Raw genomic sequence first — 56562 nt, forward strand, 5'->3', positions numbered from 1 at the left:
CCAACCCTGATCTGTCAACCATTCATCCGGTCAGATCTGTCAACCTTTTATCAGCTGGACAGGCGGCGAAGCCGACGAGACGGAGGGGGTGCGCCGACAGGCGCTTCGGCGACAGCCGAAATTCCACGCGCCCCCCGCGGGACCCCGCCCCTGGCTCGCTGCGCTCGCCGTCCCCGCCCCGATGGGGCGGGAGCGTCACGCCGCCGCGGGGGCGTGGCCGGGGAAGAGCTTCTTCGCGGCGCGGCGGATCGCCTGCGCCAGCGTCGGCGGGGCGCCCTTCACCGCCGCCACCCGCGCGGCGGGGAGCATGGGGAAGGTGACGATCGAGATCTCCCACAGGTCGACCTCGTGCAGGAGCCGCCGGCGGGTCCCCCGGTCGGCGGCGGCCTTGGTCACCCGGTAGCCGATCGAGAGCCCGTCGATCGCGCCCTCGCGCATCAGCGCGTGGATCTCCCGCGCGCGGCCGACCGCGAGGTTGAGGCGCCCGCGCACGCGCAGCCCGCGGGCATCCTCCTCGAGCTTCAGCCAGCCGCCGATCGGCTCGCCGGGGTCGTGCTGCCAGAGCATGCGCACGCCCCGCGCACCGCGGGTCGCGAGGCTCTTGCGGAACGCGCCCGGCTGGACCACGTCGCGGGCGAGGTCGGTCACGCCGAAGAGGCTGGCGTAGCCCTCGAAGATCCCGCTCTCGTCGACGATGTCGGGCTTGGCGGGCAGCAGCTTCGTCTCCGGCGCGCCGCGCCCGGCCCCCTTCGCGGCCGCGTCGTTCACGAAGGCGAGCGCCGTCATCGCCCGGCCTCCCCCGTGGCCCGCCCCGCCGCCGCGAGGCGGGCCAGCGTGAGCACGAAGGCGCGCATCGTCGCCTGCGCCGGATCGGGCGGCGGCGCGGTGCGGCGCACCAGGGTCTTCAGGATCCTCGTCATCGGTCGTCTCCCGAGAAACGGCGGTTGAAACGGGCGAGTTCGCGCACGAAGGCGTCGAAGCGCCGGCTCGCCGAGGCGGATTCACGCAGCAGCATCAGCGCGAAGAGGGAGGCGGCGAGCGCCCAGGCGAGGAGCGCGAGATGCGCGAGGTCGCCGCGCTCGGCGACCGCCGCGAGCAGTCGCTGGAGCAGGTCCGCGACGCCGGTCGCGGGCGGGGGCGTGCCGGCCGCGCCGCTCACGACCCGCCCCGCCCGTAGCCGACGGCCTCGCGCTTCTCCTCGTCGGTGAGGAACGTCGCCGCCGACACCCGCCGCCACAGCGATTCCCGCTCCTCGGAGAGCGCCTCGATGGCGTCGAGATCGGGCTCGAGCACGAGGTCGGCGCCGAAGCCGGGCGACAGCCACGAGGCCAGCGCCTGCGCCGTGCGCTTGGCGAGCGGGATGACGGTCTGGCGGTAGAAGGCGCGGTTGGCCTCCGCGTAGTTCGAGTGCGTCGCGTCGCCCGGCAGGCCGAGCAGCAGCGGCGGCACGCCGAAGGCGAGCGCGATCTCGCGCGCCGCCGCGGCCTTGGCCTCGACGAAGTCCATCTCCTTGGGCGAGAGCGCGAGCGGCTTCCAGTCGAGCCCGCCCTCGAGCAGCATCGGCCGCCCGGCGTTGCGCGCGCCCTGGTATGTCTCCTCGAGCTCCGCCTTGAGCTTGGTGAAGATCGCGTCCGACACGTTGGCGTCCCCGCTGAAGACGAGGGCGCCCGAGGGCCGCGCCGCGTTGTCGAGGAGCGCCTTGTTCCAGGCCGAGGCCGCGTTGTGGATGTCGAGCGCCCCCGCCGCCGCCTCCATCGGCGAGAGGCCGTAATGGTCGTCGGTCGGGTGGAAGAAGCTGAGGTGCAGGATCGGCGCGATCCCCTCCGCGTCTCGCGCGAACCGCACCGTGCGCCCCCCGACCTGGTATTCCCAGGCGATCGGCCAGCCGTCCGCCCCGGGCACGACCCGCATCCGGTCCGGCCTCAGCGCGTAGAGTTCACGCGGGGTGCCGTCGATCGCGGCGACCTCGACATAGGCGTTGCCGGACACGAGCAGGTGGCCGTAGACGCTCTCGAGCAGGCGCCCGCCCTCCTCGCGCGGGTTGGGCCGGCGCAGGAGGTCGACGAGCGGATGCGCCCGCCGCTCCCGCCCGCCCTCGACGAGGGTCAGCGGCAGCGACGCCGCCGCCTCGGCGAGGAGCCGCACGCAGCGATGCACGACGGCGTTCCTCTGGTAGCCCTCGCGGGCGAAGGCGGCGTAGTCCCGCGGCGTCCAGACCGGCCGCCCGCCGTGATAGAACGCCACCGCCGCCCCGGCGCGCGACGCCTTCCGCCCCGGCGCGGCGAGCCGCGCCAGGGCCTGGATGAGCGCTTTCATGAGGACATCTCCTTCTCCCCTCTCCCGGATGGGAGAGGGGCCGGGGGTGAGGGAATTCGGCCCGAGCAGTCGCTCTCCTTCCCTGTAGGGGAAGGACAGGGCTCGCAGGCGCTGTCCGTGCACTTCCTCGACACGGCCTCGTCGAGAACCGCGAGGGCGCGACAGACGTGCGCATCGTCCACCCCCTCGGGGAGAGGGGATCACACGATCCGCACCCGCGGGCTCGCGGGCTTCGGGCCGAGCGCCAAGTGCGTGATCGCCCAGACCAGCGCGTCGAGCCGGTCGGGCGAGCGCCCGCCGCTCAGGCCCTCCGGCCCGAAGTCCGCCATCTCGTCCTCGAGCGCGGGAAACGCGCCGGCATGTCGAACGCGGCCCTGCGCGTAGAGCACGGCCACGGGCTCGGCGCGCATGTGCTTGCCGCGGGTCGCGCGCACCGAGACGACGGCGCAGCCCGGGTCGACCTCGCGGATCACGGCGGCGGCCATCTCGCCGCCCTGGTTCACCTCGACGACGAGGGCGTCCGCCTCGAGCCGCCGGTAGAGCATCGTGGCGCGCGAAGCCCAGGCCTCGGGCCGCATGCCCTCCCCGCTCTCGTCGGCGAGGACGTGGCACACGCCCTGCGCGTCGATTCCGGCCGCGACGATGCCGCAGGCGTCCGCGCCCTTTCGGGACGTCGCCGGCGGATCGACCGCCACCGCGATGCGCCGCAGCGCCGGAGCGCGCTCCTCCCGCGCGGTCTCGATCCCGTCGCGGGTCCACAGGGCGTCGGCGCGATCCTCGATCAGCTCGCCGTCGAGCTCCTGGCGCCCGAGCCGTGTGCCCGCGTAGCGGTCGACCACCGCCTGCAGGAAGGACGGCGCCAGGTTCGCCCGGTTCGCTTCCGTCGCGGCCCGGCTGAGTGCCACGCGCGGATCGCCGACGAGGCGGCGCACGAGGGGGATCGTGCGCGGCGTCGTCGTCACCACCTCACGCGGCCGCTCGCCGAGCCGCAGCCCGAACTGCAATTGGTCCCAGGTCGCGTCAGCGTGGCGCCACTTGCCGAGCTCGTCCGCCCAGGCCGCCTCGAACTGCGGCCCGCGCAGCGCCTCCGGATCCTCCGCGGAGAAGGCGAGCGCCACCGCGCCCGTCGAGGGCCACTCGAGCCGCCGGCGCGTCGCCGTCCAGATCGGGCGCTCGCGCTTGGGGTGGATGGCGAGCAGGCCGGACGGCCCGTCGATCATCACGTCGCGGACGTCGGCGAACGTCTCCCCCACGAGCGCGATCTTGCCGATGCGGCGGCGCGTCAGCCACGGTGCGCCGAGCACCATGCCGCGGACCCATTCCGCGCCGGTGCGCGTCTTGCCCGCGCCACGCCCGCCGAGCACGAGCCAGATCGTCCAGTCCGACCCGTCCCGCGCCGCCGCCGGCGGCAGCTGGTCCTCCCGCGCGGCGAGCGCCCAGGCCGGCGCGCCCCGACTCCCCTCCACGTAGCGCCGCAGCCGCGCGCTATACCGCGTCCAGATCGCCTCGCGCTCCGCCGGGCTCGTGCAGGCGCTCAACCTCCCCCGCAACGAGATCAGCCAAGCGAGATGGCGCTCCGGCGGCCAGCGCCGCCGCGTCGTCTCCCGCGTGGCCGCCGTCGCACCCGTCGTCATCCTCGTCCTCCCCGCCGGGGGCGCCGAGCGCCCGCTCGAGCGCCACGAGCTCCTTCAGGCAACGGGTGAGGTCTCCCACCGTGCGGGCCGTGGTCTTCGGGTCGTGGCGCTCCTCGGAGCACGCGAAGGCGTCGAGCCGCTCCTCGACGAACCGGCGCAGGCCCGCCGCGAGGCGGGCCGCATCCGGCCCGCCGGCACACGCCGCCGTGCCGCTCTCCGCAGCCATCGGTTGATCCTCGGTTGCGGACGGCGAAACGAATCACCCGCTCGTCCAGGCGCGCGCTCGCCGGCCGGGTGCCCGCATGAAAAAAGCGCCCCGGTTGTATCCGAGGCGCCTGCGGCACCGGTCGAAAGATGGCGAACGCATTGATCGACCGTGCTCAATTCATAGCTGTTCAACGTCACGCTGTCAAGCACGATTCGTCGAACCTGGGGACGTTTCCGCCACCGACGGATGTCGACCCTGGCGGGACGCAGCTCCCTCCGGCAGAATGGAGACAGCTTCGGAAATTTTGCATAGAAAGAGGCGGTATACATCCGGTAATAGTCGTCTAGATGACAGACGCGCTTGCAAATCTGGTTGTGACTGACGGAGGGTCCACCCGCCGCGCGGTCATGGGGTGACGCAAGGCGATGGCTGAGACGACCGCCAGAACGAGGGGGGCGGGCGCTGCGCCGGTATCGGCGCATCGTCCGGACAATTCCGAGGACACGAACCGATGCGCTCCGTATTGCGGCTCCGCGACGACGAGAACAGGCTCCTGAAGGCCCTTCCACCCGAGGATTTCGAGCTCCTCAGGCCGCATTTGACGCCCGCGGCGCTGTTGCGCGGCGACGTGCTGTTCGATGCCTTGGACACGATCGAGCACGTCTACTTCCCGCAGAGCGGGGTGGTCTCGCTCGTCACCCTGATGCGCGACGGCTCCAGCGTCGAGGCCGGCACGATCGGCCGCGAGGGCGCGGTGGGCCTGATCACGGGCTCGGGCACCCGCCAGGCGGCGACGCGCGGCGTCGTCCAGATCCCCGGCCGCGCCCGCCGCATCGAGGTGGCGCGCTACCGCGCCGCGCTCGAGCGCAGCGCGGCCCTGCGCGACCTCGTCGACCGCTACACCGAGGCGCTCCTCTCGCAGGTCCTCCAGACGGTCGCGTGCAACGCACTCCACTCGGTCGAGCAGCGCTTCTGCCGCTGGCTCCTCACCTGCCGCGACCGCACCGGCTCGGACGTCATCCCCCTCACGCAGGAGGCGGTGGCAGAGATGCTCGGCGTCCAGCGCACCACCGTCACCGCGGCCGCGCGGGCGCTGCAGAACCAGGGCCTGATCCGCTACCGCCGTGGCCTCATCGAATGCGTCGACCTGCCCGGCCTGCACGAGACCTCGTGCGAGTGCTACGACGTGGTCCGTGCGCGCTTCCAGCAGCTCCTGCCGCTCACCTACCAGGATCCGCCGGGCGAGCCGCGCGAGTGACGCCGGCGCGTCAGTAGACCCCGCCGACGGGAGCCGGGGGGACGAGCGGCGCGCCGAGCGCGCCCGTCACCCGCGCGCCGAGCGGCGGCAGGCTCGGCAGCCCGGGCGTCGGCGCGGGGGACATGGCGGGCGTCGATGCGCGGGACGCATCCGGCCCGAACGCGGGCGACTGCCCGCCGAAGCTCGCCCCGATCAGCGGCTGCGGATCGCCCAGGCGCGACTCGAACTCGATCTGCGGCCGGCAGTAGCGCCGCTCCCCGCGTGCGTCGTGGCGCGCGAGATCGAGATGGAAATGGTCCTCGTGCATGCCGTCCGAGCCGGGGCCGAGCACGGTCGTGAAGCGCTCGCACGCGCCGACGAAGGCCTCGCGCAAGAAGCCGCGCTCCTCCGGCGCGCCGCGCCAGCCGTCGCGCACGGTGATCCGGCGCCCGTCCGCGAGCGTGAAGGACATCACGTCGACGGCGTTGCCGAAGGCGTGCTCCGAGAGCCGCGCGCCGGGCCGGTGGTTGCGGGTGCGGCAGGCATAAGAGCCGGAATCGATCTCCACCACGGGCGCGCCGAGATAGACGAGCGCCGCCGGCTGGACGATCTCGGAGAGCCAGCGCTCGGTGGCCGCCGTCACCGGGCAGCCGAGCGTCGCCTCCTGCTTCAGGCGCACCTGCCCGTCCAGCAGCGCGGTGATCTCGAAGGGCTTGTCGATGCCGCAGGTGCCGGGGCCGTCGAGGCGCGGGCGCTGGGACATGTAGGCCGTCGGGCGAACGTCCTGGCGGGCGAGGCAGGCGACCTCGGCCTGCGAACGCCAAGGCTCTCGCTCTTCGACCTCGAACCACCCGCAGCCCGAGAGCGCCACGGAGAGCGCGAGAGCGAGGGAGGCGGCGAGGAGACCTGTCGATACGCGACGCGACATTCCCCGAGAATGCCGCCGATCGCGTTAAGGGCGTGTTGAGCACGCCCGGCCTCCGCCGCCCCGATTCGAGACGCGCGGAGGAGACGCGCGGAGGAGGCGCGCGGAGGAGGCGCGCGGAGGAGGCGCGCGGAGGAGGCGCGCGGAGGAGGCGCGCGGAGGAGGCGCGCGCCGGGGTCGCCCTTCGCGCGCGGCGCGGCTCAGGCGCCGTTCGCCTCGCGGCGCTCGGCCATGAAGCGGTCGAAGCTCTCGCGGTCGCGGGTGCGCTTGAGCTCGTCGAGGAAGCGCGCGAATTCCCGCTGCTCCTCGTCGAGCCGGCGCCGCTCCTCCTCCAGGCGGGCGAGCTGCTCGCGCTTGTAGGCGTCGAACGCCTCGTTGCCCGTGCCGCCGACGGTGAAGTCGAAGCGCGCGTCGAAGGACGGCCAGTCGAAGGCGCCCGCGTCCCGGAGCTTCCACAGCTTCCAGGCGAGGAAGGCGACGCCGATCGGCCAGTACACCGCGAGGCCGGCGACGATCGCCACGATCTCCCACGTCTTGAAGCGACGCAGCAGATCCGAGGCGTTGAAGGTGCTGGCGTTCATGTCGATCTCCAGGAGTGAACGACCCTTCACATAGGCACGCCGCGCGCGGCGTTGAAGAGCCGTGCCGACGGATTCGGCACGCCCCGCGGGCGGATGCGGGCGACGCGCCCCATCCGATCGTGCGCTCCCGCGCGAGCGCGGGCGGGCGCCCGCGTGCTAGGCTTCCCGGACACGAGACCGGGAACCGTCGCCACATGCTCTCCGCCCTCGCCCTCCTGCGCCGGATCGACGCCGGCGACCTCTCCCCGCAGGGCGTCCTCGACCTCTGCCGGGCGGCGATCGCCGCGCACGAGCCCGAGATCGGCGCCCTCGTCCATCTCGACGACGCGGCGCGCGCCGGAACGCGCGCCGGCCCCCTCGCCGGCATCCCGCTCGGGGTGAAGGACATCATCGACGTCGCGGGCCTGCCCACCGGCATGGGCTCGCCGCTCTACGACGGCAACGTCGCGCGCGCCGACGCGGCCGTCGTCGCCATGGCCCGGCGCGCCGGCGCCATCCCGCTGGCCAAGACCACGACGACGCCCTTCGCCTATCTCGACCCGACGGCCACGCGAAACCCGGCGGCGCCCGGCTGCACGCCCGGCGGCTCGTCCTCCGGCTCCGCCGCCGCGGTCGCGGCCGGCATGCTGCCGCTCGCGCTCGGCACGCAGACCGGCGGCTCGGTGATCCGCCCCGCCGCCTTCTGCGGCACCGCCGCGATCAAGCCCTCGGCCCGGCTGCTGCCGACCGTCGGCGTCAAGTGCTTCTCGTGGACGCTCGACACGGTCGGCGTCTTCGGCGCGACCGTGGCCGACGTCGCCCACGCGCTGGCCGCCCTCGCGCGCCGCCCGGGGCTCGCGCTGCCCGGCGGCGATCCGCTCACGACCTTCACGGGCCTGCGGCTGGGCGTCCTCACCCAGGACTTCGCCGGCGACCCGGAGCCCGAGGCCGCCGCCGCGCTCGACGAGGCCGCCCGCGCCGCCGAGCGGGCCGGGGCGCGCGTGGTTCGTCTCCAGGCGCCGCCGCTCTGGGCCGAGGCCTGGCGGCTCCACGGCACGATCCAGGACTTCGAGGCGGCCCAGGCGCTCGCCTTCGAATGGGACGCCCATCGTGACGCCCTGCCCCCGCTCCTGCGCGGCCTCCTCGACGAGGCGCAGTCGGTCGACGCCCCGAGCTACGACGAGGCCCGCCGCACGGTCCACCGCGCCCGGGAGGCCGGCCGCGCGCTCTTCGCCGAGGTCGACGCGATCCTCACCCCCGCCGCGCCCGGCCCGGCGCCGCGGGGGCTCGGCGCGACGGGATCGTCGGCCTTCAACCGGCTGTGGACGCTCACGGGCGACCCCTGCGTCGCCGTCCCCGGCTGCCGGACGGCCGACGGGCGTCCCGTGGGCGTGCAGACGATCTCGCGCTTCGGGCGCGACGAGAAGGCGCTCGCGGCGGGATCTTTCGTCGCCGCGGCGCTCGCCGCGCGGCGATGAACCGATGTGGAGAATTTGCCGCGATTTCAGCTATTTCAATGCTTTAACCGATTATTAACCAGGATCCGGCGAGGCTGCCCGCGACAAAGCGCGCGGCGATGCTTGCGGTACGCCGGTTGCCTGCTAAATTGTCTGCGGTCCCTCGGCAGGGAGGATGTGTCATGAGCCGCTACGCGAAGCTTCATCTGGTACCGAAGTTGAACATCGCGGTCTTCTGTGCCGCGCTCGTGTTCGTGGGCGCCATCGTCGTCGGAGCCATCTGAGACCCCCGCGCCGGCATGCAGGCGCGGCAACGACTACAAGAGGTCATCCCCACCAGTTTCGCCGCCGCCGGCTCCCGCCGGCGGCGGTTTCGCGTCGAGGGCGGCCCGGCTCGCCGTGCCGCTCCCGAGATCCCGCGAACCGCGCCGTCACCGGAGCCCCCGATGAGCGAGACCCCGCGCTTCGACACGACGTTCGACCAGCCGGCCGGCGCCTGCGTGCGGGTCTCCCCGCTCGTACGCCGCATCGTCGCCGGCAATGCCGGGCCGGTGACCTTCACCGGCACCTGCACCTACGTGGTCGGCACCGGCGAGGTCGCGGTCGTCGACCCCGGCCCGGACGACCCCGCCCACCGCGCGGCGCTCCTCGCGGCGACGAAGGGCGAGCGGATCGCGGCGATCCTCGTCACACACACCCACCGGGACCATTCGCCGGGCGCCACCCCGCTGCGGGAGATCACCGGCGCGCCCGTCGTCGGCTGCGCGCCCCACCGCAATTCCCGCGACCTCGCCGCCGGCGAGGTCGACACGATGGAGACCGCCGGGGATCGCGCCTACGCCCCCGACCGCGTGCTCGCCGACGGCGAGCGGATCGCGGGACCCGGCTGGTCGCTCGAGGCCGTGGCGACGCCGGGCCACACCGCGAACCACCTCGCCTTCGCGCTCGCCGAGGAGAAGGCGCTGTTCTCCGGCGACCACGTGATGGCCTGGTCGACCACCTTCATCGGCCCTCCGGACGGGGCGATGGGCCCCTACATGGCCTCGCTGTCGAAGCTGCTCGCCCGCGACGAGACGATCTACTGGCCCGGCCACGGCGGTCCCGTCACCGAGCCCGGGCGCTTCGTGCGCGCCATCATCGGCCATCGCCGGCTGCGCGAGGAGTCGATCCTCGGCCGCCTTCGCGCCGGCGACGACACGATCCACGCCGTCGTCGAGACCGTCTACCGCGGCCTCGCTCCCGCCCTGAAGCCCGCCGCGGCGCTGAACGTGCTCGCCCACCTGGAGGACCTCCACGCCCGCGGCCTCGCCCAGCGCACCGGACCGCCGGGGCTGGAGAGCCGGTGGTCGGCGGCGTGAGGCGGGTGATGCGTCCCTGACGAACTTGACAAATGCCGTAATGCGCTGCAGCTTCTCGGCTGGAGGCGGAGCCATGGCGAGATCCACCAAGCCACGCGAAACCGCGCGCCGAACGAAGTCCGGCGAGCGCGCCGGCTCGGGCGAATGGCGGGTGATCGGCCCGCGCGGGCGCGCGCTGCTCGTCGGACCGGAGACGACGATCGGCGAGGTCGCCGATCGGCTGCGCGAGATGAAGTCCGAGGGCGCACCTGCGCGGACGATCGCGTTCCGCGTCGCTCCCGCGGCTGCCGAACGGCCGGGCGAGCGCGCATCCTCCTCGCTGCGGGCTCGTGCGGAAGTCGCAGCCGCAGAGGGAGGCCCCGCCCCGTCTCGCACCATCCAGGAAGCGCTCGCCCGCGCCCGAGAGCGCGGCTCTGCCTTCGCGGCCCGAACGCTCGATCAGGAGGACATGCTCGGCGGCGACGCGCTCGCCCGTCGCCTCGCCGTCTCGCGCGAGACCGTGAACGTCTGGCGCCAGCGCCGGCGCCTGCTCGCCCTGGAAGGCGCCAAGCGGGGCTACCGGTACCCGGCCTGGCAGATCGGCGCGAACGGCAAGCCGTGGCCCGCGCTTCCGCGCCTCTTCGCCATTCTCGGGGACGACCCCTGGACCGTCCATCGCTTCCTGGTCCAGCCGCACGGCGCCCTCGGCGGGCTGACCGGCCGCGACGCGCTGACGACCGGGCGCGACGCGGAAGCGCTTCGTGCGGCCGAGAGCATGGCCGCCGGGGATTTCGCCTGAGGTGGCCGGAGTCCTGCCACCGGCGTCATTCGCGTCCTCCCGGCTCGAACTCGGCAGCGTCCGAGCGGGATCCCGCTGGAAGCGCATATCGTGGCGCGCCTTCACCGATCCGCTCGGCTTCGGCCATGCGCCGAGCCGCTTCGGCGATCCGCGCACGGATAGGCCCGAGGCGGAGCGCTACGCGGTGGTGTATCTCGGCACCTCGACGAGCGTCTGCTTTCTCGAGGCGGTCCTTCGCGATCGCGCTGTCGGCACATTCGACGGCTTCGCGCTCGGCATGACCGAGCTCGCGGACCGCACGATCGCGACGATCGAGGTACGGCGCGACCTCAACGTCCTCGATCTGACGGGGGATGGGATCATCCGAGCGGGAATACCCACAGACGCCGTTCGCGCCTCCGACCAGACGCTCGGCCGCGCGTGGGCGCTCGCAATCCACGAGCACGCCGCGAAGGCCGATGGTATCCTCTACGACTCGCGGCTGAACGGCGAACGCAATCTCGCCGTCTTCCAACGCAGCATAGAAAGTGGTCTGGCGGTCGTGGAGAGACGCCCGCTGCTGGACGATCCGGAGATGATCATGGTGCTGGACCGGTTCGCCGTCGCAATCTGCGATACACCGACTCGGTGAGCACGTCCCGACCCCGCGCCTCGATCCCCGTTGCCCGAACGCGCGCCGCGCCTATCTCCAAAGCCGAACGGGCGGGAGGAACCCCTGTCGGATCTCGTCGTCAAGATCGCCGGACGGATCGCCGCCGTTCCGGCCGCCGAGTGGGACGCCTGCGCGCTCGGCCCGCAGGCGGCGGCGCTCGGCGTCGATCCGCACTGCCCGTTCGTCGCGCACGCCTTCCTGGCGGCGCTGGAGGAGTCCGGCTGCGTCGGCGCGCGCACCGGCTGGGCGCCCGCGCACGTGCTCGTGGAGGACGCGGCCGGGCGGCTGGTCGCCTGCGCGCCCGCCTACCTCAAGACCCACAGCCAGGGCGAGTATGTCTTCGACCACGCCTGGGCGGACGCCTACGAGCGCGCAGGCGGACGCTACTACCCCAAGCTCCAGGTCAGCGTCCCCTTCACGCCGGCGACCGGCCCCCGCCTCCTGGTGCGTCCGGGCGAGCGCGCGGAGGAGGCGGGGGCGACGCTCGTGGCCGGGCTGAAGGCCCTGCGCGCCCAGGCGAACGCCTCCTCGATCCACCTCACCTTCCTGCCGAAGGCGCAGAGCGAACGGCTCGCCGGCGAGGGCTTCCTGCAGCGCATCGACCAGCAGTTCCACTGGCTGAACGACGGCTACGCGAGCTTCGACGCCTTCCTCGAGACGCTCGCCTCGCGCAAGCGCAAGACCATACGGCGCGAGCGCCGCGACGCGCTCGCGCCCGGCATCGAGATCGACTGGGTGCGCGGCGCCGAGATCGGCGAGGCGCACTGGGACGCCTTCCACGAGTTCTACGTCGACACCGGCTCGCGCAAGTGGGGGCGGCCGTACCTGAACCGCCGCTTCTTCTCCCTCGTTGGCGAGCGGCTCGGCGAGCGGGTGCTCCTGATCCTCGCGCGCCGGAACGGCCGCCACGTCGCCGGCGCGATCAACTTCATCGGCGACGAGACGCTCTACGGGCGCAACTGGGGCTGCGTGGAGGATCACCCCTTCCTGCATTTCGAAGTGTGCTACTACCAGGCCATCGACTTCGCCATCGCTCACGGCCTGAAGCGCGTCGAGGCCGGTGCGCAGGGCGAGCACAAGCTGCTGCGCGGCTATCGCCCGGTCGCGACGCACAGCGCGCACCTCATCGCCGACCGCGGCCTGGAGCGGGCGGTGGCGCACTACCTGGAAGGGGAACGGGCCTACGTGGAAGACGTCGGCGCCGTGCTCGAGGCCGCACTCCCCTTCAAGCGGACCGGGGATTGAGCGATCGCACCGCCGACGGCTTGACCGCCGCCCGGCCCCGTCGTCTCCTCGCCCGGCGCCACCGACGCAGGAGACCCGTCATGCCCGATACCGCCTACGACCCGAGCAACGTGTTCGCCAAGATCCTGCGCGGCGAGATGCCGGCGCACCGGGTCTTCGAGGACGAGGCGACGCTGGCCTTCATGGACATCATGCCCCGCGGCGACGGGCACGTCCTGGTCATCCCCAAGACGCCCTGCCGCAACCTGCTCGACGCGCCGCCCGAGGCGCTCGCCGCGGTGATGGAGACGGCGCAGCGCGTGGCCCGCGCGGCGATGAAGGCGCTCGGGGCGGACGGCGTCACCGTGCAGCAGTTCAACGAGAGCGCGGGCGGGCAGGTGGTCTTCCATCTCCACGTCCACGTGATCCCCCGGTTCGAGGGCACGCCGCTGCGCCCCCACACCGGGGCGATGGCCGACGGCGCGACTCTCGCGGAGACAGCTGCGCGCATCTCGTCACGGTTATGATCAACGCCATATATAATACATGTTTATTATATTGATGGCGCTTTTTGAATTGATAGTTGACGCCACGAGACTCGAATAGTATGGTGCCTCCAATCGGAGCAATGAGAGGTATCGCTATGTCTATGGACTTCTCCTTCAGCCGCCTGGCCGGCGCCGACGCCTCGCTCAACCGTGCCGAGCTCGACGCCGGCCTCCGCCGCATGGCCGGGGCCGACGGGGCCTTCGACCGGGGCGAGTTCCTCGCGACGTTCGGCAAGCTCGGCGTGTCCGAGGAAACGGCGGGCAGCATCTTCGACAACGTCGCCTCGGGTGGGTCCCTTTCCGTCGATACGCTCACCGACACTTGGCTCGGTTTCGCCGGCGCGGACGGAGAGCTGAGCGAACGGGAGTTCGAGGCGGGCATCGAATCGCTCGCCGCGGACGCCGAGGAGATCTGCTTCGATACCGCCGCCGGCGCCGACGAGATCATGAACCGTGGCGAGTTCCGCGCCATCGCCAACCGCGCCGGCATCACGGACGAGGCTGCGATCGACGATGTCTTCGACCGTGTCGCGGGGGCCGACGGCGAGATGAGCAGCGCCGAGTTCGGCAACGAGGAGAACGGCTTCGGCTCGACGAAGCTGTCGCCCGAGGCGTTCCGTGAACGCTTCGACGCCCTCGCCTCCCCCCGTGACATCGACTTCGGCCGGGACGCCGGCGCCGACGAGGTGATGGACCGTGACGAGTTCCGCGCCATCGCCGACCGGGCGGGCATCACGGACCAGGCGGCGATCGACGATGTCTTCGATCGCCTGGCCGGAGCGGACGAACGGCTGAACCTCGACGAGTTCACCAACGAGGAGAACGGCTTCGGACGCACCACGATGTCGACCGAGACGTTCGCGGAGCGCTTCGGGGAGCTCGCGCGCGGCGGGGCGTTCGACTTCTCCGCGGTCGCCGGCGCCGACGAGGTGGTCACCTTCGACGAATTCCAGGCCGGCCTGCGCGACCTCGGCATCGGAGGCCTGTCCTCCCGCACGGTCGAGAGCTTCTTCCAGCGGCTCGCCGGCGCCGACATGCGGATGAACGCGGCCGAGGCCCGCAGCATCGACGGGCTGAGTCGCTCGCAGCTCGAGGACATGATCCGCGGCTGACGGCCCCCCGACCGATGCGGGATCTCCGGGCGGGAGCGTGGCGCTTCCGCCCGTTCGGCGTCAGCGCCGCCTCGTGCCGGGATTCAGCTCAGCGCGTCCCAGGCCTGACGCAACCCTTCCACCACGTCGTCGATCGTCAGCCCGAACAAGGCGAGGCCCGCCACGAGGGCCCAGTAGAGCGCAACCAGGATTACCGGCACGAGCACCCAGCCGAGGATCTCCTCGAACAGGTGCCGACGCCGGCGCCGCTCCCAGCGCTGCTCCTTGGCCGTGCGCGGCGCGGGGCGCATCGTGCCACGCCGGCGCTCGCGCGGTCTCGGCGGCGCCTCGGCCCGCCGACGGCTCGGCTGCGGCTGCGCCTCCACCTCCGGCTGCGCCGTGGCCGCCCCGCGTGGCCTCAGGAAAGTCGGCAGGCGTGCCGTGAGGCCGGACGGCGGTGCGTCGTGGGTCGCGAGGGCCGCGTCGTCCCCGCGCGCCGGCGCGCGCGGCGTCCGCCGGTCCTGCGGATCGAGCACCGGGGCCGGAGCGGCGTTCTCGCGCGCCACGGGCCGCGGACGCGCGGGCTCGGAAGCCGGCTGCGCCGCCCCCGCCCGGGGAGCGGGCGCCGGCCGCGTCTCGACCGGCGGCACTGCGGGTCGGTCCGGCCGCGGCTGCACGAAGGCCGCCGGAGGCGGTACGGCGCCGCCTTCCGGCATGGGCGACGCCGGCGCGAACCCGGACGTCGGGCCATGGCCGTCGACCACGTGCGCATGCGCCTCGATGATGTCGGGATCGAGCGGCCCCTGCCCCGCCGCCTCCGGTCGCCCGCGGGGCGGGCCGAGGTCGGGCGCGAGGTCGGCCACGGCCGGGTCGTTTCGCAACGAGGCGGCGCGCAGCCGCGCCACCGCCTCGTCGAGATCGCGTTGCGTCATGCGCGCACCAGCGGCACCTTCGGTACGGTGCGCACGCCGCCGCCGCCGTTGCCGCCGCCGTCGGAGCCGTCACCCGGCTTCTTCGGCGTGGGCTTCTTGGCGGTGCGCGGCTTGCGCCTGGCCTTCTTGGGCGGATCGGTCGGCTTCTCGAGCTTCACCTTGGCGGGCTTCTCCGGCGCGGAGGTGAAGGCGAAGCCGAGCTTGTCGAGCCCGTCGACGTCCTTCTCGACGATGACCTCCACCGAGCCACCGTCCTTCAGGCGCCCGAACAGGACCTCGTCGGCGAGCGGCGTCTTGATCGAGGACTGGATCAGTCGGCCCATGGGCCGCGCACCCATGGTCTCGTCGTAGCCGTGCTCCACGAGCCAGTCGCGGGCCGCGTCCGACAGCGAGATCCCGACGTTGCGGTCGGCGAGCTGCGCCTCGAGCTGGAGGACGAACTTGTCCACCACCTTGGCGATGACCTCGCGCGGCAGGTTGCCGAAGGAGATGATCGCGTCGAGCCGGTTCCTGAACTCGGGGGCGAACAGCTTGTTGATCGCCTCCTGGTCGTCCCCCACCCGCTTCTGGCGGGTGAACCCGAAGGCGGCCTTGGCGAGGTCCGCCGCGCCCGCGTTCGTGGTCATGATCAGGATCACGTTGCGGAAGTCGACGTGCTTGCCGTTGTGGTCCGTCAGCTTCCCGTGATCCATGATCTGGAGCAGGATGTTGAACAGATCCGGATGCGCCTTCTCGATCTCGTCGAGCAGCAGCACGCAATGCGGATGCTGGTCGACGCCGTCGGTGAGGAGCCCGCCCTGGTCGAAGCCGACGTAGCCCGGAGGCGCGCCGATCAGGCGGCTCACCGTGTGGCGCTCCATGTATTCCGACATGTCGAAGCGCAGGAGCTCGACGCCCAGAGACTTCGAGAGCTGGCGCGCCACCTCCGTCTTGCCGACGCCGGTGGGGCCGGCGAACAGGTAGTTGCCGATCGGCTTCTCCGGCTCGCGCAGGCCCGCGCGGGCGAGCTTGATCGCCGAGGTGAGCGCTCCGATCGCCGCGTCCTGGCCGTAGACCACGGTCTTGAGCCCGGTCTCGAGGTTGGCGAGCACCTCGGCGTCGTCCTTCGAGACGGTCTTGGGCGGGATGCGCGCCATCGAGGCGATCGTGGTCTCGATCTCCTTCACGCCGATCGTCTTCTTGCGCTTCGACTCCGCCAGCAGCATCTGCGAGGCGCCCGTCTCGTCGATCACGTCGATCGCCTTGTCGGGCAGCTTGCGGTCGTGGATGTAGCGGGCCGAGAGTTCCACCGCCGCCTTGATCGCGTCGTTCGAGTAGCGCAGCTTGTGGAACGTCTCGTAGTAGGGCTTGAGGCCCTTGACGATCTCGATCGTGTCCGCCACCGACGGCTCGTTGACGTCGATCTTCTGGAAGCGGCGCACCAGCGCGCGGTCCTTCTCGAAGTACTGGCGGTACTCCTTGTAGGTCGTCGAGCCGATGCAGCGCAGGGAGCCGGCGGCAAGCGCGGGCTTGAGGAGGTTCGAGGCGTCCATCGCCCCGCCCGAGGTCGCACCGGCGCCGATCACCGTGTGGATCTCGTCGATGAACATGATCGCCTTGGGATGGTTCTCGATCTCCTTGACGACCTGCTTGAGGCGCTCCTCGAAGTCGCCGCGGTAGCGCGTGCCCGCCAGCAGCGCGCCCATGTCGAGGGCGAACACGGTGGCGTCGGCGAGCACGTCGGGCACCTTGCCCTCGTTGATCTTGCGCGCCAGCCCCTCCGCGATCGCGGTCTTGCCGACGCCGGGATCGCCGACGAGGAGCGGGTTGTTCTTCTGGCGGCGGCAGAGCACCTGGATGGTGCGCTGCACCTCGCCCTCGCGCCCTATCAAGGGATCGATCTTGCCCTCGCGCGCCTTCTTGTTGAGGTTCACGCAGTAGGCGTCCAAGGCGTCGCCCTTCTTCTTGCCGCGCGTGTCGCCCTCGTCCCCGGAGGGGCGTTCGCCGCTCTCCTCCTCCGCCCCGCGGGGCGGACGCGCCTCGGTGGCGCCGGGGCGCTTGGCGATCCCGTGCGAGATGTAGTTGACGGCATCGTAGCGCGTCATGTCCTGCTCCTGCAGGAAGTACGCGGCGTGGCTCTCGCGCTCGGCGAAGATCGCGACGAGCACGTTCGCCCCAGTCACCTCCTCGCGGCCCGAGGACTGGACGTGGATGACCGCGCGCTGGATCACGCGCTGGAACCCGGCGGTCGGCTTGGCGTCCGCCCGGTGATCGGCGACGAGGTTCGCCAGCTCGTTGTCGACGTACTCGACGAGGTTTCGCCTGAGCGCCTCGATGTCGACGTTGCACGCCCGCATCACGGCGGCCGCGTCCTGATCGTCCACCAGCGCGAGGAGGAGATGCTCCAGCGTCGCGTATTCGTGGCGCCTCTCGCCGGCGAGGGCGAGAGCCCGGTGGAGGGCTTGTTCGAGAGAGCGAGAAAAGCTCGGCAAGGCTGGCCTCTACGAGTTCGTGAGGGAAAGGCTCACTTCTTCTCCATGACGCATTGCAGCGGATGCTGGTGCTTGCGGGCGAAATCCATCACCTGCGTCACCTTGGTCTCCGCCACCTCGTAGGTGAAGACGCCGCATTCCCCCACGCCGTTGTGATGGACGTGCAGCATGATGCGCGTGGCGTCCTCTCGCGACTTGTGGAAGAACCGCTCGAGGACGTGGATGACGAACTCCATCGGCGTGTAGTCGTCGTTCAACAACAGCACGCGATACAAATTCGGTTTCTTCGTGCGCGGCTTCGTACGCGTGATGATCGCCGTGCCCGAACGGCCCCCGCCGTTGCCGCCGCCCCCGTCGTCGGGGTCGGAAGCGACGATCGGCTGCCCGACGCCGGGCGGCCCGCCTCGCGGCCCGCCACCCACGCTTCCCCTTTCGAAGTCCCACCGAACCATGACAGCCGGGTCATCCATTCTCTTGCTGGACCGGACGCCCCGCTCGGGCGACGCGCCCGAGGTCGATGAAAGCGCGTTCGAGCATCAATGTATAGTCCCCCCCGCCGGTTCGCCAGGGGCGGGGCCTCGCATCCGTGTCGCACGCGACGGGCATCCCACGGATGCACCGCCGGCGACGGGCCGGGCGCCCGTCTCAGACGAACTGCTGCAGCCCGGGGATCGATCCCACGATCGGCCCGAGCGTGTCCTCCCCCACCTTCTCGCGGCCGTAGGCGAACAGCTCGCGGCCGAGCGGCTGCATCTGGCCCATGTCGACGCCGATCTGCATCAGCTTCCCGCCGAGCTGCATCACGCCGCCGCCCATCATCCCGCCGATCGAGCCCATCAGCCCGCCGGCGCCGGAGGCCTCCTCGCCGTCGGCCATCGCCTGCTCCGCTGCGGGCATCGCCGCGATGAGCGCGTTCACCTCCGCCGGCGGCCCCTCCTTGCGCAGGAAGGCGAGGATGATGCCCACCGCCTTGCGGGCGGTCTCGGGATCGAGGCCCGTCTTCTCGGTGATGCGGGCGATCAGGTCGTCCATGGTCGTCGTCTCCGTGTCTTCGCCCGCCTCGGCGCGGGCTCGTCTCTTCCAAACCGAGTCGGGGAGACATGGGTCGCAGAGCCGTCCCCGAAGCGCAAGGCCCGCTCCGACGCCCGCAGGGCGCCTCGCTCCCCGGAACGGAACTCCGGGTCGCCCGGCGGGTTCGCTCGACGACGGGCATCGCCTCGCACGGGGCACGCCCAAATCCAGGGAGACGCACATGGCCATCGATCACGATCGCACCGAAGGCTCCGCCAAGAACATGGCCGGCAAGGCGAAGGAAGCCGTCGGCAAGGTCACCGGAGACCAGAAGACGCAGGCGGAGGGCCGCGCGCAGCAGGCCGAGGGCAAGGCCCAGAACACGGTCGGCGGCATCAAGGACACGCTCCGGGGCAAGTGAGGCCCCACGGGTCCGGCCCGAGGCCTCGACGACATCGGACGGCCGGAGCGCGAGCCCCGGCCGTTTTCGTGCGCGTGCCACTGGCGGGAACGTCCCCGTCGCGCCAGAATGCCCGCCGTGGACGACGACACTCCCGGGGGCGACGTGGGCGAAGACGGCATCCTGATCGGCAAGAGCCGCCGCGAAGACGGGCGCGGCGAGGCGGGGCCCCTCCTCGAGCAGACGCTCCTCCTGCGCCGCGCCAACCGCCACGGCCTCGTCGCCGGCGCGACCGGCACCGGCAAGACGGTGACGCTGCAGACGCTCGCGGAGGGCTTCTCGAACGCGGGCGTCCCGGTCTTCGCAGCGGACGTCAAGGGCGACCTCTCCGGCGTCTCCCAGGCGGGCGATTCGAAGAAGCCGTTCGTCGACCGCGCCGCCGAGATCGGCGTTCCCTACGCGCCGGACGACTATCCGGTCGTGTTCTGGGATCTCTTCGGCGAGCGGGGCCACCCGATCCGCGCCACCGTCTCCGAGATCGGCCCGCTGCTGCTGTCGCGGCTCCTCGATCTCAACGACACGCAGGAGGGCATCCTCAACATCGCCTTCCGCCTCGCGGACGAAGAGGGGCTCCTCCTCCTCGACCTGAAGGACCTGCGTGCGCTGCTCGCCTTCGTCGCGCAGAACGCCAAGCAGCTCTCCGCCCTCTACGGCAACGTCTCGAGGGCGTCGGTCGGCGCGATCCAACGCCAGCTCCTGGTGCTCGAGAACCAGGGCGGCGAGGCCTTTCTCGGCGAGCCGGCGCTCGACATCCGCGATCTGATGCGCACCGACCGCACGGGGCGGGGCACGATCAACCTCCTGTGCGCCGAGCGGCTGATGGCGACGCCGCGGCTCTACGCCACGTTCCTGCTGTGGCTCCTGTCCGAGCTGTTCGAGACTCTCCCCGAGGTCGGCGACCCGGACAAGCCCGTGCTGGTGTTCTTCTTCGACGAGGCGCATCTCCTCTTCGACGACGCGCCGAAGGCGCTCCTCGACACGATCGAGCGCGTCGTGCGCCTCGTCCGCTCGAAGGGCGTGGGCGTCTACTTCGTCACCCAGAACCCGCTCGACCTGCCCGACGAGGTGCTCGGGCAGCTCGGCAACCGCGTCCAGCACGCGCTGCGCGCCTTCACCCCGCGCGACCAGCGCGCCGTGCGGGCCGCCGCCGAGACCTTCCGCCAGAACGAAGCCTTCGCGGTCGCCACCGCCATCACCGAGCTGCGCGTCGGCGAGGCGCTCGTCTCCACCCTCGACGCGAAGGGCGCGCCGAGCGTGGTCGAGCGCACCCTCGTCGCCCCGCCGATGGCTCGCGTCGGCCCGGCGACCGAAGCGGAGCGCGACCGGATCGTCCGCGCGAGCCCGCTCGCGGGCCGCTACGACACGCCGGTCGACCGCGAGAGCGCCTACGAAATTCTCGCCGCCCGCGCCGAGGAGGCGCTGCGCGAGCAGGAGATCCCCGAGGAGAAAGGGAACCTGCTCGACGCGCTCGGCGGCTTCTTCGGCGTCGGAGGGAACGCCGGCGGCGGACGCCGCGGGCGCCTCACCACCGGCCAGCGCGTCGCCCGCGAGGTCACCCGCACCGTCGTCGGCCGCGTCGCCGGCCAGGCAGCGGCGGACATCGGCCGCGCCATCGGCGGACGCACCGGCTCGACCGTCGGCCGGGCGATCGTGCGTGGGGTGCTGGGAGGGATGCTGCGCCGCTGATCGCGGTTCGCGCGATGCGTGACGTGGTCGGCGTCTCGAGGCCCAGCATCGCAGCGGGAGTGAGATCGCTCTCGGAGTGTTTGGTCGGAGTGGCAGGATTCGAACCTGCGACCCCCTCGTCCCGAACGAGGTGCGCTACCAGGCTGCGCTACACTCCGATCTCCTGGTGAGGACGGGGATATAGCGGGCGGGATCGCGGGGCGCAAGCGCTGTTTCGGCGTGTGCGGCACGTTTTCGGCAGGCCGGCGGGGCCTCGCCGAAACACGTTGCCTCGCGCGCACGAGCGCACTATGGTCCGCGACCGCCGCGGGTCCACCCGCCGCATTGGGGCGTCGCCAAGCGGTAAGGCAGCGGTTTTTGGTACCGCCATACGCAGGTTCGAATCCTGCCGCCCCAGCCAGCGCACCCCAGCCGGCGCGCCCCATCCCGCCAGCTCGCCGGCCAGCCCGCCCCGACCCCGAACGTATCCGGCCTCACTCTCGATGCGCGGGCGAACCCGGCCTCGCGCGCGCACGTCGGCACGTCGGCCGCGGCAGCCCGCACGGAGCGGCTGCCGGCGGCGAATGGGGCGAACGGGGCGATCGGTCCGCTGTCGGTCCTCCGTACCAACCCCGATCGGGTCCAGCCGGAGCTACAGGCGCGTTTCGCGCGCTATTGTGCCGCATCGTCCGACTCCGCCGCACACGGGCCGACCCGGGCTCGACGCGGCGGCACATCCAGGCAGGCCCCGCGGCTCGTCCCGGGGCGAGCGCGGGGAAGCGCATGCGCGGCGAGTGGACACTCGGATACGACGGCTTCGATCCCGGCGCCGAGGGCCTCCGGGAGGTCCTCTGCGCGCTCGGCAACGGGTATGTCGTCTCCCGCGCGGCGGCCGCGGACGCCCGCGCGGACGACGTGCACTATCCCGGCACGTACCTCGCGGGCGGCTACGACCGGCTGACGACCCGGGTCGGCGACCGGGACGTCGAGAACGAGGACCTCGTCAACCTGCCGAACTGGCTGCCGCTGCACCTGCGCGCCGAGGACGGACCCTGGCTCCACGCGGGGGAGTACGAGCGGCTCGACTATGGCCAGGAACTCTCCCTGAAGGACGGGCTCCTGCGGCGCGGGTTCCGGATGCGCGACGCGGGCGGACGGATCACGCGCTGGCAGGAGGAGCGGCTCGTCTCCATGGACGATCCGCACCTGTGCGCGCTCGCGGTGACGCTGACGCCGGAGAACTGGTCCGGCCGCCTCGGCCTGCGCGCGGGCGTCGACGGGGGCGTGGTCAATCGGGGCGTGAAGCGCTACCGCGCCCTCGACGGGCGCCACCTCGCCGCGCCCGAGACCACCTGCGGCGAGGACGGCGTCGTCGCGCTGCGCACCCGCTTCGTCCAGGCGCGCCGCGAGGTGGCGCTCGCCCAGCGCCTCGCCGTCGAGACGCACGGCGCACGCATCCTCTCCGACCGCAAGGAGGCGCTCGCGGCATCCGCCTGGCAGGAGCTCGAGATCGAAGCCGAGGCCGGTCGCTCCGTGCGCGTCGAGAAGATCGCCGCCTACTTCAACGCGCACGACCACGCCGTCGCGGAACCCCTGCACGAGGCCTGCCGCAGCGTCGCCCGGGTCGCGTCCTTCGAGGTCGCCCGGGAGGCACACGCGCGTGCCTGGCGGCATCTCTGGGACCAGGCGGACATCCGCGTCGAGAGCCCCCAGAACGGCGGCGCGCAGCTGAAGCTGAGGCTGCACGTCTTCCACCTGCTGCAGACGGCCTCCCCGCATTCGGTCGATCTCGACGTCGGCGTCCCGCCGCGGGGCTGGCACGGCGAGGCCTACCGCGGCCACATCATGTGGGACGAGCTGTTCATCTTCCCGTTCCTGACGCTGCGGCTGCCGGTGCTGACCCGGGCGCTGCTGCGCTACCGCTGGCGGCGCCTCGGCGAGGCGCGCCGCGCGGCGCGCGCCGAGGGCCTCGCCGGCGCGATGTTCCCCTGGATGAGCGGCTCGAACGGGCGTGAGGAAACGCAGACCGTCCACCTCAACCCGATGTCCGGCCGCTGGCTGCCGGACAACTCCTATCGCCAGCGCCACATCGGCGCGGCGGTCGCCTACAATGTCTGGCAATACTACGAGGCGACGGACGATCGCGAGTTCCTGCGCGACTATGGCGCGGAGCTGTTCCTGGAGATCGCGCGCTTCTGGTCGAGCCTCGCCGAGCGGCGCGAGGACGGGCGGTTCTCCATTCGTGGGGTGATGGGCCCCGACGAGTTCCACGACGGCTACCCCGGCCGCGACGCCACCACGGAGGGCGGGCTCGACGACAACGCGTACACCAACTTCATCGTGGCCTGGCTCCTCACCCGCGCGAGCGACGTGCTCGACCTGCTGCCGGACGACAACCGGAGGCGCCTGTGCGAGACGCTCGCGATCTCGCCCGAGGAGATCGCCCGCTGGGACGCGATCTCACGGGGCCTCGTCATTCCCTTCCACGACGGGGTGATCTCGCAGTTCGACGGCTACGGGGCGCTGAAGGAGTTCGACTGGGCCGGCTACCGGGCGCGCTGGCCGAGCCTCCAGCGGCTCGACCGCATCCTCGAGGCCGAGGGCGAGGACGCGAACGCCTACAAGGTCTCCAAGCAGGCCGACGTCCTGATGATCTTCTACCTGTTCAGCCGCGAGGAGATCCGCGAGATCCTCGACCGGCTGGGCTACGCCTTCTCCTCGGCGCAGATCCTCGACACGATCGACTACTACCTCGCGCGGGTCTCGCACGGCTCGACCCTGTCCTTCGTCACGCACGCCTGGGTGCTCGCCCGCTCCGACCGCAAGGCGTCCTGGCGGCTCGCGCTCGAGGCGCTCGATTCGGACATCGCCGACGTGCAGGGCGGCACGACCGAGGAGGGCATCCATCTGGGCGCCATGGCGGGCACCGTCGACCTGCTCCAGCGGTGCTACACGGGCATCCGCATGCGGGCGAGCACGCTCGTGCTCGACCCGCGCCTGCCCGAGGAGGTGACGCGGCTCGAGACGACGGTGCGCTTCCGCCGCCAGATCCTCGACCTTTCCATCACGCAGGACACGCTCACGGTGTCTAGCCGCACGATGTCGGCGCCGCCCGTCTCGATCGCCTATCGCGGGCATGCCCGCGAGATCAGCCCCGGCCAGAGCTTCACCTTCGGGCTCGTCCGGGAGAGCCGGCCCGACGTGGACGTGCCGGTCCGCGAAGCGCAGCAGGCCCGCGCCGTCGAAGGACGGGAGCCGGCCCCAGCCACGAACACGCCACAGGGAGACCCCGGATGAGCAAGGACAAGGAACTGGTGCTGCCCCTCTCGGACCTGACGAGAGGCGAGGGCGCGCTCGTCGGCGGCAAGAATTCCTCGCTGGGCGAGATGATCGGCAACCTCGCCGCGCAAGGCATCCGGGTGCCCGGGGGCTTCGCCACCACCGCCGCCGCCTACTGGCGCTACGTCGAGGCGAACGATCTCGGCCCGGTGATCACGGAGGCGATCGGCGGGCTGGAGAGCGACCTCTCGAACCTCCACGCCGTCGGCGAGCGGGTGCGGGGGCTGCTGCTCGAGGCCCATTTCCCGGACGACCTGCGCGACGCGGTCCTCGCCGCCTATGCCGAGATGGCGACGGACGGCAGGAAGGCGAAGGTCGCGGTGCGCTCCTCGGCCACCGCCGAGGACCTGCCCGAGGCGAGCTTCGCCGGGCAGCTCGAGACCTTCCTCAACATCGAGGGCAACAACGCGCTCCTCGACGCCTGCCGGCGCTGCTACGCCTCGCTCTTCACCGACCGGGCGATCGCCTATCGCGAGAACCACGGCTTCGACCACATGAAGGTCGCGCTTTCCGTCGGGGTCCAGCGCATGGTGCGCTCCGACATCGCCTCCTCCGGCGTGATGTTCTCGATCGACACCGAGACCGGCTTTCCCCGCTCCGTACTGATCACCGGCGCCTGGGGGCTCGGCGAGACCGTGGTGCAGGGCATCGTCGAGCCCGACGAGTTCCAGGTCTTCAAGCCGCTCCTGGAGACGCCGGGGCTGACCCCCATCGTCGAGAAGGCGCGCGGCGCCAAGAGCCGCAAGATGGTGTTCTCCGCGCCCGGCGCGCGGTTCCCCACGCGCACGGTCGACACGACGGAGGACGAGCGCCGGCGCTTCACGCTCGACGACGCGGAGGTGATGCAGCTCGCCCGCTGGGCGACCGCGATCGAGAAGCACTACGGCCAGCCCATGGACATGGAATGGGCCAAGGACGGCGAGACGGGCGAGCTCTTCATCGTCCAGGCGAGGCCCGAGACCGTGCAGTCGCGCCGCGAGGCGGGGCAGCTCAAGTCCTATGCGCTGAAGAGCAAGGGCAGGCTCCTGGTCGAGGGTCTCTCCGTCGGCGACGCCATCGGCGCGGGCCGCGTGTGCAAGCTCGACACGCCCGCGGACATCGAGAAGTTCGAGCCCGGCGCCGTGCTCGTCACCACCATGACGGACCCCGACTGGGTGCCGATCATGAAGAAGGCGGCGGCCATCGTCACCGATCACGGCGGACGCACGAGCCACGCCGCGATCGTCTCGCGCGAGCTGGGGCTCCCCGCCATCGTCGGCACGGAGATCGGCACGTCGGTGCTCGAGAACGGCATGGAGATCACGGTCTCCTGCGCGGAGGGCGACGTCGGCCGGGTCTACGAGGGCATCGCCGACTTCGCGGTGGAGGAGACCGACCTCTCCGAGATCCCCGCCACCAAGACCAAGGTGATGATCAACCTCGCCAACCCGTCCGCCGCCTTCCGCTGGTGGCGGCTGCCGACCGACGGCGTCGGGCTCGCGCGCATGGAGTTCATCGTCTCCAACCACATCAAGGTCCATCCCATGGCCTTGGTGCGCTACGACCAGCTGGAGGACAAGCAGGTCCGCCGCGAGATCGACGACCTCACCCGGGGCTACGCCTCCCGCGAGGAGTTCTTCGTCGACGTGCTCGCCCGCGGCGTCGCCCGCATCGCGGCCGCGCACTATCCGAAGCCCGTCGTGCTGCGCATGAGCGACTTCAAGACGAACGAGTACGCGGAGCTGCTCGGCGGCCGGGGGTTCGAGCCCGAGGAGGAGAACCCGATGATCGGCTGGCGCGGGGCGAGCCGGTACTACCACCCGGACTACCGCGAGGGCTTCGCCCTGGAATGCCGGGCGGTGAAGCGGGCCCGCGAGGTGATCGGCATGACCAACATCGTCATGATGATCCCCTTCTGCCGCACGCCCGAGGAGGCCGACAAGGTGCTCGACGAGATGGCGAGGAACGGCCTGCGCCGCGGCGAGAACGGGCTCGAGGTCTACGTCATGGCGGAGCTCCCCTCGAACGTGCGCCTCGCCCACCGCTTCGCCGAGCGCTTCGACGGGTTCTCCATCGGCTCGAACGACCTCACCCAGCTCGTGCTCGGCGTCGACCGCGACTCCGACCGCCTCGCCTCGCTCTTCGACGAGCGCCACGAGGCCGTGAAGAGCTTCATCAGCGATCTGCTCGTCGCGGCCAAGAAGAGCGGCACCCACACCGGCATCTGCGGCCAGGCCCCGAGCGACCACCCGGACTTCGCGCGCTTCCTCGTCGAGGAGGGCATCGACACGATCTCGGTGACGCCCGACACGTTCCTGCGGGTGAAGCGCGAGGTGGCCCAGGCGGAGGCGGATCTCGGCCGCTGACGGGCGCCGGGAGGCGTGCGGCGCGACCAGGGCGGCGCCATCGGCTCACGACCCGGGCGCCGCCACCCGCCCGATCACCGCCTTGCGCATCGCCGCGTCGATGCGCGCGTGCGCGCTCACGCGCTCGGCGCCGACGAGGCCGGCGAGGCGGTGGAGCGCCGCGCGCAGGGGCTCGCGTTCCGTCCAGGGCACGGCCTCGAGCCGTTCCACCATCAGCCGTCGGCCCTCGACGAGGCGCAGGTCGACGATGCCGGCGAAGCGGGCACGGTGCACGAGCGGCATGGCGAAGTAGAAGCTGCGCTCACGCCTGGGCTTGTAGGCCTCGAACAGGAAACGCCGACCGAACAGGCGCGCGAAGCGCGGGCGGTCGAAGAGCAGGTTGTCGAGCGGCGGGACGATCCGCATCGGGTCGTCTGGCGCCGGCGCGTCGCCCTCGGCGGCCGCGCGCAGGGCGTCGAGATCCTCCGCGAGCACGAGGTGCGCCACCGGCTCGCCGTCGACGACGACCTCCACCGGCACGGCGCCGATCCGGTCGAGCGCGGCGTGGGTGAGCGTGCGCAGGCGCTCCCTGCGCGCGTCCCCGCGCCAGGGGCCGGCGTGATGCTGCACGCGCTCGACGAGCGCGTCGGGGGTGGCGAGGCGCAGGACCTCGAGCGCGTAGCGGGCGAGGTCGGCGACCGCCGCCTCGTCGAGCGGGCCGGGAACGACGGGCTCGCAGGCGTCGGGATGCAGGCGCTCGGTCAGGTCGAACACCCGCTCGAAGGAGCGGGAACGCCCGGCGATCTGGAGGCGCCCGGCGAGATGGAGCCGCTCCAGCGCGATCGTCGTCGCCTTGAGCGTGTCGAAGCCGCCTGGCACGCGCAGGCTGTCGAAGTCGCGCGCCTTGGCCGGTCCGTGCGCGCGGATCCGGTCGAGGACGCGCTCCTCCAGCGCGGCGACCTCGGCGTCGCTCATGCCGGCGATGCGGTAGCGGCCGGCGCGGTGGGCCATTCCCTCCATGAAGCGGCGACGCCAGGCGCTGCGCACGAGGTGGACCGGGTAGTGCTGCTCGACGAAGCCGCCCGGCCCGTAGACCCGCGCGTCGAAACCGCGGGTCGGCACGTCGGCGCGCGCGGCGAGAACGAGCTCGTGATTGCGCCCGCCGGCGATGCGGATCGTGTCGATCTGCACCATGCCGAGCCGCGCGAGCGGCGCCGCGTCCACCCAATGCGCGCCCGCGAGCCCCAGCCGCTCGCACAGGAACCGCCGCGCCGCCTCCGCCTCGATCCGCATGCCGCCTCCCGGTTCGACCACCCGCAACCCGGCCGCTGATTCGCCCGGCCACCGCAATGCCGCGAGCCTAGCCCGACGCGACCCCCACCGCAGCCCGGTTCCGCTGAATTCCGGATGTCGGCGGGGCTTGCCAAGCGCGGTCGACCGGCAGAGCATGGACGGGCGAAGGCAAGCGCCCGCGAGAAGGCGCGTCCCCGAAGCGGGGCGAAACGCGGGAGGTCACCCATGCCGGACACGGAGATCAGCGGCGGCGCGGCACGGTGCGTCGCCATCGTCGGCCCATTCCAGAGCGGCAAGACGACGCTCATGGAGAGCCTGCTCGAGCGCGCGGGCGCCATCGCGCGCGCCGGCTCCGTCGCGGCGGGAACGAGCGTGGGGGGCTCGAGCCGCGAGGCGCGCGCCCACGCCATGAGCACCGAGCTCGATTTCGCCGGCGCAGATTTCCTCGGCGAGACGTTCCACTTCGTCGACTGCCCCGGCTCCGTCGAACTCGCCCAGGACATGCGCGCGGTCCTGCCCGCCTGCGACGCGGCGATCGTCGTGTGCGAGGCCGACGAGCGCAAGATCCCGGCGCTCGAGCCGATCCTGCGGGAGCTGGAGGAGGCGGACGTGCCGCGCTTCCTCTTCCTCAACAAGATCGACACCGCCGCCCAGCGCGTGCGCGACACGCTGGCGCTGCTCCAGCGCGCCTCGCGCACGCCCCTGCTCCTGCGCCAGATCCCGATTTGGAAGGACGGCATCGCGGTGGGCTTCGTCGACCTCGCCCTCGAGCGCGCCTTCATCTACCGCGAGCACGCGCCGAGCCGCGTCGTCGAAGGCTCGGACACGGCGCCGCCGGACGCGCGAGACGCGCGCTTCCAGATGCTGGAACGGCTCGCCGACTACGACGACGCGCTGATGGAGGAGCTCCTCTCCGACATCGAGCCGCCGCGCGACCGCGTCTTCGACGACCTCGCCCGCGAGCTGCGCGAGCGCCACGTGGTGCCCGTCCTGTTCGGCTCGGCCGAGCACGGCAACGGCGTGACGCGCCTCCTCAAGGCGCTGCGCCACGAGGCGCCGCGCCTGCCGCAGACGCGCGCCCGCCTCGGCGTCTCCCCCGAGGGCCCGCCGCTCGCCCAGGTGATCGCGACCCGCCACACGGGCCACGCAGGCAAGCTCTCCGTCGCGCGCGTGCTGCGCGGCCGCATCGCCGAGGGCGATGGCGTCGTCGGCTCGCGCGGCGCGTCCGCACGCGTCGCCGGCGTCGCCGCCCTGTGCGGCGAGGCGAGCCGGCGCATCGGCGAGGCGGGCGAGGGCGCCCTCGTCGGGCTCGCCAGGCTCGACACGGTCGTCACGGGGGAGAGCGTCCAGGTGGGCCGCGAGCGGCCGGACGCCGTCGCCACCGTGGTCGCGCCGGACCCCGTCCACGTGCGCGTGGTGCGCGTGCCCGACCGCAAGGACGAGGCGAAGCTCGCCGCCTGCCTGGCCAGGCTCCGCGACGAGGACCCCGCCCTCGTCGTGCGCCAGGACGCCGACACCGGTGCGCTGCGGATCATGGGCCAGGGCGAGATCCACCTGCGGCTGGCGGTCGAGCGGCTCGCGAGCCGCTTCGGTCTCGCGGTCGAGACCGAGGCACCCGCGATCGCCTATCGCGAGACGATCCGCCGCCCGGCGAGCGCGCGGGCGCGCCACAGGAAGCAGACCGGCGGGCACGGCCAGTTCGCCGACGTCGCCGTCACGGTCGCGCCGCTGCCCCGTGGCGAGGGCTTCGCCTTCGCCGACACGATCACCGGCGGCGTCGTGCCCAGGCAATGGATCCCCTCGGTGAAGGCGGGCGCGCAGGCCGCGCTCGCGAGCGGACCACAGGGCCATCCCGTCGTCGACGTGGCGGTGACACTCGAAGACGGCGGCTGGCACGCGGTCGACTCGTCCGACGCCGCCTTCCAGGCCGCCGGTCGCGCGGCCGTCGCGCGGGCGCTCGCGGAGGCCGGGACGACCGTGCTCGAGCCCGTGCTCGCGGTGGAGATCGTCGCGCCGTCGGACGCCATCTCGAAGGCGACGCAGCTCGTCTGCGCGCGGCGCGGCCAGATCCAGGCCTACGCGCCGCGCCCGGGCTGGGAGGGCTGGGACGTGCTCGGCGCGCTCCTGCCCGAGGCGGAGATGGACGGGTTCATCGTCGACCTGCGCTCGCTCACCGCGGGCGTCGGCACCTTCCGCGCCCGCTTCGATCACATGGTGGAGGTGGTCGACAAGGCGGCGCGGACGGGCTGAGGGGCGAAGCGCGTCCGGCGGGAGTGCGCAAACGCGATTTCCCGCATGGGGCGGAGGTCCCGCGATGCGCGATGGACACCGGGCGTGCCGTCGCTAGCGCCTGCAGCCGCGCCGATCCGGCGCGCTCCTTTCCGAAAGCAACCCCGGTGACTCCCAGCTTCCCGCACCCCGCGCGCGCCCTCGGCGCCTGCGCGCTTCTCCTCGCCGCCACGTTCGTCCCCGGCGCCGCCCTCGCGCAGAACCGGGTCGTCTAGATCGTCAACCACACCGGCGTGACGATGATGGAGTTCTACGCCTCCAACGTCGATCGCTCGAGCTGGGAGGAGGACATCCTCGGCATGGACGTCCTCGGCAGCGGCTACTCGGTCGACGTCGACATCGACGACGGCTCCGGGCAGTGCCTGTTCGACTTCCGCGCGGTCTTCGCGGACGGCGACGAGGTCGTCGACAGCCGGGTCAACGTCTGCGAGATCTCGACCTTCACCTACGAGTGAGGCCCCCTCACGCCGCCCGCTGCGCCAGCCGCGCACGGGCGGCCTCCGCCGTGCCCGGGCGGCCGATCAGCCAGCCCTGCGCCTCGGCGCATCCCTCCGCGCGCACCCGCTCGAGCTGCGCCTGCGTCTCGATCCCCTCCGCCGTGATGGCGATGCCGAGCCGTGCGCCGAGCCCGACGATGGCACGCACGATCGCCGCCGTGTCCGGATCCTCCATGTCGCGGATGAAGGACCGGTCGATCTTGATGCGGTCGAAGGCGAAGCGGCGCAGGTAGGACAGGGACGAATAGCCGGTGCCGAAGTCGTCGAGCGCGATGCGCACGCCGAGCGCGCGCAGCGCGCGGAGCTGGCGCATCACCGCCGCGTCGTCGCCGATCAGCACCGTCTCCGTGATCTCGAGTTCCAGCCGCGAGGCCGGAAGCCCGGAGCGGGCGAGCGCGTCCTCGACCTTCGCGACGAGATCGTCGCTCTCGAACTGGGCGGGGGAGACGTTGACGGCGACCCGCGTCGGCGCAGGCCAGGTCGCGGCGACCGCGCAGGCACGCCGCAGCACGAACTCGCCGAGCTCCGCGATGAGCTTGGCCTGCTCGGCGAGCGGCACGAACCGGTCCGGCGGGATCTGCCCGCGGGTGGGGTGCGTCCAGCGCGCCAGCGCCTCGAATCCGGCGACCGCGCCGGTCTCGAGGTCGAGCGCCGGCTGGAAGTGCAGGTCGAGCTCCTCGCGGGCGATCGCCTCGCGCAGGTCGATCTCGAGTTCCTGGCGCTCGCGCTCGCTCGCGTCCATCGCCGGCTCGAAGAAGCGCACCGTCGAGCGCCCCTCGCCCTTGGCGCGGTAGAGCGCGAGGTCGGCGCTCTTGAAGAGCTGGTCGGCGTCCATGCCGTCGTGCGGCGCCATGGCGACGCCGATGCTCAGGCCCACCGACAGGTCGCGGCCCGCGAGCGAGACCGGCGTCGCGAAGGCCTGGGAGATGCGCTGGGCCAGCGAGCGCGCGGCCTCGGGCTGCTGTGCGCCGATCTGGAGGACGGCGAACTCGTCCCCGCCGAGCCGGGCGACGACGTCGCTCGCGCGCACCTGGCCGACGAGCCGGCCCGCCACCGCCTTGAGCAGGGCGTCGCCGACGGGGTGCCCGAGCGTGTCGTTGACGGCCTTGAAGCGGTCGAGGTCGATGCACACGAGCGCGACGCTCTCGTCCGTCTTCGCCGCCGCCTCGAGCGCCTCGTCGAGGCGCTCGCGGAAATGCGCGCGGTTGGGCAGGTCGGTGAGCCCGTCGTGGCGGGCCATCCGCTCGGCGCGATGCTCCGCCTCCTTTCGGTCGGTGATGTCGGTGTGGGTGCCGACCATGCGCATGGCCCGGCCCGCGGTGTCGCGGGAGACCACCTTGCCGCGGTCGAGGATCCAGCGCCAGGAGCCGTCCTTGTGGCGCACCCGGTGCTCGCTCGCGTAGAGCGCGGTCGCGCCCTCGAGATGCTCGGAAACGCGCGCCTCGACCGCGTCGCGATCCTCGGGATGGATCAGCGCCTGCCAGCTCGAGACGTGGGCGGGCACCTCGTCGCGACGATAGCCGAGCATCTGGGCCCAGCGCTCGCTGTGCCAGCCGTCGCCGGTGCGCAGGTCCCAGTCCCAGATGCCCTCGTTCGTCGCCTCGAGCGCGTAGGCGAGCCGCTCCTCGCTGGCGCGCAGCCGCGCCTCGGAGCGGCGCATCGCGTCCTCGACGAGCTTGCGCTCGGTGATGTCGATGTTGAGCCCGAGCACGCGCTCGCCGCCGGTGTCGGGATCGCGGCTCGGGCGTCCCACCGCCATGATCCAGCGTGTCCGGCCGCTCGGGAGGCGCACGCGGAACTCGGTGGCGTAGGAGCGCCCCGTGGCCAGGGCGGCGGTGCGGGCCCGCAGCACGCGCTCGTGGTCGTCGGGATGCATCAGCGCCTGGAAGGCCTCGCCGGGAAGCGTGTCCGGCGCGTCCTCGGGCAGGCCCAGCAGGCGCTTGCTCTCGCGGGAGATCCGCGAGGAGCCCGAGGCGACGTCGCGCTCGAACCAGCCGGCGCCGCCGGCCTCCAGCGCGAGCTCGAGCAGCTCCGTCGTGCGCGCGAGGCGCTCGCGGTCGCGCAGGATGTCGTCGATGTCGAGCGAGGCGGCGAGCCACTCGACGACGCGACCGTCCGCCGCGCGCCGGATCGGGCTCAGCGTCAGCCGGTGCCAGCGATAGACGCCGTCGTGACGGCGCAGGCGCCCCTCCGTCTCGACGAACGAGCCCGACTCGATCGCGGCCGAACGCAACGCGGTGAGACGGGCGTCGTCGTCGGGATGGCGCAGCGCCACCCGCGAGGAGAGCGAGCCGAGCTCGCCGCCGTGATACTCGCGCAGGCGGGCGTTCTCGAAGACCGTGCGACCGTTCCCGTCGGTGATCCAGACCTTGTGGGGCAGCGCCTCGGCCAGCGCCCGATAGCGGGCCTCCGCCGCGGCGACGCACGCGTCCCGGTCCGCCTCCACCTCCCGCCGCCGGGCGCGCAGCGCCTCGACCACCATCGCGGCGCAGTCCTTCAGCGCCGCGAGCGCGTCCGCGCCGAGCCTGCGCGGGCGCGTGTCGATGACGCAGACGGTACCCACGCGGATGCCTGGATCGAGAACGAGCGGCACCGCGGCGTAGAAGCGCACGCCCGGCTCCCCGGTGACGAGCGGGTTGTCGCGAAAGCGCGGGTCGGAGGTGGTGTCCTCGACGACGAGGGGCGCGTCCGAGAGGATGGTGTGGGCGCACAAGGAGATCTCGCGGGGCGTCTCACGGACGTCCAGGCCGTGATGCGCCTTGAACCATTGCCGGTGCTCGTCCACGACCGTGACGAGCGCGATCGGCGTCCCGACGATCCGCGCGGCCGTGCGGCACGCCGCGTCGAAGCCGACCTCCGCCTCGGTGTCGAGGATGCGCAGTGCCCTGACGGCCGCGAGCCTTTCGGCTTCGTTCGCCGGAAACGGAACCATGACCACCCCTGCTGGAGCGCTCCAAGCGTGGAGACGCCCATCCGAGATCGATCCTGCCGCTCAAAAGGTTTTATGTTGGTTATTGACCGGAGAAAAACCGCGTCTCAGCGGGTTCTCCCGTGTTCTCTCGTCGCCGTATCCGCAGTTTTCCAACCGAAGCTGGCATCGGGATGGGAATCGATACTAGGCAGGTACGGCTTGATATCGATCAGAGGTGTGCCGTCCAGGCAATCGAGCCCGCGGACATGGAGTTTCGTGCCGTCGATCCGCTCGAGGCGCACGCAGGAGAGCGCGATCGGGTTGGGCCGCGCCGGCGAGCGCAGGGCGAAGACGCCGCGCGGCGCGCCGTGGCTGCGCGGGCGCTGGACCACGAGATCGCGCGCGGCCAGGTCCATCCAGTAGAGCACGATCACGTGGGAGAAGTTCCCGAGATCGGCGAGCCCGCCGGAGAAGCGTGGATCGAGGGCGATCGTGCACTGCGCGTCGGTGGCGGCGGGGTTCTTGGGGCAGTCCTCCCGGCGGGTCCAGGGCGTGTGGATGCGCCCGATGAAGTAGACGCCCGCATCGGTGCGCTCCGGGAGCGCGACCCCCACCTCGCCCGGACGCTGCGCGCCCCCGTCCTCGTCCGTCGCGCTCACGTCGGATCTCCTTCCTCCCGCGCGCCCTCGCGGGTGCGTCCCGTCTTCGTCTTGCGCCCGTCGCCGGGCCTTGCCACAAGGAACGACGCGGCACGCGGTGGCAAGAGGAGACGCGCATCCTCTCCGTCGCGCGGCGGAGGACCGGCGTGCGCCGGCGCGAGATGCGGACGGAGGGGATCATGGCCGAGACGGGGACCGGAGCGACGCACGCGCGGCGAGTCGAGGCCTGCGCCGGCGCCGAGGAGGCGGTGGCGCGGCTCGGCGCGCTCTACGACGGCGCGGCGGACGCGCTGCGGGAGGCGGTCGCGCGCTTCGTCCACGGCGGCGCGCCGCCGACACCGGAGGAGCGCGCCCGCTTCCGCTACCCGCTCCTGCGCGTCGTCCACGCCGGCGACGGCGCGCCGCCGCGCACCGAGCGCGCCTACGCCAAACTGCAGGCGACGGGTCTCTACGAGACCACGCTGACCCACCCGGCCCAGTTCCGCACCTACCTGCTCGAGCAGTTGCGCCCCCTCGTCTCCGAGTACGGCGTGCGCCTCGAGGTCGGGCTCTCCGAGCAGGAAATCCCCTACCCCTACGTGCTCGAGCGCGGCGACGAGCTCTCCCACGGGGTCGTCACCGCGAGCGACCTCGCCCAGCATTTCCCGACCCCGGCGCTCGCCGAGGTGGGCGACGAGATCGCCGACGGGCTGTGGGACATCGACGAGGCGCCCGCGCGCCCGCTGGCGCTCTTCGACGCCGTGCGGGTGGACTACTCGCTGCGCCGCCTCGTGCACTACACGGGCTCGGACTGGCGGGCCGTCCAGCCCTGGATCCTGCTGACGAACTACCACCGCTACGTCGACCAGTTCGTGCAGTGGAGCCTCGGCGAGCTGGCGCGCGAGGGCAGCCCCTACACGCGCCTCTCGCTGCCCGGAGGCATCGTCGTCGAGCGCGCGGACGCCGCCGCCGAGAGCGCCGAGAGCCTGATGACGCGCTCGCCCTGGCACCGCTACCAGATGCCGGCCTACCACCTCGCGCGGGAAGACGGACACGGGGTCACGCTCGTCAACATCGGCGTCGGTCCCTCGAACGCCAAGACCATCTGCGATCACCTCGCGGTGCTGCGCCCGCATTGCTGGCTGATGGTCGGCCATTGCGGCGGCCTGCGCCAGTCGCAGACGATCGGCGACTACGTGCTCGCCCACGCCTACCTGCGCCAGGACCACATCCTCGACGCGCTGGTGCCGCCGGAGGTGCCGATCCCGGCGCTGGCCGAGGTGCAGATCGCGCTCCAGGACGCGGCCGCGCGGGTGACCGGGGAGAGCGGCGAGATGCTCAAGCGCCGGCTACGCACCGGCACCGTCGTCACCAACGACGACCGGAACTGGGAGCTGCGCTGGACGCAGGAGCGCCGCCGCTTCAACCTCTCGCGCGCCATCGCCATCGACATGGAGAGCGGCACCATCGCCGCCCAGGGCTACCGTCTGCGCGTGCCCTACGGCACGCTCTTGTGCGTTTCCGACAAGCCGCTGCACGGCGAGATCAAGCTGCCCGGCGCCGCGAGCGCCTTCTACCAGCGCGCCGTCGGCGAGCACCTGATGATCGGGCTGTCCGCCCTCGACATCCTGCGCGGGCAGAAGACCGCGCTGCATTCGCGCAAGCTCAGGTCCTTCGACGAGCCGCCCTTCCGCTGACGCCTCAGGCGAGCCGCACCCGCCCCGCGAAGGCGTCCGCCAGCGCGCCCTCGGGGACACGGTCGGTGACGAGGGCGACGAAGGCCTGCGCGGGCGCGATGCGCATCAGGGCCTCGCGGGCGAACTTGGTCGCGTCGGCGAGGACGAGCGCCTCGCGGGCGCGCTCCACGGCGAGGCGCTTCAGCGCCACCTTGTCGGGGTCGAAGTCGAGCGGCGCGCCGTCGGTGTCGAAGCCCGAGCAGCCGAGAAGGGCGACGTCGAGGCGCAGCCGCGCGAGCGCCTCGAGCGCCTCCGCCCCGACGAGCGAGCCGTCCGGCCCCCGCAGCTGGCCGCCGAGCACGCGCACGTCGGGGCCCTCGCGCGCCGCGCCGAGGATCGCCGCCACCGCGAGGCTGCTCGTGAACACCCGGCAATCGGTGCGATCCGCGAGCGCCCGCGCGGCCGCCTCCGCGGTGGTGCCGACGTCGACGAACACCGCCGCCCCGCGCGGCACCGCGGCGGCCGCGCACGCACCGATGCGCTCCTTGGCGGCGACGTGGATCGCCTGCTTCTCGGCATACGCCGGCCGCCGCCGCGGCTCGGGAAGGCCGGCGCCGCCGTGGAAGCGCTGGAGCACGCCGCGCTCGTCGAGCCGGATGATGTCGCGGCGGATGGTCTGGGCGGAGACGTCGAACTGGCGGGCGAGGTCCTCGATGGTGACGAATCCGCGCTCCTCGACGAGCGCGAGGATCTCGCGCTGGCGCGTCGTTGCGCCGTCCTCGACCGGCTCGATGGTGTCCATGCGACGCGCTCCCCATATCTGGAAGATTATTTACATCGTGCGTCGCTCCTGTCAAAAGGCGATCCCGTTCGGACGCGGGCACCCGGGAGGCGAGAGGGAGGATCGGATGGGGACGATGCCGCGAGACGCAAGGGAGACGACGCTTCGCCTGTGCCCGCGCAGCCGCCGGCTGCGGCGGCCGGGCGGAGCCTTCGACGCGTGGGCGCTGCGCTGGGAGATCTGCGCGGACCCGCTCCCCGACGCCGCCGATCTCTCGCCCGCCGACGCCTGCGCGGCGCTGCACGCGGCCGGCCCCGTGCGCGCCGTGCCGGTCGGCGTCATCGGCCCGAAGGTCGCGACCGAAAGCCAGGTCGAGACCGCCGGGCGGCTCGGCGCACGGATCGCGCAGCTCGGCCTCCAGCTCCTGTGCGGCGGCAAGAACGGCGTCATGGAAGCCGTCTGCCGCGGCAACCTCCAGGCCGGCGGACGGCCGATCGGCCTCGTGCCGGACGAGGAGTGGGACGCGTCGAACCCCTTCGTCGCCGTGCCGCTCGCCACAGGCATCGGCCCCGCGCGCAACGTCCTGATCGCGCGCGCCTCGTTCGCGCTGGTGGCGGTGGGCGGCGGCTACGGCACGCTCAGCGAGATGGCCTTCGGCCTGCATTTCGGCCGGCTCGTGCTCGCGCTGGACGACGCCCCCGCGGTGGACGGCGCGACCCGCTGCGCCGGCGTCGACGAGGTCTGCGACCGGCTGGCGCGGCGATTCCTCGGGGTGGCCGCCGTGTGAGGGGAAAAGGCGCAAGCGGCGATCGAGGTCGCCCCCTCTATGAAGGCCGCCGACGCTCTCCCCTCCCCCTCGTGGGGAGGGGCCGGGGGTGGGGGGCGTGCAGAACGATCTCGCCACCGATGAAGGGCGATTTCGGTAGCGACGGCCTGCATTCCTGTCGAACAGATCCTGGACGCCCCACACCCCCGGCCCCTCTCCACGAGGGAGAGGGGAGAACGTCGGCGCCCTGCATCGCGTCGCGCGAGCCCCTCGCAGGAGATCGTCCCCACGAGCGTCATAAAACTTACACCCAATCCCCGTATCTGACCGGTAGTTTACGGACACGTCGGGGGCTGGGGCATGATGGAGCTGCGGGAGGTGACGCGGCGCTTCGGCGAGACGGCCGTGCTCCACGGCGTCTCCCTCGCGGTTCCCGAGGGCAGCTTCACCTCGCTGCTCGGGCCGTCCGGCTGCGGCAAGTCGACGACGCTCAGGATCATGGCCGGCCTCGACCGGCCGACCTCCGGCCGGGTGCTGATGGACGGGCGCGACGTCGCCGAGCTGACGCCCGCCGAGCGCAATGTCGCCATGGTCTTCCAGTCCTACGCGCTCTATCCGCACCTCACGGTCGCGCAGAACATCGCGCTGCCGCTCGCCATGCGACACATGACCCGGCTCGAGCGCCTGCCCGCCCTCGACCGGCTCCTCCCCTCGGCGCGGGCGAAGCGCGCGGCGCACGCGAGGCGCGTCGCCGCCATCGCCGAGATGCTCGGCATCGAGGGGCTGCTCCATCGCAAGCCGGGCCAGCTGTCGGGCGGGCAGAAGCAGCGCGTCGCGGTCGGCCGCGCGCTGGTGCGCGACCCCGCGCTCTTCCTGCTGGACGAGCCGCTGTCGAACCTCGATGCGGCGCTGCGCGTGCAGATGCGCGCCGAGCTCGCCGCGCTCCACGAGCGCACGGGCCGGAGCTTCGTCTACGTCACGCACGACCAGGTCGAGGCGATGAGCATGTCCGACCGCGTCGCGGTGGTGCTCGCGGGCCGCATCGCCCAGGTCGGCGCGCCGCGTGATCTCTACGAGCGCCCCGAGAGCCGCGCGGTCGCGGCCTTCATCGGCGCGCAGCCGATCAACCTCGTCGAGGTGTCGCTGGCGCCCGGCGCGGTGTCCGGCCCCTTCGCCGGCTGGCGGCCCCGCGGCGCGGCGCTGCCGGCCCGCGCGGTGATCGGCATCCGCCCGGAGCACCTCGTCCCCGCCGAGCGCGGCGCGGTGCGCGCGCGGCTCGAGGCGGTCGAGTACCTCGGGGCCGAGACGCTGCTGCACCTGCGCGCCGCCGACGGTGCGGCGCTGCGGGCGCTCGCCCCCGGTGACTGGGCGCCGCCCGCGCCCGGGACGGAGATCGCGCTCGGATTCGACCCGAGCCGGGTCCACCTCTTCGACGCCGAGAGCGGCGCGCGCCTGGCGCTCGGCCTCGAGAGGGCGGCGGCATGAGGCTCCTCACGCGCTCCCGCCGCGAGGCGCTCACCGACCTCTGGCTCGCCGGCCCGGCGACGCTGATGATGATCGTGCTGATCTTCGTCCCCGTGCTGATCGTGGCGGTCTTGTCCTTCACGGACTACCAGTTCGGCGCCCGCAGCTTCCGCTGGATCGGCATCGACAACTACGTCACGCTCTTCACGGACCCGATCGGCCGGCGGGCGGTGACGAACACGCTGATCTACGTCGCCGTCGTCATTCCGTTCTCGATGGGTCTCGCCCTCCTCGTCGCCATCGCGCTCCACGAGATGGCGACGTGGTCGCGCACGCTCTCGAGCATCCTGCGCGCAGCCTACTTCCTGCCCGTGGCCGCCACCCTCGTGGCGATGGCGCTCGCATGGCAGATGCTGCTGCATCCCTCGATCGGGCTCTTCAACGCCACGCTGAGCAGCCTCGGCTTCCCGCGCCAGGACCTGCTCTCGGACCGCTCCCTCGTGCTCTACACGCTCGCCGCGATCGGGATCTGGCAGACGATCGGATACAACATGGTGCTGTTCCTCGCCGGCCTCGCGGCGATCCCGCAGCACCTCTACGACGCCGCCGCGGTGGACGGCGCCGAGCGGCCGTGGGAGCGGTTCTGGACCGTGACCTGGCCGATGCTCGGCCCCACCACCCTCTTCGTCGCGGTGATCACGGCGACGCAGTCCTTCCGCGTGTTCGAGACGGTCGCCACGCTCACCGACGGCGGCCCCGCCTTCGCGTCGGACACGCTCGTCTACGCGCTCTACCGGGAGGGCTTCGTCTACTTCAAGGCGGGCTACGCGAGCGCCATCACGATGGTGTTCTTCGCCTTCGTGCTGACGCTGACGCTCGCGCAGTTCCGCATCCTCGAGCGGCGGGTGCACTACCGATGATCCCGCGCCTCCTGCTCCGCCGGGCGGTCTCGACCACGCTCGTCCTCCTGGGCGCGGCGATCGTGCTCCTGCCCTTCGCGTGGATGCTCTCGGTCTCGCTGAAGCCCGCCGACGAGATCTTCTCCCGCGAGATCGCCTTCCTGCCCAGCCGCTTCGAGTGGGAGAACTACGTCGAGGCCTTCACCGCCGTCGACCTGACCCGCTACCTGATGAACGGCGTCGTCGTCTGCGCGGGCATCCTGGCCTTCCAGATCGTGTTCGCGGTGCCCTGCGCCTACGCGCTGGCGCAGCGGCGCTTCCGGGCGCGCACCCTCGTGTTCGGCATGGTGCTCGCCGGGCTGCTCGTGCCCTACCACGTCACCGCCATCCCGATCTTCCTCGGCCTCGCGCAGCTGCGGCTGCTCGACACCTACACCGCGCTGATCGCCCCCTTCGTCGCCTCCGTCTTCGGCATGTTCCTGTTTCGCCAGTTCTTCGCGCAGATCCCGTCGGACCTGTTCGAGGCGGCGCGGGTGGACGGGCTCTCCGAGACCGCGATCGTCTGGCGCATCGCCTTCCCGCTGGCCTGGCCGGCGGCGACCGCCTTCGCGGTCTTCTCGGTCACGGCGCACTGGAACGACCTGTTCTGGCCGCTCATCGCCACCTCCGACCGCGCGCTCGCGACCCCGCCGCGCGGCATCGTCTACTTCAACGACCAGGAATCCGGGTCCGACGTCGGCCCCCTGATGGCCGCGGCCGCCGTGGTCACGGCGCCCCTCGTGATCGGGTTCCTCGTCGCCCAGCGCGCCTTCACCCAGGGCCTCGCCGGAAGCGGGCTCAAGGGCTGAAAGACCGAAGAAGAACGCGAGAAGCGTCGAGGCTCGACGACACCACGGACCAGGAGACGACAGCGATGAGGACCTTCCTGACGGCGACCGCGCTCGCCCTGATCACCGCCGGCGCGGCGCAGGCGCAGACCACCCAGCTGCGCGTGCACTACTCCATCCCCACCATCTGGACGGATTCGAAGCGCGCCCTCGAGGCCGCCTTCGAAGCCGCGCATCCGCAGATCGACATCGTCTACGACGGCCCCGCCGAGAGCTACGAGGACGGCGTGCAGCGCCTCCTGCGCGAGTCCGTCGCCGGCAACCTGCCCGACGTCGCCTTCGTCGGCCTGAACCTGTGGCGCGTGCTGGAGGCCCGCGGCCTGCCGGTTCCGCTCGACGGCTTCCTCGGCGACGACGCGGCCTGGGCCGAGGCCGGCTACACGCCGGCTCTGCGCTCGCTCGGGCGCTACGAGGGCGTCCAGCACGCTCTCGCCACCTCCGGCTCGACGCTCGTGATGTACGTCAACCCCGAGCTCGTCGCGCAGGCGGGCGGGTCGATGGAGGACTTCCCCACCACGTTCGACGGCGTCATCGCCCTCGCGGCGCAGATCGACGCGCTGGGCGACGACATCGACGGCATCTGGATCCAGCGGCACGACTGGCGCTTCCAGTCCCTGCTGGGCTCGCACGGCGGGCGCCCGCTCACCGCCGACGAGAGCGACATCGCCTTCGACGACGCGGCCGGCTACGCGGCCGCGGAGCTGTTCGCGCGCTTCGCGTCGGAGGGCGGCATGCCGCGCTACGGCACCGACCAGGCGCGCCAGGCCTTCCCGGCCGGGACGCTGGGCATCATGCTCGAGTCCTCCTCGCTCCTCGCCCGCTTCGAGCAGGCGTCCGGCGAGAACTTCGACATCGTGGTGAAGCCGCTGCCCGTCGTCGCCGAGAACGCGGAGTCGGTCTACTTCCCCACCGGCGGCTCGGCCGTGGTGCTGCTGACCGAGGACGAGGCCAAGCAGCAGGCGGCGTGGGAGTGGATCTCCTTCGTCACCGGTCCCGAGGGGCAGAAGATCATCGTCGAGAACACCGGCTACGCGCCGGCGAACGGCATCGTGCTGGAGGACGAGGCCTATCTCGGCGCCTGGTACGAGGCGAACCCCAACGCCAAGATCGCCCACGAGCAGGTCGTGACCTACGGCGGCCCCTGGTACGCCTTCCCCGGCCCGGAGGGCGTCGCCGTCACCGACCTGATCGCGGCCTCCCTCGTCGAGATCACGGAAGGCGCCGAGCCGCGGGCGACCGTGGACGCGCTCGCCCGCACGCTGCGCGAGCGGCTCGGGATGAACTGAGCCGCCGTCCGGGGCGCCGAACCCCGAGATTCACCGTGCGCCCTCGGCGGAGCGGTTCGCGGGAGCCCACCGGCACCCGCGTCCCGTTCCCGCCGAGGGCGGTCCGTTCCGGGCGCGGCGTGGCGGCGGCGATCAGCCCCGGGCGCTCGCCTCCTTCGCGAGCTGCGCGAGCCAGCGCTCGGCCTGGCGCCTGACGTTCGCCGGCGCGGTGCCGCCCCAGCTCGTGCGGCTCTTCACCGACTTCTCGACGCCGAGCACGTCGAAGATCTCCTGCCCGATCCGCGGCTCGACTTCCTGCATCTCGGCGAGGGTGAGCTTCTCGAGCCCCACCCCTCGCTTCGCCGCGAGCCCGACGAGGCGGCCCGTCACGTGGTGCGCGTCGCGGAAGGGGAGGTCGAGCACGCGCACGAGCCAGTCGGCGAGATCGGTCGCGGTGGAGAAGCCCGCCCCCGCCCACTTCTTCATCGCCTTCGTATCGGGCTCGAGGTCACGGACCATGCCGCTCATCGCCGCGATGCACAGCGAGAGCGTCTGGAGCGCGTCGAACACGCCCTCCTTGTCCTCCTGCATGTCCTTCGAATAGGTCAGCGGCAGCCCCTTCATCACGACGAGGAGCCCCTGGAGCGCGCCGAGCACGCGCCCCGTCTTGCCGCGCACGAGCTCGGCGGCGTCGGGGTTTCGCTTCTGCGGCATGATCGAGGAGCCGGTGGTGAAGGCGTCCGAGAGCTTGATGAAGGCGAATTGCGGCGTCATCCACAAGGTGATCTCCTCGGCGAGCCGGGAGAGATGCACGGCGCAGATCGCGGCCGCCGCGAGCGTTTCGAGCGCGAAGTCGCGGTCCGAGACCGAATCGAGCGAGTTCGCGGTCGGCCGGTCGAAGCCGAGCGCCGCCGCCGTCATGGCGCGGTCGATGGGGAAGGACGTGCCGGCGAGCGCGGCGGCGCCGAGTGGGCACTCGTTCATGCGTCGACGCGCGTCCGCGAGCCGCCCGCGGTCGCGCGCGAGCATCTCGACATAGGCCAGGCAATGGTGCCCGAAGGTCACGGGCTGCGCCGACTGCAGGTGCGTGAAGCCCGGCATCACCGCGCCGGCGAAGGTCTGCGCCTTCTCGGCGAGCGCCTGCTGGAGCCCGGCGAGCTGGGCGTCGAGCGCGTCCACGGTGTCGCGCACCCACAGCCGCATGTCGGTGGCGACCTGGTCGTTGCGCGAGCGCGCGGTGTGGAGGCGCCCCGCCGCGGGCCCCACGATCTCGCGCAGGCGCGACTCCACGTTCATGTGGATGTCCTCGAGCGCCCGCGAGAACGTGAACGTTCCGGCCTCGATCTCGGCGAGAATCGACTTGAGACCGTCGGAAATCGCGCCCACATCCTGGGCGGACAGAATGCCGGTCTCGCCGAGCATCGCCGCGTGCGCGAGCGAGCCCCGGATGTCCTGGGCCGCGAGCCGCTTGTCGAAATCGATGGAGGCGTTGATCTCCTCCATGATCTCCGCCGGGCCGGTCTCGAACCGGCCGCCCCACATCCGATTGCTCACGCGTGACCTCTGAAGCTCGAGTATGCCGATGACCGACGAGACGAAATCCCATCGCCCGCGCGGGCTGCGCCGCGGCCCGATCGTGGTCGCGGGCGGCCTCGTCGTCGGCGCACTCGTAGCTTTCGCGCTCGTCTCCCGCAACAGCGAAGCCGTCGCCGAGGCCTGCATCCCCGCGCAGGAGACGCTCGCGCGCCTCGCGCCGACCGCCACCGGCGAGGTCGCGGCGGTGTCCGTGCACGCGACGCCCCGCCTCGCGCCGCAGATCGCGTTCTCGGGCCCGCAGGGCGAGCCGCTGACGCTCGCTGACTTCGCAGGCAAGGCGGTGCTCCTCAACCTCTGGGCCACCTGGTGCGCGCCCTGCCGCGAGGAGATGCCGGCGCTGGACGCCCTCCAGGAGACGTATGGTGGCGCGGATTTCGAGGTCGTGGCGATCAACGTCGACACCCGCCACCTCGACCGCCCCCGTGCCTGGCTCGAGGAGCACGGCATCGACGACCTCGCCTACTACGCCGAGAACGACGGCACGCTGATGCAGACCCTCCAGCGCTCGGGCCACGTCGTGGGCCTGCCGACGACGATCCTCGTGGACGGTGCGGGCTGCGAACTCGCCGTGCTCAAGGGTCCGGCGGAATGGGCGAGCGAGGACGCCTTCGCGATGATCCGCACCGCGCTCGGGCGCGAGGGCGGCTGAGGGGGTCGCGACCGTCGATGCCGAGCGCCGAGGTCCTCCCCTTCCCCTCGTGGGGAAGGGCGGGGGTGGGGGGCGTGCAGAACGATCTCCACGCCCATGCCCCACCACCACGTCCGCGCCCGCATCGACGTCGCCGCCCATCCTGCCCGCCCCACACCCCCAGCCCCTCTCCACGAGGGAGAGGGGAGCTCCCGAACGCGCGCCCTCGACGTCGCGGCGCGTCCTCCCAACCGCCGGGAACCGCATCCTCACCCTGCCGGTTGGGCACGACAGCCCTCAGCGCGCCCTTTGCCGTGACGCGGCGGCTGACGTAGATTGCCCGCCATGACCCGCACGACCTTCCGCATCGCCCTCGCGCAGCTCGACCCCACCCTCGGCGCCGTCGACGCCAACCTCGCCCTCGCCCGCAGGGCGCGGGCCGAGGCGGCGGCCGAGGGCGCGGACCTCGTCGTCTTCACCGAACTGTTCCTCGCCGGCTACCCGGCGGAGGACCTCGTCCTCAAGCCCGCCTTCCAGGACGCCTGCCGAAGCGCGCTCGAGAGCCTCGCGCGCGACACCGCCGACGGCGGCCCCGCGGTGCTCATCGGCCTCCCATTCGTGGAGGGCGGCACGCTCCACAATTCCTACGCCTATCTCGACGAGGGCCGCGTCGGGGCCGTGCGCCACAAGGTGGACCTCCCGAATTACGGCCCCTTCGACGAGAAGCGGGTGTTCGAACCCGGCCCGCTCCCCGGCCCGATCATGATCCGCGGCGTGCGCGTCGGCGCGCCGATCTGCGAGGACATCTGGGGCGAGGAGGTGGTCGAGTGCCTCGCGGAGACGGGGGCGGAGATCCTCGTCGTGCCAAACGGCTCGCCCTACTGGCGCGGCAAGACCGACGAGCGCTTCTCCATCGCCGCCGCGCGGGTGACCGAGAGCGGCCTCCCGATGATCTACGTGAACCAGGTCGGCGGCCAGGACGAGCTCGTCTTCGACGGCGCCTCCTTCCTGCTCCAGGCGGACTGCGCGCTGGCCGGCATGCTGCCGAGCTTCGCCGCGTGCGTCGTCACCACCACCTGGGAGCGCGGGCCGGACGGCTGGCGCTGCACGGACGCGCCCCGCGACGTCGCCCCCGAGGGCGCGCGGGCGGACTACGCCGCCTGTGTGCTGGGGCTGCGCGACTACGTCGAGAAGACGGGCTTCCCGGGCGTCGTGCTCGGCCTCTCGGGCGGCATCGATTCGGCCCTGTGCGCGGCGATGGCGGTCGACGCGCTCGGCCCCGAGCGCGTGCATTGCGTGATGTTGCCCTACCGCTACACCGCCTCGACCTCGCTCGAGGACGCCGCCGCCTGCGCGCGGGCGCTCGGCGTGCGCTACGACATTCTGCCGATCGCGGACGCGGTGGAGGGCGCCGAGCGCGTGCTCGCGCCGCTCTTCGCGGGCACCGAGCCCGGCGTCACCGAGGAGAACGTCCAGAGCCGCACCCGCGGCACGCTGCTCATGGCGATCTCGAACAAGTTCGGCGCCATGGTGGTGACCACGGGCAACAAGTCCGAGATGTCGGTGGGCTACTCCACCCTCTACGGCGACATGAACGGCGGCTTCAACCCGGTGAAGGACCTCTACAAGACCGAGGTCTTCGCCCTCTCGCACCTGCGCAACTCCTGGAAGCCGCCGGGCGCGCGGGGCCCCGACGGCGTCGTCATCCCCGAGCGGATCATCACCAAGCCCCCCACCGCCGAGCTGCGCGAGAACCAGACCGACCAGGATTCGCTGCCGCCCTACGACGTGCTCGACGACATCCTCGCGCTCCTCGTCGAGGGCGAGACCCGCATCTCCGACATCGTGGCGCGGGGCCACGACGCGGACGTGGTCCGCAAGGTCGAGCGGCTCCTCACCATCGCCGAGTACAAGCGCCGGCAGGCCGCGCCGGGCGTGAAGGTCACCCGCCGCAGCTTCGGCCGCGACCGCCGCTACCCGATCGTGAACCGCTTCCGGGACGCGGGGGAGCCGGCGTTCGCGGGGGACGCGAGCCTGTATCGGGACGGTGGTGCGGCCGGGGGGAGCCGGGTGGATCTGGATTTTTGAAGCATCCCGGCGCGTGGATCCCGAAGGGCGCGCGCCTCCGGCACGCCCGGGCCGTACGCCGCAGGGCGAACGTACCAGCACTTGAACCGATTCACGTCGATGACGAAGATCTTCTAGTGCCCTCCAGACGAATAGTAGCTTATATGTGATATAATTTTAAATTATCTTATTTGCGTTGATGTTATATAATCTTTCGTCTACAACATCTCCCGATACGAAGACGGCTTCACGATGGTCGCTGGGCGCCCGGCCGGGCGCGGAGATGCGCCCGCTCGCGAGCCATCGCACGGAGGTGATCATGACGACGCTCGATACCCGCCTCGACACCGCAACGACGGGAACCGGCCGGACCGGCCCGACCGACTTCGGCTTCGTGATGCCGCAGCCGACGCCCGGCGCCGGCGGCGTCGGAACCACCACCGGCACCGGCGGTCCCCTGATCGTCGCCCAGACCGCGCCGATCGACCTGATCGACGCCGCGCGCGAGGCGCTGACGCCGGATGCGCTGGTGTTCGGGGCGACGACGCCGCGCATGCCCGGCGGCGTCCCGGGTTTCCTCGCGCCCGCCGGCAACTTCGCCCTCTACGGCCTCGAGAACGGCAACTGGAGCTATTTCGGTGCGCGTCCGGTCCAGCCGCTGCCCTCGATCCCCACGCCCTGGGGGCCGATCCGGCAGGGCCTGTCGTACGTCGGCACCGCCGGCCAGGCGGCCGACGGCAGCTTCACCGACCAGGCCGGCGTGGGCTGGACCGCCGTCATCCCCTCCCCCTCGGGCGACATTCTGCTCTTCGCCAACTCGCGGCAGGACGCGCTGACGATCGGCAACGCGATCCAGGACCGCGGGAGGCACATCGTCAACGTCAACTTCGGCGCGGCCTACGCCCTCAACGACGGCGCGGCGCGGCTGCTCGCCACGAAGTTTCCCGGCGCCGCTCTCGTGATCGAGGGCGCCTCGCAGGTGACCGGCGCCAACGTCTGGGGCGGCGTCGGCTATTCCGAGGTGCCGATCCAGATGGTCATCGAGAACGGCGCCCCCAGCGCCCTGATCATCAACGGCAACGAGATCCCGATGGACCAGCTCGCCGCGCTCTTCGGCGACGAGATCGAGAGCCGCGCGCTCGGCGGCGGGTTCATGCCGTCGAGCCTGAACAACTCGGTGCTGCGCGACTTCGACCCCCGCTACACCAACCTGACGCAGGAGGGCTCGGACTGGGGGCAGGTGATCGAGCGCGCCTTCGAGCGCGGCGTCAGCGACCCCGCGCAGCAATACGCCCTGATGCTCCAGGCGCTCCAGAACCCGCAGGCCGTGTTCGGCGACCTGCCGCCCGAGGGACGCAAGGCCGCGCTCGTGCTCGTCAACGCCCTGCTCGGGCGCACCGACGAGGCCAACCGCCTCGCCGCCGAGCTCTACCCCTGGGACAACACGGTCGACGGCCTGCGCCCGCGCGGGCTCCAGACCCTGCGGATCGACGAGCTCGCCGCCCTCGACGGCGCGCGCGCCGGCGGGGAGCGGGTCTCCTACGGCTGGGTCGGCGTGCCGGGCATCGGCCAGGCGGAGCTGCGCTACGACCCCGTCGCCGAGCGCTACTCGGTGCACGGCCGCAACGGCGCCCAGCACCCTCTGCCGAACGCCGGCTCGCTGGAGGAGGCACGCGAGCAGGCCCGCGCCCTCATCCGCGGCGGCGGATTTTCGCCGGAGAACCTCCACCCGCTCGCCGGCCCGCCGGTGGCGAACATCCCCACCGATCAGCCGATCCGCATCGGCCAGGGCTGGGCCGGCGTGGAGGGCATCGGGCAGCTCGAGATTCGCTGGGATTCGCGCACCGGCGACTACTCGGCGCACGGACCCGGCGGCGCGCAGTACCCGCTCCGCGGTGCCGACACCCTCCAGGAGGCGCAGGCGCGCGTGCGCGCGATGATCGCCGGCGGCGGCGTGAGCCCGCAGAACATGTTCCCGCTCGCCGGCCCGCCGGTGGCGAACATCCCGACCGATCAGGCGACGCGGATCGGCCAGGGCTGGGCCGGCGTCGAGGGCATCGGCCAGCTCGAGATCCGCTGGGATTCGCGCACGGGCGACTACTCGGCGCACGGGCCGAACGGCGCCCAGTACCCGCTGCCCGACGTCCTCACCCTCGCCGAGGCGAAGGAGCGCGTGCGCGAGATGATCCGCAACGGCGGCGTCAGCCCGCAGAACATGTTCCCGCTCTGAGGCGATCCCGCACAAATCACGAGATCGCCCAAGTGATCTGAACTAAGCTCCGGCCGCGCCGCGCCTTTGCGCCGCGCGTCCGGAGAGACCGAATGCTCGAGATCCTGCGCCAGCTCTTCTCCCCCGAGAGCCTCGCGCCCCACGGCATGTGCCTGACCTGGCGCCCCGAGCTGATCTATGCGCACGTCGTCTCGGACGCGCTGATCGGCGCGGCCTACTTCTCGATCCCGCTGGCGCTCGGCGCCTTCGTGATCAAGCGGCGCGACGTCACGTTCGGCTGGGTGTTCTGGTGCTTCGCGCTGTTCATCCTCGCCTGCGGGGCGACGCACTTCTTCTCCATCTGGACGCTGTGGAACCCGGACTACGGCGCCCAGGCCCTGCTCAAGGGCTTCACCGCGCTCGTCTCGCTCGCCACCGCCGCGATCCTCTGGCCGCTCCTGCCCGCCGCGCTCGCGCTGCCCTCGCCCAGGCAGCTCGCCGCGGCGAACGCGAGCCTCGAGGCGCGCATCGCCGAGCGCGACGCGGCGCTGGCGGCGCTGCGGCGCGAGATCGCGGAACGTGAGAAGGCGGAGGAGACGCTGCGTCAGGTCCAGAAGATGGAGGCGGTCGGCCAGCTCACCGGCGGCGTCGCGCACGACTTCAACAACCTGCTCGCGGCGACGCTGTCGAGCCTCGAGCTCCTCGCCAAGCGCGTGCCCGAGGAGGACGCCAAGGCGCGGCGCTACCTCGAAAACGCGTTGACCGCAACGGAGCGCGGGGCGGCGCTGACGCATCGCCTCCTCGCCTTCGCGCGGCGCCAGGCGCTCGCGCCGACGATCCTCGACATCGCCGGTCTCGTCTCGGGCATGATGGACCTGCTGCGCCGCTCGCTCGGCCCGATGATCGACGTCGAGACGCGCTTTCCGGACGCCCTCCCGCCGGTTCGGGTCGACGCCAACCAGCTCGAGCTCGCGCTCCTCAACCTCGCGGTCAACGCCCGCGACGCCATGCCCGAGGGCGGGCGGCTCGTCGTCTCCGCGAGCGAGACCACCATCTCTGAGGGCGATCCCGCCTGCCTCGCTCCTGGGCGCTACGTGCGCATCGCTGTGCGCGACACGGGCTGCGGCATGGACGCCGAGACGCTCGCGCGCGCCGCCGAGCCCTTCTACACGACGAAGGAGATCGGCAAGGGCACGGGGCTCGGCCTCTCCATGGTCCACGGCCTCGCAGCCCAGTCCGGCGGCGCGCTGCGCCTCGCGAGCGAGCCCGGCGTCGGCACCGAGGCCGTGATCCTGCTGCCCACGGCGGACGCGGCGGACATCACGCCGGCCGCGGTCGCAGAGCCGCGCGACGGGCCGCTGCCGCCGCTCGCCGTCCTCCTCGTCGACGACGACCCGCTGGTGCTCGCCGGCACGCGCGACCTCCTGGCCGACGCCGGCCACCGCGTCGTGGCGGTCGGCTCCGCCGCCGAGGCGCTGGAGCGGCTCGAGGCGCAAGAGGGGTTCGACGTCGTGCTCACGGACCTCGCCATGCCCGGCATGACTGGGCTCGCGCTCGCGCAGGCGCTGCGGGAGCGCCGACCCGACCTGCCGGTCGTGCTGCTCACCGGCTTCGGCGAGGCCGCGGGCGACTGGCCGCGCCTCGCCAAGCCCTTCCACGCCGAGGACCTCGCCCGCGCCCTGGCGCCGATCGCCCGGGCACGCACCGATCGCGGGTGACCCTCGGGGGAGCCGCGCGCGACCCGCGCAGGGGCTTGCGCGCCCCGGCGATTTGGGCCATATGCCGGGTCCGGCCCGCGGCGTCCCCGCGGCGGCCCGCCATGCAGCTGTAGCTCAGTTGGTTAGAGCGTCGGATTGTGGCTCCGAAGGTCGGCGGTTCGAGCCCGCCCAGCTGTACCATTTCCCCGTCTCTCCCCCCGCTCCCAGGCCCGATTGGCCCGCGCTCACGTGCGCGGCGCTTCCGCTCGCCCGTGCCGCCACTATGATCGCGCGGCAACGAACGGGAGGACGCCATGGCGCGCACGTACAGGATCGCGGTGATCCCCGGTGACGGGATCGGCAAGGAGGTGGTGCCCGAGGGCGTGCGCGTGCTCGAGGAGGCCGCGAAGCGCCACGGCTTCACGCTCGAGCAGGACTGGTTCGACTTCGCCTCCTGCGACTACTTCGCCAGGCACGGGCGAATGATGCCCGAGGACTGGAAGGAACGCATCGGCGGCCACGACGCCGTCTACTTCGGCGCGGTGGGCTGGCCCGAGACGGTGCCCGACCACGTCTCCCTGTGGGGCTCGCTGCTGCTGTTCCGCCGCGAGTTCGACCAGTACGTCAACCTGCGCCCGGTCAAGCTCATGCCCGGCGTCCCCTCGCCGCTCGCGGGGCGGGAGCCCGGCGACATCGACTTCCTCGTCGTGCGCGAGAACACCGAGGGCGAGTACTCCTCGGTCGGCGGGCGCATGTTCGCGGGCACGGACCGCGAGGTGGTGATCCAGGAGACGGTGATGACGCGCATCGGCGTCGACCGCGTGCTGCGCTACGCCTTCGAGCTCGCGGGCCGGCGCCCGCGCAGGAAGCTCACCTCGGCGACCAAGTCGAACGGCATCTCCATCACGATGCCGTACTGGGACGAGCGGGTGGCGGAGATGGCGAAGGCCTACCCCGAGATCGCGGTCGACAAGTTCCACATCGACATCCTGACCGCGCACTTCGTTCTGCATCCGGACTGGTTCGACGTCGTGGTGGCCTCGAACCTGTTCGGCGACATCCTCTCCGACCTCGGCCCCGCCTGCACGGGCACCATCGGCATCGCGCCGTCCGGCAACATCAACCCGGAGGGCGACCACCCCTCCCTGTTCGAGCCCGTCCACGGCTCCGCGCCGGACATCGCGGGCCAGGGCGTCGCCAACCCGATCGGGCAGATCTGGTCGGGCGCGATGATGCTCGACCATCTCGGCGAGCGCGAGGCGGCCGCCGAGATCGTCGCGGCGATCGAGCGCACGCTCGCGGAGCGGACCCTGCGCACCCGCGATCTCGGCGGCAACGCCGGCACACTGGAGTGCGGCCGTGCCGTGGCCGGCGCCCTCTGACGAGGCCGCCACGGCTCGGATCGCGCCGCGACATGAAACGGTTCAAAAACTTTACGGTTGCGTCTGCCCCTTGGTAAATAACGGGGTCTTAAGAGTGGGGCGTCGATCCTGACGCTCGTGAATTGCAAACGCCCCGGCGGCGCCTCCCCGCGCCCCGGGGCGAACCACGAGCGAGGGTATGAGAATGGGCAAGCTCATCGACCGATGGAGCATCGCGGCGAAGATCTACAGCCTCGTCGGCCTCTTCGCCGTCGTCGTCGTCGCGGTCACCGCGGCGAGCGCGATGATCATGACGACGTATCGCGATCAGGTCGCGCTCGCCCAGAACGCGGCGGAGCGTGCGATCCTGAGCGAGCGCGCCAACGCGCTGATCAACGGCGCGGTCGCCGACACGCGCGGAATCTACATGGCCGCGAGCCCCGCCGAGGTCGAGATCTACGCCGAGTCGCTGCTCGCCGACCTCGAGCGGATGGGCGTCATGCTCGATGCCTGGCAGCCCCTCGTTTCGGCGGACCGGATGCACCTGTTCCTCGGCTTCCGCGAGGACGTCGACGCCTTCGCCGACGTGCGCCGCGAGATCGTGCGGCTCGCGCGCACGCGAGGCGCCGAGGCCGCACGCGCCTTCGGCGACAACGAGGAGAACCGCGCGGCGCAGGACGCGCTCAATGAGATCATGAACTCGACCGCCGCCGTGCAGTCGACGAACCTCGAGCGGTTCGTGGGGACGCTCGAGGCGCTGTTCGGGCAGAGCCTCGTGACGATCGCCGCGATCGGCGGGCTCGGCATCCTCGTCGGCGTGGGGTTCGCCGCCTACCTCTCGCGCCGCCAGCTCACCCAGCCGATCCGCGCCATCTCCGGCGCCATGCGTGCGCTCGCCGACGGCGACCTCTCGACGGAGGTGCCCTTCGCGGACCGCGTCGACGAAATCGGCGGAATGGCCCGCGCGGTCGCGATCTTCAAGAGCAACGCGGTGGAGCGCGAGCAGCTGACCCGCGAGCGGGCGGCCGAGACCGCCGCCCGCGAGCAGCGCACGGCGCGCGTCGCCGAGCTGATCGAGGACTTCGAGAGCCGCATCGAGACGCTGGTCCAGACGCTCGGCGCCTCCGCCGGCGAGATGGAGGCGACCGCCGAAGCCATGCGCGCGAGCGCCGATCAGGGCCGCACACGCTCCGAATCGGGCGCCGTGACCGCGCAGCAGACGAGCTCGGCCATGCGCACCGTCGCGGTCGCCGCCGAGGAGCTCGCCGCCTCCGCCCGCGAGATCAGCGTCCAGGTGGCGCAGGCGACGCAGATCGCCTCGCAGGCGGTGGAGGACGCCCGCAGCACGGACGCGACGATGCGCGAACTCTCCGCCAACGCCCAGCGCATCGGCGAGGTCGTCGCGCTCATCAGCGAGATCGCCTCGCAGACGAACCTGCTCGCGCTCAACGCCACCATCGAGGCGGCCCGCGCCGGCGAGGCCGGCAAGGGCTTCGCGGTCGTCGCCGCGGAGGTGAAGACGCTCGCCGACCAGACCGCCAAGGCCACCGACGAGATCGCCGCCCAGGTCGGCCGCATCCAGACGGCGTCGGGCAGCGCGGTGCAGGCGATCGAGTCGATCGGCGCCACGATCCAGCGCATGCACGAGATCTCCGGCACGATCGCGTCGGCGGCCGAGGAGCAGCAGTCGGCGACGCAGGAGATCGCCTCGAACGTCTCCGACGCGGCGAACGGGACGGAGGCCGTCAACGACTTCGTCGGCGAGTTCCGCCAGTCCGCCGCGCAGACCGGCACCGCCGCCGACCAGGTCCTCCAGGCCGCCCGCCGCCTCACGGGCTCGGCCTCCGACGTGACGAGCCGCGTCGAGGCGTTCACGGCGGGGATCCGCGCGGCCTGAGGCATTCCGGGCTCCGCGGACGGCGAGGCGACGGGATCGGCGCGGGCCGTCGCCTCACCGCAGCGGATCGTTCTCCAGCCTGATCGCCACGCCGTGCGGCGTCGCCTCCGCCGCCCGTTCCCAGGCGGCGGCGCGCTCGGCGAGGGCGGCGGTCCCCGCGAGTCCCTTCTCGGCGCAGAGCCGCTCCAGCGCCGCGACCCAGGCGGTCCAGTAGCCCTCGCCGCCGGCCTCCGCACCCGGCGTCTCCGCCAGCGCGCCCGAGAGCGTGCGCGCCCACTCGCTCCAGCCGAAGACGCCCCGCGCATTCAGCGCCACCGCCAGCGCGAAGGCGTTCGCCTGCCAGGGCTGCGAGAAGGCCGGCGCCTCGGGCGCGAGGGACGAGGCGTCGTCAGGCCGCATCGAGGTAGCTCTCCCAGGCGTCGATCGACACGGACAGCGTCGGGTCCGCCCCCTCGCCCCACAATTCCCTCCCCGCGAACCGCACGGTGTAGAGGTGCTGCGGCGCCTCGCCCTTCCCGTGCGCGTTCGTATCCGGGAAGACGTGGGCGCCGTGATGGAGCACGATCTCGCCGGTCTTGCCGCGGGCGTAGCGCGGCAGGCGGGTGTGGCCGACGGGGTTGATCACCCGCGTGCGCACACGGTCCCCGACGGCGAAGCGCGGCGGCGCCGCCGTCTCGCGGTCCGTCGGCCCGCCCCGCGCCAACGCCGCCGGCACGGCCTCCGCCGAGAGCACCCGCGCGAGACGGGCGCCCGGCCGCAGAGCGCGGCCGGCGGCGAGTTCGTCCGCCCCCACGAGCCCCGCCGCGACGACGAGGCGCTCGAGCCCCTTCGCCCAGATCTCGTAGTACGAAGCCGCGAGATATTCCGCCGGCGGCAGGCTCTCGCGGGCGTGGCGCGAGGCGTCGAGCGTCCAGGAGCCGGTCGCGCCCATGGCGAGCGTGACGCCGAAGGCGCGGCGCTCCCACGGCGCGTGGAACAGCGGCTCGTCCGCCTCCCGCACCACGGGCCCGAAGCCGTGCATGCCGCCGAGATCCTGCGCCCCGTTCATCGCGCGCCCTCCCCGCGCGCCGCGCCGGGCGCCCGCGCGAGCCCGGTGCCGATCATCGAATCGCGGGTGACGAGGTCGGAGAGGCCCTCCACGTCGAGGCCGTCGGTTCCCTCCGGGCGCATCGGCACCACGAGGTAGCGCACCTCGGCCGTCGAATCCCACACCCGGATCGCCGTCGTCTCGGGGAGCGTCACCCCGAACTCGGCGAGCACGCCGCGCGGGTCCATCACGGCGCGCGCGCGGTAGGGCGCGGACTTGTACCAGGTCGGCGGCAAGCCGAGCACCGGCCAGGGATAGCAGGAGCACAGGGTGCAGACGACGAGATGATGTTCGTCGGGCGTGTTGAAGACCGCCACCATGTGCTCGCCCTGGCGCCCGACGAAGCCCATCGACGCGATCCCCGCCGTGGCGTCCGCCGCCAGCGCATCGCGGAACGCGGGATCGGTCCAGGCGCGGGCGACGACCCGCGCGCCGTTGCGCGGGCCGACCTCGGTCTCATAGGTGTCGATCAGCGCGTCGATCGCGGCGGGCTCGACGTAGCCCTTCTCGACGAGGATCGATTCCAGCGCCTTCACCCGCGCCTCGATCGGCTCCAGATGGCTGTGGCCGTGGCCGTGATCATGTTCGTGGTCGTCGTGGTCGTGGTCGTGCAAGGCGTGATCTCCCCTCTCCGGCCCGTCAGGCGCCGCGCGCCTCGACCTCGGCGAGCGTCGGCGGGTTCGCTCCCGGCCGCTCGCAGGTGATGGACGCGGCGCGCACCGCGAAATCGAGCGCGTCGGCGACGTCGTCGGGCGCGAGCCTCTCGAGGCCGGCCCGGTCGAGCAGCCCGCGCGCGTCGAGCCGCGCCAGCAGGCCCGCGTGCAGCGTATCGCCCGCCCCCACCGTGTCCGCCACGGTCACCGACCGTCCCGCGACCGCGCGCATCGCCGTGCCCTGCGCGGTGCGCAGGAAGGCCCGCACCCCCGCCGCCCCGAGCGTCGCCACGACGAGCCGCGCGCCGCCGGCGAGCCGCGCCTCCGCCCAGGCGGCGAGCGCCGCCTCGTCGGCGGGGTCGATCCCGAACCCGTCCGCCAGATCCTCCCCGCTCGCCTTGACGATGTCGGCGACCGCGAGGAAGTCCGCGAGGCGGGCGCGCCAGGCGGCGAGGTCGGGCGTCACCATCGCCCGCAGGTTGGGGTCGAGGGAGACGACGCGCCGCTCGGCCTCCCGCCGCGCGAGCGCGAGATAGGCGGCGCCCGCCGGGTCGACCGCGAGCGAGAAGGAGCCGAAGGCGAGGGCGCGCACGCCCTCCGGCAGCGCCGCGGGCAGGTCCGCCCCCGTGATGCTCCGGTCGGCCGCGCCGTGGCCGTGGAAGGCGTAGGAGACGTCCCCGTTCGGGCGCGGGGCGACGACCCCGATCGTCGTCGGCGCGGGCAGCCGCGGGGCGAGCGAGAGGTCGACCCCGTCGCGGGCGAGCCGGCCTGCGAGCACCTCGCCGAAGCGGTCGGTCGAGAGCCCGCCGCAGAAGCCCGTCTCGCGCCCGAGCCGCGCCAGGGCTATCGCCACGTTGAAGGGCGAGCCGCCGGGCACCGCGCGGGCCGCGAGCGCGGTGCCGTCGTCGTCGCCGACGAAGAGATCGATCAGCGCCTCGCCGCAGACCAGGATCATGCGCGTCTCCTCTCGCTCGGGAGCCTCGCCGACCTGTATGGCACCCGTTCGCCGGCCGCGGTAGCCCCGCGGCCCGGGTCCGCGCTCAGATCTCCACCCCCTCGGCCCGCAGGCCCGCCGCGAGGTCGAAACCGAGCGGGCAGTGCAGCGCGCGCATGCCCACCGCCCGCGCGCCCGCGACGTTCTTCTCGGAATCGTCGATGAACAGGCACCGCCCCGCCTCGAGGCGATAGCGCTCGAGCAGCGTGCGGTAGATCGCCGGGTCGGGCTTCACCAGCCGCTCGAGGGCGGAGACGACGACGCCCTCGAAACGGGTGAGGACGGGGAAGCGCTCGGTCGCCTCCGCCCACTTCTCCCGCGAGAAGTTGGTGATGGCGTAGATCGGCTCGCCACGGGCGAGGAGCCGCTCCAGCAGAGCGGTGTTGGGCGCGATGGCGCCGGGCACCATCTCCTGCCAGCGCGTGTCGAAGGCGCGGATCTCCGCCTCCCATTCGGGATGTTTCGCGCACAGCGCCGCCACGTGGTCGGCGTAGACCGCGCCGCGGTCCATCTCGAGGTTCCAGTCGCCGGTGCAGACGTTGGCGAGGAACCACTCCATCCGCTCGACGTCGTCGAACATCTTCTCGTAGAGAAAGCGCGGGTCCCAGCGGATGAGGACGTTGCCGACGTCGAAGACGAGGATGGTCACGGGGGGTGCTCCGATCGAATGCTACCCGCGCCGCTTCGCACGGGCGCGTGACGATCGCAAGACGCGGGGGAGACGCGCGCGGGCGGCGCCCCGCCTCCATCCGCGACCGAACCAAAGTGGCGCTTCCGTCGGCCCCTTCTTTGGCGGTAGACCGGGGGGACGTCCCGC

General features: G+C 72.3%; 48 protein-coding genes and 3 tRNA genes. 28 read left to right on the forward strand and 23 right to left on the reverse strand.

The window, feature by feature from the left end; all coding sequences use genetic code 11:
- Positions 1-195: 195 nt before the first annotated feature.
- The 6 genes from AB9M23_RS16550 to AB9M23_RS16575 all read right to left on the reverse strand — a co-directional run bounded on the left by AB9M23_RS16550 (position 196) and on the right by AB9M23_RS16575 (position 4176).
- Entirely contained in the window at positions 196-786 is a 591-nt protein-coding gene (locus AB9M23_RS16550; protein ID WP_372425675.1) for an HK97 family phage prohead protease, read from the reverse strand.
- The gene (locus tag AB9M23_RS16555) at positions 783-920 is read right to left on the reverse strand and encodes a hypothetical protein (protein ID WP_372425676.1); all 138 of its coding nucleotides are present in this window, start codon (positions 918-920) and stop codon (positions 783-785) included. The genes AB9M23_RS16550 and AB9M23_RS16555 overlap by 4 nt, the downstream gene beginning before the upstream one ends.
- On the reverse strand, positions 917-1159 hold the full coding sequence (locus tag AB9M23_RS16560; RefSeq protein WP_372425677.1) for a hypothetical protein: 243 nt from the start codon (positions 1157-1159) through the stop codon (positions 917-919). The genes AB9M23_RS16555 and AB9M23_RS16560 overlap by 4 nt, the downstream gene beginning before the upstream one ends.
- The gene (locus AB9M23_RS16565) at positions 1156-2316 is read right to left on the reverse strand and encodes a phage portal protein (RefSeq protein WP_372425678.1); all 1161 of its coding nucleotides are present in this window, start codon (positions 2314-2316) and stop codon (positions 1156-1158) included. The genes AB9M23_RS16560 and AB9M23_RS16565 overlap by 4 nt, the downstream gene beginning before the upstream one ends.
- A gap of 200 nt (positions 2317-2516) precedes the next feature.
- The gene (locus AB9M23_RS16570; RefSeq protein WP_443726254.1) at positions 2517-3854 is read right to left on the reverse strand and encodes a DNA-packaging protein; all 1338 of its coding nucleotides are present in this window, start codon (positions 3852-3854) and stop codon (positions 2517-2519) included.
- The gene (locus tag AB9M23_RS16575; RefSeq protein ID WP_372425679.1) at positions 3802-4176 is read right to left on the reverse strand and encodes a hypothetical protein; all 375 of its coding nucleotides are present in this window, start codon (positions 4174-4176) and stop codon (positions 3802-3804) included. Before AB9M23_RS16575 ends, AB9M23_RS16570 begins: the two co-directional genes overlap by 53 nt.
- A 493-nt stretch (positions 4177-4669) precedes the next feature.
- On the opposite strand from AB9M23_RS16575, the gene AB9M23_RS16580 reads away from it, so the two are divergent.
- On the forward strand, positions 4670-5416 hold the full coding sequence (locus AB9M23_RS16580) for a Crp/Fnr family transcriptional regulator (protein ID WP_372425680.1): 747 nt from the start codon (positions 4670-4672) through the stop codon (positions 5414-5416).
- Positions 5417-5426: 10 nt separating this feature from the next.
- On the opposite strand, the gene AB9M23_RS16585 is transcribed toward AB9M23_RS16580, so the two are convergent.
- Together AB9M23_RS16585 and AB9M23_RS16590 are read right to left on the reverse strand one after the other, a co-directional pair.
- Positions 5427-6323, reverse strand: coding sequence for an extensin-like domain-containing protein (locus AB9M23_RS16585; RefSeq protein ID WP_372425682.1), 897 nt, complete (start codon positions 6321-6323; stop codon positions 5427-5429).
- Positions 6324-6520: 197 nt separating this feature from the next.
- Positions 6521-6901: a DUF2852 domain-containing protein gene (locus AB9M23_RS16590; RefSeq protein ID WP_372425683.1), complete on the reverse strand. Its 381-nt coding sequence runs from the start codon at positions 6899-6901 to the stop codon at positions 6521-6523.
- A 194-nt stretch (positions 6902-7095) separates the two neighbouring features.
- Between AB9M23_RS16590 and AB9M23_RS16595 the strand changes: the two genes are divergently transcribed.
- The 7 genes from AB9M23_RS16595 (at position 7096) to AB9M23_RS16625 (ending at position 14009) form a co-directional block, all read left to right on the forward strand.
- Positions 7096-8358, forward strand: a complete 1263-nt coding sequence (locus tag AB9M23_RS16595) for an amidase (RefSeq protein ID WP_372425684.1) — start codon at positions 7096-7098, stop codon at positions 8356-8358.
- A gap of 425 nt (positions 8359-8783) precedes the next feature.
- Positions 8784-9695 (forward strand): MBL fold metallo-hydrolase, encoded by a 912-nt coding sequence (locus AB9M23_RS16600; protein WP_372425685.1) that lies wholly within the window; start codon positions 8784-8786, stop codon positions 9693-9695.
- Between the two features lie 73 nt (positions 9696-9768).
- On the forward strand, positions 9769-10473 hold the full coding sequence (locus tag AB9M23_RS16605) for an XRE family transcriptional regulator (RefSeq protein WP_372425686.1): 705 nt from the start codon (positions 9769-9771) through the stop codon (positions 10471-10473).
- 1 nt (position 10474) lies between these two features.
- Complete coding sequence (locus AB9M23_RS16610; protein ID WP_372425687.1) at positions 10475-11104, forward strand: RES family NAD+ phosphorylase; 630 nt, start codon at positions 10475-10477, stop codon at positions 11102-11104.
- A gap of 84 nt (positions 11105-11188) precedes the next feature.
- Positions 11189-12370, forward strand: coding sequence for a GNAT family N-acetyltransferase (locus tag AB9M23_RS16615; protein WP_372425769.1), 1182 nt, complete (start codon positions 11189-11191; stop codon positions 12368-12370).
- 80 nt (positions 12371-12450) lie between these two features.
- On the forward strand, positions 12451-12876 hold the full coding sequence (locus AB9M23_RS16620; RefSeq protein ID WP_372425688.1) for an HIT family protein: 426 nt from the start codon (positions 12451-12453) through the stop codon (positions 12874-12876).
- Positions 12877-12998: 122 nt separating this feature from the next.
- Complete coding sequence (locus AB9M23_RS16625; protein WP_372425689.1) at positions 12999-14009, forward strand: hypothetical protein; 1011 nt, start codon at positions 12999-13001, stop codon at positions 14007-14009.
- Positions 14010-14092: 83 nt separating this feature from the next.
- Here the strand turns inward: AB9M23_RS16625 and AB9M23_RS16630 are convergent, their stop codons facing one another.
- The 4 genes from AB9M23_RS16630 to AB9M23_RS16645 all read right to left on the reverse strand — a co-directional run bounded on the left by AB9M23_RS16630 (position 14093) and on the right by AB9M23_RS16645 (position 18423).
- A complete protein-coding gene (locus AB9M23_RS16630; RefSeq protein ID WP_372425690.1) occupies positions 14093-14920 on the reverse strand; it encodes a hypothetical protein in 828 nt (275 codons plus the stop codon).
- Positions 14917-17391, reverse strand: a complete 2475-nt coding sequence (gene clpA / locus AB9M23_RS16635; protein ID WP_372425691.1) for an ATP-dependent Clp protease ATP-binding subunit ClpA — start codon at positions 17389-17391, stop codon at positions 14917-14919. Before clpA ends, AB9M23_RS16630 begins: the two co-directional genes overlap by 4 nt.
- Before the next feature lie 32 nt (positions 17392-17423).
- On the reverse strand, positions 17424-17843 hold the full coding sequence (gene clpS / locus AB9M23_RS16640; protein WP_372425692.1) for an ATP-dependent Clp protease adapter ClpS: 420 nt from the start codon (positions 17841-17843) through the stop codon (positions 17424-17426).
- 193 nt (positions 17844-18036) lie between these two features.
- Positions 18037-18423 (reverse strand): DUF2267 domain-containing protein, encoded by a 387-nt coding sequence (locus tag AB9M23_RS16645; RefSeq protein WP_372425694.1) that lies wholly within the window; start codon positions 18421-18423, stop codon positions 18037-18039.
- 220 nt (positions 18424-18643) lie between these two features.
- Here AB9M23_RS16645 and AB9M23_RS16650 point away from each other — a divergent pair, with 220 nt between their 5' ends.
- Entirely contained in the window at positions 18644-18823 is a 180-nt protein-coding gene (locus AB9M23_RS16650; RefSeq protein WP_372425695.1) for a CsbD family protein, read from the forward strand.
- A 108-nt stretch (positions 18824-18931) separates the two neighbouring features.
- On the forward strand, positions 18932-20548 hold the full coding sequence (locus AB9M23_RS16655) for a helicase HerA-like domain-containing protein (protein WP_372425696.1): 1617 nt from the start codon (positions 18932-18934) through the stop codon (positions 20546-20548).
- Positions 20549-20629: 81 nt separating this feature from the next.
- Here the strand turns inward: AB9M23_RS16655 and AB9M23_RS16660 are convergent.
- Positions 20630-20706 (reverse strand) — tRNA-Pro (locus AB9M23_RS16660).
- 167 nt (positions 20707-20873) lie between these two features.
- On the opposite strand from AB9M23_RS16660, the gene AB9M23_RS16665 reads away from it, so the two are divergent.
- The 3 genes from AB9M23_RS16665 (at position 20874) to ppsA (ending at position 26211) form a co-directional block, all read left to right on the forward strand.
- A tRNA-Gln gene (locus tag AB9M23_RS16665) sits at positions 20874-20948 on the forward strand.
- A gap of 362 nt (positions 20949-21310) precedes the next feature.
- Positions 21311-23824, forward strand: a complete 2514-nt coding sequence (locus AB9M23_RS16670) for a glycoside hydrolase family 65 protein (RefSeq protein WP_372425697.1) — start codon at positions 21311-21313, stop codon at positions 23822-23824.
- A complete protein-coding gene (gene ppsA, locus AB9M23_RS16675) occupies positions 23821-26211 on the forward strand; it encodes a phosphoenolpyruvate synthase (RefSeq protein WP_372425698.1) in 2391 nt (796 codons plus the stop codon). The genes AB9M23_RS16670 and ppsA overlap by 4 nt, the downstream gene beginning before the upstream one ends.
- 45 nt (positions 26212-26256) lie before the next feature.
- On the opposite strand, the gene AB9M23_RS16680 is transcribed toward ppsA, so the two are convergent.
- Positions 26257-27483, reverse strand: coding sequence for a DNA glycosylase AlkZ-like family protein (locus tag AB9M23_RS16680; protein WP_372425699.1), 1227 nt, complete (start codon positions 27481-27483; stop codon positions 26257-26259).
- Positions 27484-27708: 225 nt separating this feature from the next.
- On the opposite strand from AB9M23_RS16680, the gene AB9M23_RS16685 reads away from it, so the two are divergent.
- Together AB9M23_RS16685 and AB9M23_RS16690 are read left to right on the forward strand one after the other, a co-directional pair.
- Positions 27709-29733 (forward strand): elongation factor G, encoded by a 2025-nt coding sequence (locus AB9M23_RS16685; RefSeq protein WP_372425700.1) that lies wholly within the window; start codon positions 27709-27711, stop codon positions 29731-29733.
- Between the two features lie 272 nt (positions 29734-30005).
- Positions 30006-30227 carry a hypothetical protein gene (locus AB9M23_RS16690; RefSeq protein WP_372425701.1) on the forward strand — a complete coding sequence of 74 codons (222 nt, stop codon included), beginning with the start codon at positions 30006-30008 and terminating at the stop codon, positions 30225-30227.
- Between the two features lie 7 nt (positions 30228-30234).
- On the opposite strand, the gene AB9M23_RS16695 is transcribed toward AB9M23_RS16690, so the two are convergent.
- Complete coding sequence (locus AB9M23_RS16695; protein ID WP_372425702.1) at positions 30235-33201, reverse strand: bifunctional diguanylate cyclase/phosphodiesterase; 2967 nt, start codon at positions 33199-33201, stop codon at positions 30235-30237.
- 104 nt (positions 33202-33305) lie between these two features.
- Entirely contained in the window at positions 33306-33839 is a 534-nt protein-coding gene (tsaA, locus tag AB9M23_RS16700) for a tRNA (N6-threonylcarbamoyladenosine(37)-N6)-methyltransferase TrmO (RefSeq protein ID WP_372425703.1), read from the reverse strand.
- Positions 33840-34018: 179 nt separating this feature from the next.
- On the opposite strand from tsaA, the gene AB9M23_RS16705 reads away from it, so the two are divergent.
- The gene (locus tag AB9M23_RS16705) at positions 34019-35515 is read left to right on the forward strand and encodes an AMP nucleosidase (protein ID WP_372425704.1); all 1497 of its coding nucleotides are present in this window, start codon (positions 34019-34021) and stop codon (positions 35513-35515) included.
- A 4-nt stretch (positions 35516-35519) separates the two neighbouring features.
- Here the strand turns inward: AB9M23_RS16705 and AB9M23_RS16710 are convergent, their stop codons facing one another.
- On the reverse strand, positions 35520-36296 hold the full coding sequence (locus AB9M23_RS16710; protein WP_372425705.1) for a DeoR/GlpR family DNA-binding transcription regulator: 777 nt from the start codon (positions 36294-36296) through the stop codon (positions 35520-35522).
- Between the two features lie 115 nt (positions 36297-36411).
- Between AB9M23_RS16710 and AB9M23_RS16715 the strand changes: the two genes are divergently transcribed.
- From AB9M23_RS16715 to AB9M23_RS16735, 5 genes are all read left to right on the forward strand, one after another.
- Positions 36412-37062 (forward strand): SLOG cluster 4 domain-containing protein, encoded by a 651-nt coding sequence (locus AB9M23_RS16715; RefSeq protein ID WP_372425706.1) that lies wholly within the window; start codon positions 36412-36414, stop codon positions 37060-37062.
- 339 nt (positions 37063-37401) lie between these two features.
- Entirely contained in the window at positions 37402-38526 is a 1125-nt protein-coding gene (locus AB9M23_RS16720) for an ABC transporter ATP-binding protein (RefSeq protein WP_372425707.1), read from the forward strand.
- The gene (locus tag AB9M23_RS16725; protein WP_372425708.1) at positions 38523-39425 is read left to right on the forward strand and encodes a carbohydrate ABC transporter permease; all 903 of its coding nucleotides are present in this window, start codon (positions 38523-38525) and stop codon (positions 39423-39425) included. The genes AB9M23_RS16720 and AB9M23_RS16725 overlap by 4 nt, the downstream gene beginning before the upstream one ends.
- A complete protein-coding gene (locus AB9M23_RS16730) occupies positions 39422-40252 on the forward strand; it encodes a carbohydrate ABC transporter permease (RefSeq protein ID WP_372425709.1) in 831 nt (276 codons plus the stop codon). The genes AB9M23_RS16725 and AB9M23_RS16730 overlap by 4 nt, the downstream gene beginning before the upstream one ends.
- Before the next feature lie 65 nt (positions 40253-40317).
- Complete coding sequence (locus AB9M23_RS16735; RefSeq protein WP_372425710.1) at positions 40318-41577, forward strand: extracellular solute-binding protein; 1260 nt, start codon at positions 40318-40320, stop codon at positions 41575-41577.
- A 132-nt stretch (positions 41578-41709) separates the two neighbouring features.
- On the opposite strand, the gene argH is transcribed toward AB9M23_RS16735, so the two are convergent.
- Entirely contained in the window at positions 41710-43110 is a 1401-nt protein-coding gene (gene argH, locus AB9M23_RS16740) for an argininosuccinate lyase (RefSeq protein ID WP_372425711.1), read from the reverse strand.
- Positions 43111-43138: 28 nt separating this feature from the next.
- Here argH and tlpA point away from each other — a divergent pair, with 28 nt between their 5' ends.
- The 7 genes from tlpA (at position 43139) to AB9M23_RS16775 (ending at position 53011) form a co-directional block, all read left to right on the forward strand.
- Positions 43139-43801: a thiol:disulfide interchange protein TlpA gene (tlpA, locus tag AB9M23_RS16745; RefSeq protein WP_372425712.1), complete on the forward strand. Its 663-nt coding sequence runs from the start codon at positions 43139-43141 to the stop codon at positions 43799-43801.
- A gap of 324 nt (positions 43802-44125) precedes the next feature.
- Positions 44126-45868, forward strand: coding sequence for an NAD+ synthase (locus AB9M23_RS16750; protein ID WP_372425713.1), 1743 nt, complete (start codon positions 44126-44128; stop codon positions 45866-45868).
- Between the two features lie 298 nt (positions 45869-46166).
- Complete coding sequence (locus tag AB9M23_RS16755) at positions 46167-48077, forward strand: hypothetical protein (RefSeq protein ID WP_372425714.1); 1911 nt, start codon at positions 46167-46169, stop codon at positions 48075-48077.
- A 92-nt stretch (positions 48078-48169) separates the two neighbouring features.
- The gene (locus tag AB9M23_RS16760; RefSeq protein ID WP_372425715.1) at positions 48170-49774 is read left to right on the forward strand and encodes a response regulator; all 1605 of its coding nucleotides are present in this window, start codon (positions 48170-48172) and stop codon (positions 49772-49774) included.
- Between the two features lie 103 nt (positions 49775-49877).
- A tRNA-His gene (locus AB9M23_RS16765) sits at positions 49878-49954 on the forward strand.
- A gap of 113 nt (positions 49955-50067) precedes the next feature.
- A complete protein-coding gene (locus tag AB9M23_RS16770) occupies positions 50068-51135 on the forward strand; it encodes a tartrate dehydrogenase (protein ID WP_372425716.1) in 1068 nt (355 codons plus the stop codon).
- A 184-nt stretch (positions 51136-51319) separates the two neighbouring features.
- Positions 51320-53011: a methyl-accepting chemotaxis protein gene (locus AB9M23_RS16775; RefSeq protein ID WP_372425717.1), complete on the forward strand. Its 1692-nt coding sequence runs from the start codon at positions 51320-51322 to the stop codon at positions 53009-53011.
- Between the two features lie 54 nt (positions 53012-53065).
- Here AB9M23_RS16775 and AB9M23_RS16780 read toward each other — a convergent pair whose 3' ends face one another.
- The 5 genes from AB9M23_RS16780 to AB9M23_RS16800 all read right to left on the reverse strand — a co-directional run bounded on the left by AB9M23_RS16780 (position 53066) and on the right by AB9M23_RS16800 (position 56394).
- Complete coding sequence (locus tag AB9M23_RS16780; protein WP_372425718.1) at positions 53066-53410, reverse strand: nitrile hydratase accessory protein; 345 nt, start codon at positions 53408-53410, stop codon at positions 53066-53068.
- A complete protein-coding gene (nthB, locus tag AB9M23_RS16785; RefSeq protein ID WP_372425719.1) occupies positions 53400-54059 on the reverse strand; it encodes a nitrile hydratase subunit beta in 660 nt (219 codons plus the stop codon). The genes AB9M23_RS16780 and nthB overlap by 11 nt, the downstream gene beginning before the upstream one ends.
- Positions 54056-54712: a nitrile hydratase subunit alpha gene (gene nthA, locus AB9M23_RS16790; protein WP_372425720.1), complete on the reverse strand. Its 657-nt coding sequence runs from the start codon at positions 54710-54712 to the stop codon at positions 54056-54058. The genes nthB and nthA overlap by 4 nt, the downstream gene beginning before the upstream one ends.
- A 25-nt stretch (positions 54713-54737) precedes the next feature.
- Entirely contained in the window at positions 54738-55706 is a 969-nt protein-coding gene (locus tag AB9M23_RS16795) for a carbohydrate kinase family protein (RefSeq protein WP_372425721.1), read from the reverse strand.
- A gap of 85 nt (positions 55707-55791) precedes the next feature.
- Positions 55792-56394, reverse strand: coding sequence for an HAD family hydrolase (locus AB9M23_RS16800; RefSeq protein WP_372425722.1), 603 nt, complete (start codon positions 56392-56394; stop codon positions 55792-55794).
- Between the last annotated feature and the right edge of the window lie 168 nt (positions 56395-56562).

This window comes from Salinarimonas chemoclinalis, from assembly GCF_041514305.1.
Lineage (GTDB): Bacteria > Pseudomonadota > Alphaproteobacteria > Rhizobiales > Beijerinckiaceae > Salinarimonas > Salinarimonas chemoclinalis.

Excerpts from the sequence above, each read along its gene's own strand:
- AB9M23_RS16550 (WP_372425675.1), bottom strand. The coding sequence starts at position 786 with ATGACGGCGCTCGCCTTCGTGAACGACGCGGCCGCGAAGGGGGCCGGG.
- AB9M23_RS16555 (WP_372425676.1), bottom strand. The coding sequence starts at position 920 with ATGACGAGGATCCTGAAGACCCTGGTGCGCCGCACCGCGCCGCCGCCC.
- AB9M23_RS16565 (WP_372425678.1), bottom strand. The coding sequence starts at position 2,316 with ATGAAAGCGCTCATCCAGGCCCTGGCGCGGCTCGCCGCGCCGGGGCGG.
- AB9M23_RS16575 (WP_372425679.1), bottom strand. The coding sequence starts at position 4,176 with ATGGCTGCGGAGAGCGGCACGGCGGCGTGTGCCGGCGGGCCGGATGCG.
- AB9M23_RS16580 (WP_372425680.1), top strand. The coding sequence starts at position 4,670 with ATGCGCTCCGTATTGCGGCTCCGCGACGACGAGAACAGGCTCCTGAAG.
- AB9M23_RS16585 (WP_372425682.1), bottom strand. The coding sequence starts at position 6,323 with ATGTCGCGTCGCGTATCGACAGGTCTCCTCGCCGCCTCCCTCGCTCTC.
- AB9M23_RS16590 (WP_372425683.1), bottom strand. The coding sequence starts at position 6,901 with ATGAACGCCAGCACCTTCAACGCCTCGGATCTGCTGCGTCGCTTCAAG.
- AB9M23_RS16595 (WP_372425684.1), top strand. The coding sequence starts at position 7,096 with ATGCTCTCCGCCCTCGCCCTCCTGCGCCGGATCGACGCCGGCGACCTC.
- AB9M23_RS16600 (WP_372425685.1), top strand. The coding sequence starts at position 8,784 with ATGAGCGAGACCCCGCGCTTCGACACGACGTTCGACCAGCCGGCCGGC.
- AB9M23_RS16605 (WP_372425686.1), top strand. The coding sequence starts at position 9,769 with ATGGCGAGATCCACCAAGCCACGCGAAACCGCGCGCCGAACGAAGTCC.
- AB9M23_RS16620 (WP_372425688.1), top strand. The coding sequence starts at position 12,451 with ATGCCCGATACCGCCTACGACCCGAGCAACGTGTTCGCCAAGATCCTG.
- AB9M23_RS16625 (WP_372425689.1), top strand. The coding sequence starts at position 12,999 with ATGGACTTCTCCTTCAGCCGCCTGGCCGGCGCCGACGCCTCGCTCAAC.
- AB9M23_RS16630 (WP_372425690.1), bottom strand. The coding sequence starts at position 14,920 with ATGACGCAACGCGATCTCGACGAGGCGGTGGCGCGGCTGCGCGCCGCC.
- clpS (WP_372425692.1), bottom strand. The coding sequence starts at position 17,843 with ATGGTTCGGTGGGACTTCGAAAGGGGAAGCGTGGGTGGCGGGCCGCGA.
- AB9M23_RS16645 (WP_372425694.1), bottom strand. The coding sequence starts at position 18,423 with ATGGACGACCTGATCGCCCGCATCACCGAGAAGACGGGCCTCGATCCC.
- AB9M23_RS16650 (WP_372425695.1), top strand. The coding sequence starts at position 18,644 with ATGGCCATCGATCACGATCGCACCGAAGGCTCCGCCAAGAACATGGCC.
- AB9M23_RS16655 (WP_372425696.1), top strand. The coding sequence starts at position 18,932 with ATGCCCGCCGTGGACGACGACACTCCCGGGGGCGACGTGGGCGAAGAC.
- AB9M23_RS16670 (WP_372425697.1), top strand. The coding sequence starts at position 21,311 with ATGCGCGGCGAGTGGACACTCGGATACGACGGCTTCGATCCCGGCGCC.
- ppsA (WP_372425698.1), top strand. The coding sequence starts at position 23,821 with ATGAGCAAGGACAAGGAACTGGTGCTGCCCCTCTCGGACCTGACGAGA.
- AB9M23_RS16680 (WP_372425699.1), bottom strand. The coding sequence starts at position 27,483 with ATGCGGATCGAGGCGGAGGCGGCGCGGCGGTTCCTGTGCGAGCGGCTG.
- AB9M23_RS16685 (WP_372425700.1), top strand. The coding sequence starts at position 27,709 with ATGCCGGACACGGAGATCAGCGGCGGCGCGGCACGGTGCGTCGCCATC.
- AB9M23_RS16695 (WP_372425702.1), bottom strand. The coding sequence starts at position 33,201 with ATGGTTCCGTTTCCGGCGAACGAAGCCGAAAGGCTCGCGGCCGTCAGG.
- AB9M23_RS16705 (WP_372425704.1), top strand. The coding sequence starts at position 34,019 with ATGGCCGAGACGGGGACCGGAGCGACGCACGCGCGGCGAGTCGAGGCC.
- AB9M23_RS16710 (WP_372425705.1), bottom strand. The coding sequence starts at position 36,296 with ATGGACACCATCGAGCCGGTCGAGGACGGCGCAACGACGCGCCAGCGC.
- AB9M23_RS16715 (WP_372425706.1), top strand. The coding sequence starts at position 36,412 with ATGCCGCGAGACGCAAGGGAGACGACGCTTCGCCTGTGCCCGCGCAGC.
- AB9M23_RS16720 (WP_372425707.1), top strand. The coding sequence starts at position 37,402 with ATGATGGAGCTGCGGGAGGTGACGCGGCGCTTCGGCGAGACGGCCGTG.
- AB9M23_RS16725 (WP_372425708.1), top strand. The coding sequence starts at position 38,523 with ATGAGGCTCCTCACGCGCTCCCGCCGCGAGGCGCTCACCGACCTCTGG.
- AB9M23_RS16730 (WP_372425709.1), top strand. The coding sequence starts at position 39,422 with ATGATCCCGCGCCTCCTGCTCCGCCGGGCGGTCTCGACCACGCTCGTC.
- AB9M23_RS16735 (WP_372425710.1), top strand. The coding sequence starts at position 40,318 with ATGAGGACCTTCCTGACGGCGACCGCGCTCGCCCTGATCACCGCCGGC.
- tlpA (WP_372425712.1), top strand. The coding sequence starts at position 43,139 with ATGACCGACGAGACGAAATCCCATCGCCCGCGCGGGCTGCGCCGCGGC.
- AB9M23_RS16750 (WP_372425713.1), top strand. The coding sequence starts at position 44,126 with ATGACCCGCACGACCTTCCGCATCGCCCTCGCGCAGCTCGACCCCACC.
- AB9M23_RS16755 (WP_372425714.1), top strand. The coding sequence starts at position 46,167 with ATGACGACGCTCGATACCCGCCTCGACACCGCAACGACGGGAACCGGC.
- AB9M23_RS16760 (WP_372425715.1), top strand. The coding sequence starts at position 48,170 with ATGCTCGAGATCCTGCGCCAGCTCTTCTCCCCCGAGAGCCTCGCGCCC.
- AB9M23_RS16770 (WP_372425716.1), top strand. The coding sequence starts at position 50,068 with ATGGCGCGCACGTACAGGATCGCGGTGATCCCCGGTGACGGGATCGGC.
- AB9M23_RS16775 (WP_372425717.1), top strand. The coding sequence starts at position 51,320 with ATGGGCAAGCTCATCGACCGATGGAGCATCGCGGCGAAGATCTACAGC.
- AB9M23_RS16780 (WP_372425718.1), bottom strand. The coding sequence starts at position 53,410 with ATGCGGCCTGACGACGCCTCGTCCCTCGCGCCCGAGGCGCCGGCCTTC.
- nthB (WP_372425719.1), bottom strand. The coding sequence starts at position 54,059 with ATGAACGGGGCGCAGGATCTCGGCGGCATGCACGGCTTCGGGCCCGTG.
- AB9M23_RS16795 (WP_372425721.1), bottom strand. The coding sequence starts at position 55,706 with ATGATCCTGGTCTGCGGCGAGGCGCTGATCGATCTCTTCGTCGGCGAC.